General features: G+C 67.2%; 52 protein-coding genes and 1 pseudogene (1 of these 53 only partly in view). 39 read left to right on the top strand and 14 right to left on the bottom strand.

The window, feature by feature from the left end; translation table 11 throughout:
- On the top strand, positions 1 to 442 hold the 3' portion of the coding sequence (gene def, locus FFS10_RS03340; protein WP_137891452.1) for a peptide deformylase. The gene continues 98 nt to the left of window position 1, outside the view; the window shows 442 of its 540 coding nt (coding positions 99-540); the start codon falls outside the window, past its left edge; it ends in the stop codon at positions 440 to 442.
- Between the two features lie 44 nt (positions 443 to 486).
- Here the strand turns inward: def and FFS10_RS03335 are convergent, their stop codons facing one another.
- Both FFS10_RS03335 and map read right to left on the bottom strand, forming a co-directional pair.
- Positions 487 to 3,108: a [protein-PII] uridylyltransferase gene (locus FFS10_RS03335; protein ID WP_137891450.1), complete on the bottom strand. Its 2,622-nt coding sequence runs from the start codon at positions 3,106 to 3,108 to the stop codon at positions 487 to 489.
- A 46-nt stretch (positions 3,109 to 3,154) separates the two neighbouring features.
- On the bottom strand, positions 3,155 to 3,958 hold the full coding sequence (map, locus tag FFS10_RS03330; RefSeq protein ID WP_137891448.1) for a type I methionyl aminopeptidase: 804 nt from the start codon (positions 3,956 to 3,958) through the stop codon (positions 3,155 to 3,157).
- Between the two features lie 148 nt (positions 3,959 to 4,106).
- On the opposite strand from map, the gene purL reads away from it, so the two are divergent.
- The 3 genes from purL to FFS10_RS03315 all read left to right on the top strand — a co-directional run bounded on the left by purL (position 4,107) and on the right by FFS10_RS03315 (position 9,703).
- Positions 4,107 to 8,117 (top strand): phosphoribosylformylglycinamidine synthase, encoded by a 4,011-nt coding sequence (purL, locus tag FFS10_RS03325; RefSeq protein WP_137891446.1) that lies wholly within the window; start codon positions 4,107 to 4,109, stop codon positions 8,115 to 8,117.
- A gap of 134 nt (positions 8,118 to 8,251) precedes the next feature.
- On the top strand, positions 8,252 to 8,728 hold the full coding sequence (locus FFS10_RS03320) for a hypothetical protein (RefSeq protein ID WP_137891444.1): 477 nt from the start codon (positions 8,252 to 8,254) through the stop codon (positions 8,726 to 8,728).
- 54 nt (positions 8,729 to 8,782) lie between these two features.
- Entirely contained in the window at positions 8,783 to 9,703 is a 921-nt protein-coding gene (locus tag FFS10_RS03315) for a class I SAM-dependent methyltransferase (RefSeq protein ID WP_137891442.1), read from the top strand.
- 26 nt (positions 9,704 to 9,729) lie between these two features.
- Here FFS10_RS03315 and FFS10_RS03310 read toward each other — a convergent pair whose 3' ends face one another.
- The 12 genes and pseudogenes from FFS10_RS03310 to FFS10_RS03255 form a co-directional block, all read right to left on the bottom strand.
- On the bottom strand, positions 9,730 to 10,236 hold the full coding sequence (locus tag FFS10_RS03310; RefSeq protein ID WP_137891440.1) for a universal stress protein: 507 nt from the start codon (positions 10,234 to 10,236) through the stop codon (positions 9,730 to 9,732).
- Complete coding sequence (locus FFS10_RS03305) at positions 10,233 to 11,210, bottom strand: TerC family protein (RefSeq protein ID WP_137891438.1); 978 nt, start codon at positions 11,208 to 11,210, stop codon at positions 10,233 to 10,235. Before FFS10_RS03305 ends, FFS10_RS03310 begins: the two co-directional genes overlap by 4 nt.
- The gene (locus FFS10_RS03300; protein WP_137891436.1) at positions 11,207 to 13,894 is read right to left on the bottom strand and encodes a cation-translocating P-type ATPase; all 2,688 of its coding nucleotides are present in this window, start codon (positions 13,892 to 13,894) and stop codon (positions 11,207 to 11,209) included. The genes FFS10_RS03305 and FFS10_RS03300 overlap by 4 nt, the downstream gene beginning before the upstream one ends.
- Entirely contained in the window at positions 13,891 to 14,370 is a 480-nt protein-coding gene (locus FFS10_RS03295; RefSeq protein WP_137891564.1) for a universal stress protein, read from the bottom strand. The genes FFS10_RS03300 and FFS10_RS03295 overlap by 4 nt, the downstream gene beginning before the upstream one ends.
- A gap of 30 nt (positions 14,371 to 14,400) precedes the next feature.
- Positions 14,401 to 14,627 (bottom strand): annotated as a pseudogene (locus FFS10_RS03290) (collagenase-like protease); the annotation flags it as partial.
- The gene (locus FFS10_RS03285; RefSeq protein WP_137891434.1) at positions 14,628 to 16,637 is read right to left on the bottom strand and encodes an AsmA family protein; all 2,010 of its coding nucleotides are present in this window, start codon (positions 16,635 to 16,637) and stop codon (positions 14,628 to 14,630) included.
- 305 nt (positions 16,638 to 16,942) lie between these two features.
- On the bottom strand, positions 16,943 to 17,716 hold the full coding sequence (locus tag FFS10_RS03280) for a peptidylprolyl isomerase (RefSeq protein ID WP_137891432.1): 774 nt from the start codon (positions 17,714 to 17,716) through the stop codon (positions 16,943 to 16,945).
- A 57-nt stretch (positions 17,717 to 17,773) separates the two neighbouring features.
- Entirely contained in the window at positions 17,774 to 18,034 is a 261-nt protein-coding gene (locus FFS10_RS03275; protein WP_137891430.1) for a BolA family protein, read from the bottom strand.
- Between the two features lie 11 nt (positions 18,035 to 18,045).
- Positions 18,046 to 18,609, bottom strand: coding sequence for a septation protein A (locus FFS10_RS03270; protein ID WP_137891428.1), 564 nt, complete (start codon positions 18,607 to 18,609; stop codon positions 18,046 to 18,048).
- Between the two features lie 287 nt (positions 18,610 to 18,896).
- Positions 18,897 to 19,307, bottom strand: coding sequence for a peptide-methionine (R)-S-oxide reductase MsrB (msrB, locus tag FFS10_RS03265; RefSeq protein ID WP_137891426.1), 411 nt, complete (start codon positions 19,305 to 19,307; stop codon positions 18,897 to 18,899).
- Positions 19,304 to 20,803 carry a protein adenylyltransferase SelO gene (locus FFS10_RS03260; protein ID WP_171016068.1) on the bottom strand — a complete coding sequence of 500 codons (1,500 nt, stop codon included), beginning with the start codon at positions 20,801 to 20,803 and terminating at the stop codon, positions 19,304 to 19,306. Before FFS10_RS03260 ends, msrB begins: the two co-directional genes overlap by 4 nt.
- Before the next feature lie 10 nt (positions 20,804 to 20,813).
- Positions 20,814 to 21,533, bottom strand: a complete 720-nt coding sequence (locus tag FFS10_RS03255) for a Crp/Fnr family transcriptional regulator (protein ID WP_137891422.1) — start codon at positions 21,531 to 21,533, stop codon at positions 20,814 to 20,816.
- Positions 21,534 to 21,699: 166 nt separating this feature from the next.
- Between FFS10_RS03255 and FFS10_RS03250 the strand changes: the two genes are divergently transcribed.
- The 35 genes from FFS10_RS03250 to FFS10_RS22910 form a co-directional block, all read left to right on the top strand.
- Positions 21,700 to 23,343 (top strand): 3-(methylthio)propionyl-CoA ligase, encoded by a 1,644-nt coding sequence (locus FFS10_RS03250; RefSeq protein WP_137891420.1) that lies wholly within the window; start codon positions 21,700 to 21,702, stop codon positions 23,341 to 23,343.
- A 122-nt stretch (positions 23,344 to 23,465) separates the two neighbouring features.
- Positions 23,466 to 24,704 (top strand): branched-chain amino acid ABC transporter substrate-binding protein, encoded by a 1,239-nt coding sequence (locus FFS10_RS03245; protein WP_137891418.1) that lies wholly within the window; start codon positions 23,466 to 23,468, stop codon positions 24,702 to 24,704.
- A 134-nt stretch (positions 24,705 to 24,838) separates the two neighbouring features.
- Positions 24,839 to 25,873, top strand: a complete 1,035-nt coding sequence (locus FFS10_RS03240) for a branched-chain amino acid ABC transporter permease (RefSeq protein WP_137891416.1) — start codon at positions 24,839 to 24,841, stop codon at positions 25,871 to 25,873.
- A 96-nt stretch (positions 25,874 to 25,969) separates the two neighbouring features.
- A complete protein-coding gene (locus tag FFS10_RS03235) occupies positions 25,970 to 27,262 on the top strand; it encodes a branched-chain amino acid ABC transporter permease (RefSeq protein ID WP_137891562.1) in 1,293 nt (430 codons plus the stop codon).
- Positions 27,262 to 28,056 carry an ABC transporter ATP-binding protein gene (locus FFS10_RS03230; RefSeq protein ID WP_137891414.1) on the top strand — a complete coding sequence of 265 codons (795 nt, stop codon included), beginning with the start codon at positions 27,262 to 27,264 and terminating at the stop codon, positions 28,054 to 28,056. Before FFS10_RS03235 ends, FFS10_RS03230 begins: the two co-directional genes overlap by 1 nt.
- Before the next feature lie 175 nt (positions 28,057 to 28,231).
- On the top strand, positions 28,232 to 28,927 hold the full coding sequence (locus tag FFS10_RS03225) for an ABC transporter ATP-binding protein (RefSeq protein WP_137891412.1): 696 nt from the start codon (positions 28,232 to 28,234) through the stop codon (positions 28,925 to 28,927).
- A 207-nt stretch (positions 28,928 to 29,134) separates the two neighbouring features.
- Positions 29,135 to 31,246, top strand: coding sequence for a 3-hydroxyacyl-CoA dehydrogenase NAD-binding domain-containing protein (locus FFS10_RS03220; protein ID WP_137891409.1), 2,112 nt, complete (start codon positions 29,135 to 29,137; stop codon positions 31,244 to 31,246).
- 13 nt (positions 31,247 to 31,259) lie between these two features.
- A complete protein-coding gene (locus FFS10_RS03215; RefSeq protein WP_137891407.1) occupies positions 31,260 to 32,435 on the top strand; it encodes an acetyl-CoA C-acyltransferase in 1,176 nt (391 codons plus the stop codon).
- Between the two features lie 87 nt (positions 32,436 to 32,522).
- Positions 32,523 to 34,376: an acyl-CoA dehydrogenase gene (locus FFS10_RS03210; RefSeq protein WP_137891405.1), complete on the top strand. Its 1,854-nt coding sequence runs from the start codon at positions 32,523 to 32,525 to the stop codon at positions 34,374 to 34,376.
- On the top strand, positions 34,376 to 34,579 hold the full coding sequence (locus tag FFS10_RS03205; protein ID WP_137891403.1) for a hypothetical protein: 204 nt from the start codon (positions 34,376 to 34,378) through the stop codon (positions 34,577 to 34,579). The genes FFS10_RS03210 and FFS10_RS03205 overlap by 1 nt, the downstream gene beginning before the upstream one ends.
- 37 nt (positions 34,580 to 34,616) lie before the next feature.
- Positions 34,617 to 35,408, top strand: coding sequence for an SDR family oxidoreductase (locus FFS10_RS03200; RefSeq protein WP_137891401.1), 792 nt, complete (start codon positions 34,617 to 34,619; stop codon positions 35,406 to 35,408).
- A 99-nt stretch (positions 35,409 to 35,507) separates the two neighbouring features.
- Positions 35,508 to 35,918: a PaaI family thioesterase gene (locus FFS10_RS03195; protein WP_137891399.1), complete on the top strand. Its 411-nt coding sequence runs from the start codon at positions 35,508 to 35,510 to the stop codon at positions 35,916 to 35,918.
- Positions 35,919 to 35,932: 14 nt separating this feature from the next.
- Positions 35,933 to 36,949 (top strand): NADP-dependent oxidoreductase, encoded by a 1,017-nt coding sequence (locus FFS10_RS03190; protein ID WP_137891397.1) that lies wholly within the window; start codon positions 35,933 to 35,935, stop codon positions 36,947 to 36,949.
- Positions 36,950 to 36,985: 36 nt separating this feature from the next.
- Positions 36,986 to 38,632, top strand: coding sequence for an isovaleryl-CoA dehydrogenase (locus FFS10_RS03185; RefSeq protein WP_137891395.1), 1,647 nt, complete (start codon positions 36,986 to 36,988; stop codon positions 38,630 to 38,632).
- A 147-nt stretch (positions 38,633 to 38,779) separates the two neighbouring features.
- Positions 38,780 to 39,685: an SDR family oxidoreductase gene (locus tag FFS10_RS03180; protein WP_137891393.1), complete on the top strand. Its 906-nt coding sequence runs from the start codon at positions 38,780 to 38,782 to the stop codon at positions 39,683 to 39,685.
- Positions 39,686 to 39,814: 129 nt separating this feature from the next.
- Entirely contained in the window at positions 39,815 to 40,147 is a 333-nt protein-coding gene (locus FFS10_RS03175) for a DUF6516 family protein (RefSeq protein WP_137891391.1), read from the top strand.
- Positions 40,144 to 40,518 (top strand): HVO_A0114 family putative DNA-binding protein, encoded by a 375-nt coding sequence (locus tag FFS10_RS03170; RefSeq protein WP_137891389.1) that lies wholly within the window; start codon positions 40,144 to 40,146, stop codon positions 40,516 to 40,518. The genes FFS10_RS03175 and FFS10_RS03170 overlap by 4 nt, the downstream gene beginning before the upstream one ends.
- Positions 40,519 to 40,525: 7 nt before the next feature.
- Positions 40,526 to 40,681 carry a hypothetical protein gene (locus tag FFS10_RS22915; RefSeq protein WP_171016064.1) on the top strand — a complete coding sequence of 52 codons (156 nt, stop codon included), beginning with the start codon at positions 40,526 to 40,528 and terminating at the stop codon, positions 40,679 to 40,681.
- A 385-nt stretch (positions 40,682 to 41,066) separates the two neighbouring features.
- Positions 41,067 to 41,807 (top strand): response regulator, encoded by a 741-nt coding sequence (locus tag FFS10_RS03165; RefSeq protein WP_137891559.1) that lies wholly within the window; start codon positions 41,067 to 41,069, stop codon positions 41,805 to 41,807.
- A 63-nt stretch (positions 41,808 to 41,870) separates the two neighbouring features.
- Positions 41,871 to 43,166, top strand: coding sequence for a sensor histidine kinase (locus FFS10_RS03160; RefSeq protein ID WP_137891387.1), 1,296 nt, complete (start codon positions 41,871 to 41,873; stop codon positions 43,164 to 43,166).
- A 250-nt stretch (positions 43,167 to 43,416) separates the two neighbouring features.
- The gene (locus FFS10_RS03155; RefSeq protein WP_137891385.1) at positions 43,417 to 43,590 is read left to right on the top strand and encodes a Flp family type IVb pilin; all 174 of its coding nucleotides are present in this window, start codon (positions 43,417 to 43,419) and stop codon (positions 43,588 to 43,590) included.
- An 84-nt stretch (positions 43,591 to 43,674) separates the two neighbouring features.
- On the top strand, positions 43,675 to 43,881 hold the full coding sequence (locus tag FFS10_RS03150) for a Flp family type IVb pilin (protein ID WP_137891383.1): 207 nt from the start codon (positions 43,675 to 43,677) through the stop codon (positions 43,879 to 43,881).
- A gap of 113 nt (positions 43,882 to 43,994) precedes the next feature.
- A complete protein-coding gene (locus FFS10_RS03145; protein ID WP_137891381.1) occupies positions 43,995 to 44,594 on the top strand; it encodes an A24 family peptidase in 600 nt (199 codons plus the stop codon).
- A 16-nt stretch (positions 44,595 to 44,610) separates the two neighbouring features.
- The gene (locus FFS10_RS03140; RefSeq protein WP_137891379.1) at positions 44,611 to 45,954 is read left to right on the top strand and encodes a DUF8689 domain-containing protein; all 1,344 of its coding nucleotides are present in this window, start codon (positions 44,611 to 44,613) and stop codon (positions 45,952 to 45,954) included.
- Between the two features lie 15 nt (positions 45,955 to 45,969).
- Positions 45,970 to 46,818, top strand: a complete 849-nt coding sequence (cpaB, locus tag FFS10_RS03135) for a Flp pilus assembly protein CpaB (RefSeq protein ID WP_137891378.1) — start codon at positions 45,970 to 45,972, stop codon at positions 46,816 to 46,818.
- 10 nt (positions 46,819 to 46,828) lie between these two features.
- Positions 46,829 to 48,403 (top strand): type II and III secretion system protein family protein, encoded by a 1,575-nt coding sequence (locus tag FFS10_RS03130; protein ID WP_137891376.1) that lies wholly within the window; start codon positions 46,829 to 46,831, stop codon positions 48,401 to 48,403.
- Between the two features lie 12 nt (positions 48,404 to 48,415).
- Positions 48,416 to 48,706: a hypothetical protein gene (locus tag FFS10_RS03125; protein WP_249931149.1), complete on the top strand. Its 291-nt coding sequence runs from the start codon at positions 48,416 to 48,418 to the stop codon at positions 48,704 to 48,706.
- Positions 48,707 to 48,797: 91 nt separating this feature from the next.
- The gene (locus FFS10_RS03120; RefSeq protein WP_249931148.1) at positions 48,798 to 50,228 is read left to right on the top strand and encodes a pilus assembly protein TadG-related protein; all 1,431 of its coding nucleotides are present in this window, start codon (positions 48,798 to 48,800) and stop codon (positions 50,226 to 50,228) included.
- Positions 50,225 to 50,725, top strand: coding sequence for a TadE/TadG family type IV pilus assembly protein (locus FFS10_RS03115; protein ID WP_212744079.1), 501 nt, complete (start codon positions 50,225 to 50,227; stop codon positions 50,723 to 50,725). Before FFS10_RS03120 ends, FFS10_RS03115 begins: the two co-directional genes overlap by 4 nt.
- An 8-nt stretch (positions 50,726 to 50,733) precedes the next feature.
- Entirely contained in the window at positions 50,734 to 51,300 is a 567-nt protein-coding gene (locus FFS10_RS03110; RefSeq protein ID WP_137891372.1) for a TadE/TadG family type IV pilus assembly protein, read from the top strand.
- Between the two features lie 82 nt (positions 51,301 to 51,382).
- Positions 51,383 to 52,504 carry a CpaE/TadZ family protein gene (locus FFS10_RS03105; RefSeq protein WP_171016066.1) on the top strand — a complete coding sequence of 374 codons (1,122 nt, stop codon included), beginning with the start codon at positions 51,383 to 51,385 and terminating at the stop codon, positions 52,502 to 52,504.
- A 52-nt stretch (positions 52,505 to 52,556) separates the two neighbouring features.
- A complete protein-coding gene (locus FFS10_RS03100) occupies positions 52,557 to 53,921 on the top strand; it encodes a TadA family conjugal transfer-associated ATPase (RefSeq protein WP_249931147.1) in 1,365 nt (454 codons plus the stop codon).
- 4 nt (positions 53,922 to 53,925) lie between these two features.
- Complete coding sequence (locus FFS10_RS03095; RefSeq protein ID WP_137891368.1) at positions 53,926 to 54,900, top strand: type II secretion system F family protein; 975 nt, start codon at positions 53,926 to 53,928, stop codon at positions 54,898 to 54,900.
- 9 nt (positions 54,901 to 54,909) lie between these two features.
- Positions 54,910 to 55,857: a type II secretion system F family protein gene (locus FFS10_RS03090; protein WP_137891366.1), complete on the top strand. Its 948-nt coding sequence runs from the start codon at positions 54,910 to 54,912 to the stop codon at positions 55,855 to 55,857.
- Positions 55,858 to 56,125: 268 nt separating this feature from the next.
- Positions 56,126 to 56,424: tetratricopeptide repeat protein (locus FFS10_RS22910; RefSeq protein WP_171016207.1), on the top strand; the 299-nt coding region annotated here is incomplete at its 3' end.

Here is a 56,424-nt window from a genome sequence, read left to right as displayed (position 1 = left end):
CGCCGACCTGCAGGACACCATGGTCGCCGCCAACGGTGCCGGCCTGGCCGCGCCGCAGATCGGCATGGACCTGCAGCTCGTGATCTTCGGCAGTGACGCGCCCAATCCGCGCTATCCCGATGCGCCGCGCGTGCCGCGCACCGTGCTGCTCAACCCCGTGGTCACGCCCATCGGCAGCGAGCAGGAGGAGGGCTGGGAAGGCTGCCTGTCGGTGCCCGGTCTGCGCGGCTTGGTGCCGCGCTTTGCGCGCATCCGCTATACCGGTTTCGACCCCTACGGCCGCCCGATCGATCGCCAGGTCGAGGGTTTTCACGCTCGCGTGGTCCAGCACGAATGCGACCACCTGATCGGCACGCTCTACCCGATGCGCATGCGCGACTTCCGGCAGTTCGGCTTCACCGAGGTGCTGTTTCCGGGCTTGGACGCGACACCGGAGGAGTGACGCGCGGGGACGGGGCCCACGGGGCGGCCAGGGCGCCGCGGCCGTCAAGCCTGCAGCGCTTCCAGCAGCTCCGTCTCGATTTCGATCTGCGCCTTGTTCTGCTGCAGCTCGGGCCCGTCGATCAGGAAGGTGTCCTCGACCCGCTCGCCCAGGGTCGTGACCTTGGCCAGCTGCAGGTTGATGTGGTGCCTGGCCAGCACGCGCGCGATGCTGTAGAGCAGGCCCACGCGGTCGCTGGCCGAGATGCTGAGCAGCCAGCGCTGGGCCTTTTCGTCGGGGGTGAGCTGAACGCGCGGCGTGATGGGGAAGCTCTTGACGCGGCGCGACACGCGGCCGCGGCTCGGCGGTGGCAGCGGGCCGCGGGCATCTATGGTCTGGGCCAGCTCGGTCTCGACCATGGTGATGAGCTCGCGGTAATGCTCGGGCAGCATGGCCGTGACGACCTGGAAGGTGTCCAGCGCCCAACCGTTGTGGGCGGTGTGGATCTTGGCGTCCAGGATGCTGAAGCCGGCCTGCTCGAAATAGCCGCAGATGCGCGCGAACAGGTCGGCCTGGTCGGGCGTGTAGACCAGCACCTGCAGGCCCTCGCCGACCGGCGAGATGCGGGCGCGCACGATGGTCTTGCCGGCGCCGGCCTGGCCGGGGCGCGGCACGTGGCGCGAGAGATGGCGTGCGTGCCAGGCGATGTCGGCCGCGTCGTGGCGCATGAAGTAGCCCACGTCCAGCGTGTCCCACAGCGCCTTGTGCGCCTCGAAGGGCAGGGCGTGCAGGGCCAGCAGCACCAGGGCTTCGCGCTTGCGCGCCTCGATGTCGGCGTGCGGGTCGGGCGCGCGGCCGCCCAGCACGCGCAGCGTGTAGCGGTACAGGTCTTCCAGCAGCTTGCCCTTCCAGGCGTTCCAGACCTTGGGGCTGGTGCCGCGGATGTCGGCCACCGTGAGCAGGTACAGCGCGGTGAGGCGGCGCTCGTCGCCGACGCGGCGCGCGAAAGCTGCGATCACGCCGGGGTCGCTCAGGTCTTCCTTCTGGGCGATGCGGCTCATGCTCAGGTGCTCGCCGACCAGGAACTCGATCAGCTGCGCGTCCTCGCGCGCGATGCCGTGCTGGCGGCAAAAGCGCCGCACCTCGGCCGCGCCGAGCTGGGAATGGTCGCCGCCGCGGCCCTTGGCGATGTCGTGGAACAGCGCCGCCGTGTAGAGGATCCAGGGCTTGTCCCAGCCGGCGGCCAGCTGGGAGCAGAACGGGTACTCGTGGGCGTGCTCGGCGATGAAGAAGCGCCGCACGTTGCGCAGCACCATCAGGATGTGCTGGTCCACGGTGTAGACGTGGAACAGGTCGTGCTGCATCTGGCCGACGATGCGTCGGAACACCCAGAGGTAGCGCCCCAGCACCGAGGTCTGGTTCATCAGGCGCATGGCGTGGGTGATGCCCTGCGGCTGCTGCAGGATGCGCAGAAAGGTCTGGCGGTTGACCGGGTCGCGGCGGAAGGCAGGATCCATGATGCCGCGCACGTTGTAGAGCGCGCGCAGCGTGCGCGCCGACAGGCCCTTGATACCCACCGTGGTCTGGTAGAGCAGGAAGGTCTCGAGGATGGCGTGCGGGTTCTTCTCGTAGAGGTCGTCGCTGGCGACCTCGATCATGCCGGCCTTCTCGTAGAAGCGCTCGTTGATCGGACGCAGCTCGCGGGTGGCCTCGCCCTGCTCGCTTTGCAGCCGCTCCTCGATGTTGAGCAGCAGGATCTGGTTGAGCTGGCTCACCGCCTTGGCCGCCCAGTAGTAGCGGCGCATCAGCACCTCGCTGGCGCGCATGGCCAGCCGGCCCTCGGGCGTGGTGCGCGAGCTGTAGCCGAAGGACTCGGCCACCGACGCCTGCAGGTCGAACACCAGGCGGTCCTCGCGGCGCCTGGCAATCAGGTGCAGCCGGGCGCGGATCAGGCTCAGCAGCGCCTCGTTGCGCTTGATCTGGCGCGCCTCGAAGGGCGTGGCCAGGCCCTTGCGCGCGAGCTCGTCCCAGCTTTGCCCCAAGTCGGCGGCGCGGGCCACCCAGAGGATGATTTGCAGGTCGCGCAGGCCGCCGGGCGACTCCTTGCAGTTGGGCTCGAGCGCGTAGGGCGTGTCCTCGAATTTGGTGTGGCGCTGGCGCATCTCCAGCGTCTTGGCCACGAAGAAGGCGCGCGGGTCCAGCGCCGCCTGAAAGCGCGCGCGGAAGGCCTCGAACAGCGCCGCGTTGCCCGTGATCAGGCGCGACTCGAGCAGCGAGGTCTGCACCGTCACGTCCTTGGCGGCCTCGGCCAGGCAGTCGCCCAGGGTGCGCACGCTGGAGCCTATCTCCAGGCCCGCATCCCAGCAGGCGCCGATGAAGGCCTCGATGCGCGCCTTGAGCGCCGGGTCGGCGTCGACGGCCGTGCCGTCGGGCAGCAGCAGCAGCACGTCCACGTCGGAGTGCGGGAACAGCTCGCCGCGGCCGAAGCCGCCGACGGCGGCCAGGGCCAGCGGCGCGCCCAGGCCGGCCTGCTGCCAGAGCTCACGCAGCAGGCCATCGGCCAGGCCGGCGAGCTTCTGCAGGGTCGCGCGCAGGCCGCGCGTGGAGGCGCCGGCCGCGCCCAGCTGCTCCAGCAACTGGGCCTTGTCGCGGCGGTACTGGTCGCGAAGCGCGGGCAGGTCGGTCATGGCGTGCGGCTCAGCAAGGAACATGCCCGCAGCGGCTGGAGCCCGCTCAGGCGTTCACGAAGGCCGGCGGCGGCGGGCTGCCCACGGACAGGGTCAGCACCTCGTAGCCGTCTTCAGTGACCAGCACGGTGTGCTCCCACTGGGCCGACAGCGAATGGTCCTTGGTGACGATGGTCCAGCCGTCGCCCATCTCCTTGATGTCGCGCTTGCCGGCGTTGATCATGGGCTCGATGGTGAAGGTCATGCCGGGGCTGAGCTCGGCCAGGGTGCCGGGCTTGCCGTAGTGCAGCACCTGCGGCTCCTCGTGGAAGCCGCGGCCTATGCCATGGCCGCAGAACTCGCGCACCACGCTGTAGCCCTGGCCCTCGGCGAATTTCTGGATCGCCCAGCCGATGTCGCCCAGGCGCGCACCGGGGCGCACCTGCACGATGCCGTGCCACATGGCCTCGTAGGTGATGGCGGCCAGGCGCCGCGCCGCGATCGAGGCCTCGCCGACCAGGAACATGCGGCTGGTGTCGCCGTGCCAGCCGTCCTTGATCACGGTGACGTCGATGTTCAGGCTGTCGCCCTTCTTCAGCGGCTTGTCGTTGGGAATGCCGTGGCAGACCTGGTGGTTCAGCGAGGTGCAGATCGACTTGGGGTAGGGGATGTAGCCCGGCGGCTGGTAGTTCAGCGGCGCCGGGATCGCGCCCTGCACCTGGGTGATGTAGTCGTGCGCCAGGCGGTCGAGTTCGTTGGTGGTCACGCCCGGTTTGACATGGGGCGTGAGGTAGTCCAGCACTTCGGAGGCGAGCCGGCCGGCCACGCGCATGCCGGCGATGCCCTCGGCGTCTTTGTAGGTGGTCGTCATGGCGGGCATTATCCCATCGAGGGTGGCCAGCCGCAGGCGGCTGGGTTGGCCGGGCGGGTAAAATCGCAGTTTGCCCAAATCGCCCCAGTCAGCGGCGACGGCGGGCGTTTTTTGCCAATCCGCTCTCCCCATCCCCAAGGCCCGCAACGTGACCCTGCACATCACCCAGTTCGAAGGTGGCAACGCCCTCAGCGACTTTCGCGTCCAGCAACTCCTGCCGCGCCTGCAGGCCGTCCACGAGCGGATAGCCGGCATCGCGGCGCGCTTCGTGCACCTGGTGGCCTGCGACGCGCCGCTGGCGCCGGCAGAGCGCGACAAGCTGGCTGCGCTGCTGAGCTACGGCGAGCCCTACGCCGGCGCCGAACAGGGGCTGCTGGTCCTGGTCTCGCCGCGCTTCGGCACGGTCTCGCCCTGGGCCTCCAAGGCGACCGACATCGCCCACAACTGCGGCCTGGCCATCCACCGCGTCGAGCGCGTCACCGAGTACCGCCTCACGCTCAAGGATCCGCTGCTGGGCAAGGCCAGCCTCTCGGCCGAGCAGCTGCAGGCCGTGGCCGCGCTGCTGCACGACCGCATGACCGAGAGCGTGATGTTCGACCGCGCCGAGGCGGCCGGCCTGTTCACCGAGCTGCAGCCGGCGCCCATGGACCATGTGGATCTGCTCGGCGGCGGTCGCGCGGCACTGCTCCAGGCCAACACCCAATGGGGCCTGGCGCTGGCCGAGGACGAGATCGACTACCTGGTCAATGCCTTCCAGGGCCTGGGGCGCAACCCCACGGACGTCGAGCTGATGATGTTCGCCCAGGCCAACAGCGAGCACTGCCGCCACAAGATCTTCAACGCCCAGTTCACGATCGATGGCGTGCCGCAGGACAAGAGCCTGTTCGGCATGATCCGCCACACCCACCAGCAGGCGCCCCAGCACACGGTGGTGGCCTATTCGGACAACGCCTCCGTCATGGAGGGCAGCGAGGTCGAGCGCTTCGTCGCCCCCTTCGAAGCGCTGCAGGCGGACAGCCCCGCGCAGTACCAGAAGAGCCGGGTCACCCACCATGTGCTGATGAAGGTCGAGACGCACAACCACCCCACGGCCATCTCGCCGTTCCCGGGTGCTTCCACCGGCGCGGGCGGCGAGATCCGCGACGAGGGCGCGACCGGCCGCGGCTCCGAGCCCAAGGCCGGCCTGACCGGCTTCACCGTGTCCAAGCTCTGGGGCGGCTGGTCCGACCAGCCGGGCGGCAAGCCCGAGCACATCGCCAGCCCGCTGCAGATCATGACCGAGGGCCCGCTGGGCGGCGCGGCCTTCAACAACGAATTCGGCCGGCCCAACCTGCTGGGCTACTTCCGCGAGTATGAGCTGCCCGTGGGCGGCGTGCAGCGCGGCTACCACAAGCCCATCATGATCGCCGGCGGCCTGGGCACCATAGACGCGCGCCTCACCCAGAAGATAGCGTTCCCCGCCGGCACGCTCTTGATCCAGCTCGGCGGCCCCGGCATGCGCATCGGCATGGGCGGCGGCGCCGCCAGCTCCATGGCCAGCGGCACCAATGTGGCCGAGCTCGACTTCGACTCGGTGCAGCGCGGCAACCCCGAGATCGAGCGCCGCGCCCAGGAGGTCATCAACCACTGCTGGGCCCAGGGCGAGGCCAACCCCGTCCTGGCCATACACGACGTGGGAGCGGGCGGCCTGTCCAACGCCTTCCCGGAGCTGACCAACGACGCCGGCCGTGGCGCGCGCTTCGACCTGCGCGCCGTGCCGCTGGAAGAGTCGGGCCTGGCGCCCAAGGAGATCTGGTGCAACGAGAGCCAGGAGCGCTACGTGCTGGCCATAGCGCCCGAGTCGCTGGCGCAGTTCAAGGCCTTCTGCGAGCGCGAGCGCTGCCCCTTCGCCGTGGTCGGCGTGGCCACCGAAGAGCGTCGCCTGTTGCTGGCCGACGAAGGCAATGAGAGTCCGGTAGAGATGCCCATGGACGTGCTGCTGGGCAAGCCGCCCAAGATGCACCGCGATGTCGAGACCGTGGCGCGTGAGTTCCAGTCTATCGACCTGAGCGGCGTGAGCCTGCAAAAAGCCGTGATCGACGTGCTGAGCCACCCCACGGTGGCCTCCAAGCGCTTCCTGGTCACCATCGGCGACCGCACCGTGGGCGGCCTGACCCATCGCGACCAGATGGTGGGCCCCTGGCAGGTGCCGGTGGCCGACTGCGCCGTCACCCTGGCCGACTACCAGGGCTTCGCCGGCGAGGCCATGGCCATGGGCGAGCGCACGCCGCTGGCCGCGATCGACGCGCCGGCCTCGGGCCGCATGGCCGTGGCCGAGGCCATCACCAACCTGCTGGCCGCGCCCATCGCCCTGCCGCGCGTCAAGCTCTCGGCCAACTGGATGGCCGCCTGCGGCGAGCCCGGCGAGGACGCCGCGCTCTACCAGACCGTCAAGGCCGTGGGCATGGAACTGTGCCCCGCACTGGGCGTCTCGATTCCCGTGGGCAAGGACAGCCTGTCCATGCGCACCCAATGGCGGGTTGAAGGGCAGGCCGACGGCCAGCAGAAGAAGGTCACCTCGCCGGTCAGCCTGATCGTCACCGCCTTCGCCACGCTGGCCGACGTGCGGGGCACGCTCACGCCCCAGCTCGACGCAGCCTGCGAAGACAGCACGCTGCTGCTGATCGACCTGGGCAAGGGCCAGAACCGCATGGGCGGCAGCATCCTGGGCCAGGTGCTGGGCCAGGCCGGCGACGCCGCGCCCGACCTCGACGACGCCCAGGACCTGGTGAAGCTGGTCGACGCGGTCAACGCGCTGCGCGCCCAGGGCCGGATCCTGGCCTACCACGACCGCAGCGACGGCGGCCTGCTGGCGGCGGTGGCCGAGATGGCCTTCGCCGGTCATGTGGGCGTGGCGCTCAACGTCGACCTGCTGGTCACCGAAGGCGACGGCATTTCCGACAGCCGCGCCGAGTACGGCGACGCCAAGAACTGGGCCAGCCAGATCAGCGCGCGCCGCGAGGAGCTCACGCTCAAGGCCTTGTTCAGCGAGGAGCTCGGCGTGGTGCTGCAGGTGGCGACCGCCGAGCGCGACGCCGTCATGCAGACCCTGCGCGAGCACGGCCTGTCCAAGCACAGCCACTTCATCGGCAAGACCCGACCCGCCTCCTCTTCCATCGCCAAGGGCCAGGGCGAGCTCGGCGTCTGGCGCGACACCAAGGAGGTGTTCGCCGCCAAGCTCGAGGACCTGCACCAGGTCTGGGACAGCGTGAGCTGGAAGATCTGCCAGCAGCGCGACAACCCCGCCTGCGCCGACGCCGAGCACGCCGCCGCCGGCGCGCCAGCGGACCCCGGCCTGCACCTGGCGCTGAGCTTCGACCCGGCCGAGGACCTGGCAGCGCCCTTCCTGAACCTGTCCCGGCCCCGCGTCGCCGTGCTGCGCGAGCAGGGCGTGAACTCGCATGTGGAGATGGCCTACGCCTTCACCGAGGCCGGCTTCGACGCCTACGACGTGCACATGACCGACCTGCAGGCCGGTCGCGCCAGGCTGCAGGATTTCAAAGGCATCGTGGCCTGCGGCGGCTTCAGCTACGGCGACACCCTGGGCGCCGGCATAGGCTGGGCGCGCAGCATCACCTTCAACCCGCTGCTGTCCGAGCAGTTCCAGGGCTTCTTTGCGCGCCCGGACACCTTTGCCCTGGGTGTGTGCAACGGCTGCCAGATGTTCGCCGAGTTGGCCGACATCATTCCCGGCGCGCAGGACTGGCCGCGCTTCACGACCAACCAGAGCGAGCGCTTCGAGGCCCGCCTGTCCATGGTCGAGGTGCTGGAATCGCCCAGCCTGTTCTTCGCCGGCATGGCCGGCAGCCGGCTGCCGATTGCCGTGGCGCACGGCGAGGGCTATGCCAACTTCAAGGTCCGCGGCAACGCGGCCAAGGCCGTCGCGGCGATGCGTTTCGTGGACAACTCCGGCGCCCCCACCGAGGCCTACCCGTTCAACCCGAACGGCAGCGCCGGCGGCCTGACCGGCGTGACCACGGCCGACGGCCGCTTCACCGCCATGATGCCGCACCCCGAGCGCGTCTTCCGCAACATCCAGATGAGCTGGACCAGCGGCGACCAGGATGCCTTCAGCCCCTGGCTGCGCATCTGGCGCAACGCGCGCAAGTGGGTCGGCTGACCGCCGCCCCGCACCAGCCCCTGGCCTGCGGCCAGCCATCGGGCCGCAGCGTCGCCATCGATCGTTGCGAACAAAGAGCGACGGCGCGTGGTCTGTCGATGCCCTATGCTTGGCGGCTTTTTCGCCGGAAAACCATGACAGAAGACAGCCCCGTGACGATCCAGGAAGCGCGCCTGTGGAGCGACGAACGCTGGACCGCGCGCGTGATCAAGAACGAGGACGACGATGGCTGGGCCGTGGCGATGACGCTGCACGGCGAATCCGAGCCTGCGCTGGTGGGGCCCTGGACCATGGGACGCGACAAGAAGAACCCCAAGCCGCTCGACGCGCCGGCCTTCCACACGCTGGTCAAGACGGCCAACGAGGTGCGGCGCCGCCACGAGCAGCAGCTCCATGCGTTGCTGAACAAGCGCATCAGCGTGACGGTGGACGGCCGTCGCCTGGAGGTGGTGCTGGCCATCGTGCCGGACGAGGAGGGCGCCACCGCCACGCTGAGCGCGCAGGATGCGTTCGGCGAGGAGATCGCCCGGGTGGCGGTGTCTCAGGCCTTCAAGCTCAACAGTTCGAGTGCGCAGGCCTGGGTGGAGGGCGGCTTCGAGCGGCCGCGTTGAACCGATCGGCCCTGGCCCAGCACGCCCTTTGGATTTCTGCGGACGCTCTCCACCATGCAAGCCTTGCTGAACGCCATCGCGACGATGGTCCTTCCTGCCGACGCCCAGCGCGTGTTCCACGGCCGGGGCGGCCTCCACCCCGGCTGCGAGCACTGGGTGCTGGACGCCTTTCCCCCGGTCTGGCTGCTGACCAGCTTTCAACCGGCCAGCGACGAGGAACTGGCCACCCTTGGTGCGGCCTTGTCGGCCCGCTGGCAGCAACTGGCTCCCGGTCAGCCGCTCCACTGGGTCTACCAGTGCCGCCATGGGGGCCGCGCCGAGACGCGGCTGATGGCGGGCGGCGTGCCCGAGCCGCACGTGGTGACCGAGGAGGGCGCCCGTTTTCGGGTGCATGTGCTCAAGGGGCAGAACCACGGCCTGTTCCTGGACATGGCGGGCGGGCGGCGCTGGGTGCGCGAGCATGTGGCGGACCGCCCGGGGATCAAGCTGCTCAACCTGTTCGCCTACACCTGCGCCTTCTCGGTGGTGGCGCGGCAGGCGGGCGCCGCGCAGGTGGTCAATGTGGACATGAGCCACGGCGCGCTGGCCATCGGGCAGCAGAACCACCAGCTCAATGGCCTCGCGGGCGGTGCCAGCTTCCTGCCGCATGACATCTTCAGCTCCTGGGGCAAGATCGGCCGCGGCGGCCCCTACGGCCTGATCATCCTCGATCCGCCCAGCTACCAGAAGGGCAGCTTCGTCGCCACCAAGGATTACGCCCGCCTCATGCGCCGCCTGCCGGACCTGCTGGCGCCCGGCGGCCACGCGCTGCTGTGCCTGAACGCGCCCGAGCTGGGCATGGCCTTCCTGCAGGACCAGATGCAGGCGCTGGCGCCGCAGCTGTCGTTCGTGGAGCGCGTGCCCAATCCGCCGGTGTTCGCCGACGTGTCGGCCGACCGTTCCCTCAAGGTGCTGCTTTACCGGGCGCCAGACTAGGGCCTGCTGCCCCGCGCCTCCAGCTCTCAGCGCACCAGCAGCACCGGCGTCTGGCTCAGGTGCAGCAGCTTGTAGGCGACCGAGCCCAGCAGCAGGCCCACGGTCGCGCCCACCCCCTGGCTGCCGATCGCGATGCCGCGGCAGCCGAGTTCGGCGCCCAGCGCCGCGATGCGCTCGGCTGGGTCGCCCATCAGCACATGCAGGCGCCAGGCGATACCGCTGCGGTCGAGCAGCGCGCGGGCCTCGGCCGTGGCCTCCCAGCCCCGCTGCGCCAACTCGATCTCGGCCGCCTCCTTGCTGAGCCAGGGCTGCACATGCACCAGATGGATGGCGCAGTGCCTGCCTCGCTTGGCCAGCTGGGCGGCCTGGGCGGCCGCGCGCAGCGAATGCTGGGAGCCGTCGATGGCGACCAGCCATGTGTCGTCCGGCTGGGGCGGCAAGGGTTTGGCGCCGTCCAGGACGACGCCCACCAGGCGCGCGTCGCCGTCGCGCTCGGTCCGGGCCGGCGTCGCCGGTGGCTGTGCCTGCTTCATGGTTCTTCCCCCGTCACGTGCTGGTTGCCCTTGGGCAGGGCGAGGCTCAATATCACGGACACCAGGATGATGCCGCCGACGATGGCCAGCGACCACTGGATAGGCATGTGGACCCAGCGCCCGGCCAGCATCTTGCCGCCGATGAACACCAGCACCATGGCCAGCCCGTACCTGAGCAGGTAGAAGCGGCCCGCCATGTCGGCGAGCACGAAGTACAGCGCACGCAGGCCCATGATGGCGAAAATGTTGGAGGTGAAGGCGATGAAGGGGTCGGTGGTGACGGCGAAGATGGCCGGAATGCTGTCGATCGCGAACACCAGGTCGCTGGCCTCGATCAGCACCAGCACCAGGAACATAGGCGTCGCCCAGCGCAGGCCGCTCTCGCGCACGAAGAAGCGCTCGCCGCGAAAGCCCTCGGTGATGCGCAAGCGGGCGCGCAGCCAGCGCAGCAGGGGGTTCTTTTCCAGGTCGGGGGCCCGCTTGGCGAAGATCAGCATCTTGACGCCGGTGAAGACCAGGATGGCGCCGAACACATGGAGCAGCCAGGCGAACTCCTGCACCAGCCAGACGCCGGCCAGGATCATCACGGCGCGCATGACGATGGCGCCCAGCACGCCGTACAGCAGCACGCGGCGCTGCAACTCCGGCGGCACCGCGAAATAGCCGAAGATCATGACGAAGACGAACATGTTGTCGATCGACAGCGACTGCTCGATCAGGTAGCCGGTCAGGAACTCCAGCGTCTTGCGCTGCGCGATCTCGGCGCCGAATCTTTGGTCCAGGTACCACCACAGCAGGGCCGCGAAGCCCAGCGCCAGGGCCAGCCAGGCGCCGACCCAGGCCAGCGCCTCGCGCACGGACACGCGGTGCGCGAGGCGCCCGCCGAAGACGAACAGGTCCAGCGCCAGCACCGCGACCAGGAAGGCGATGAAGGCGCTCCACATCCAGGGTTCGCCGATGCTCAGCGGGTTCATGGCTTCAGCGGCGCGTCGGCGGCGAAATCCTCGAGCGGCCGCGCGCGCTGCCGGCGCCAGGCCTTCTCGAGTTCGACCGCCAGCCAGACCAGGGCGGCGGCGCCCAGGCAGATCGCCAGCTCCGCGGCGGACAGCGGCTGGGTCTTGAAGATGGGGTTGAGCAGGGGCACGTAGATGGTCGCCATCTGCAGCGCGAAGGTCAGCAGCACGGCGGCCAGCAGCGGCCGGTTGGAGCCCAGGCCGAGGCGCCACAGCGGCTCGGTTTCCGAGCGGATCGCCAGCACATGGGCCATCTGGCCCAGGGTCAGCACGGTGAATACCATGGTCTGCCAGTGCGCGTGGCCGCCAGCGAGGGCCCAGGCCTGCACGGCCAGGCACAGGCCGCCGAACAGCAGGCCGACCCCCAGCACATGCTGCCACAGGCCGTGGGCGAACAGGCTCTCGCCGGGCGGCCGTGGCGGCCTCTGCATCAGGCCGCGCTCGCCCGGCTCGGCCGCCAGGGCCAGTCCCGGCAGGCCGTCGGTGACCAGGTTGACCCAGAGGATGTGGATGGGCAGCAGCGGGATCGGCAGGCCCAGCAGCGGGGCGAGGAAGATGGTCCAGATCTCGCCCGAGTTGCTGGTCATGGTGTAGCGCACGAACTTGCGGATGTTGTCGTAGATGCGCCGGCCCTCGCGCACGGCCGCCACGATGGTGGCGAAGTTGTCGTCCAGCAGCACCAGGCTGGCGGCCTCGCGCGCCACGTCGGTGCCGCCGCGGCCCATGGCCACGCCGATGTCGGCCTGCTTGAGGGCCGGCGCGTCGTTGACGCCGTCACCGGTCATGGCGACGAAGCGGCCATGCGCCTGCAGGGCCTCGACGATGCGTATCTTCTGCGCCGGGTCGACGCGCGCGTAGACGCGCACCTGCAGCACGCGGGCGCTCAGCAGCGCCTGGTCGAGCCCGGCCAGCTCGGCGCCGGTCAGCACCGGGGCGTCGGCCTGGCTCACGATGCCCAGGCGCAGGGCGATGGCGCGCGCCGTGGCCGGGTGGTCGCCGGTGATCATGACGGGCGTGATGCCGGCGCCCATGCAGTCGCGCACCGCGGCGGCGGCCTCGGGCCGCGGCGGATCGATCAGGGCGACCAGGCCCAGCAGCTCGAGCGCGTCCTCCACCGTCTCGAGCGCGTTGGTGTCGGGCAGCCGGCCATGGTCGCGCCTGGCCAGAGCCAGCACGCGCAGGCCCTGGGCCGCCAGGGCCTGGGCGGTCTCCAGCGCCGCGGCGCGGTCCAGCGCGACCGGCCCCTGCGGCGTCCACTGCGCCACGCAGCGCGGCAGCACCGACTCGGGCGCTCCCTTGGTGTAGGCCACGAAACCGCCGCCGGCCGCCGTTGCCGCGCGGTGGAAGGTGGTCATGCGCTTGCGCTCGGCGTCGAAGGGCTGCTCCTGCACGCGCGGGTTGTCGCGCTCGAGCTGCGTCTTGTCCAGCCCGCCTGCATGGGCCGCCAGCACCAGGGCGGTCTCGGTCGGGTCGCCCAGCCAGCTGCCTTCGCCATGGGCGGCCGCGGCTTGGCACCGGGCGTCGTTGCACAGCGCGGCGGCGCGCAGCGCCTCGCCATGGGCGGGGCCGGGCAGCGGATCGCCGGGCGTCCAGCGCCGGCCCTGGACCAGCAGCCATTCCACGTGCATGCGGTTCTGGGTCAGGGTGCCGGTCTTGTCGGAGCAGATGTGGGTCACCGAGCCCAGGGTTTCGACCGAGGGCAGGCGCCGGATCAGCGCATTGAGCGTCACCATGCGGCGCGCGCCCAGGGCCAGCAGCACCGTGACCACGGCCGGCAGCGCCTCCGGAATCGCCGCCACCGCCAGGCTGATCGCGGTCAGCATCATCAGCATCGGCGCCTCGCCGCGCAGCACGCCGACCACGAAGACCACGGCGCAGATGGCCAGCACCGCCCAGGCCAGGCGCTGGCCGAAGGCCGCCAGGCGGCGCTGCAGCGGTGTGCTGCGGTCCTCGGCCTGCGCCATCAGGCGTGCCACCTTGCCCAGCTCGGTCGCCATGCCGGTGGCGACCACCAGGCCCCGGCCGCGTCCGTGCGTGGCGGTCGTGCCCTTGAAGGCCATGTTGAGCCGGTCGCCCAGCGCATGGGCCCCGCGGTCCAGCGCCGCGCTCCGCTTTTCCACCGAGACCGACTCGCCGGTCAGCGCCGACTCGTCGACCTTGAGCTGGGAAATCTCGATCAGCCTCAGGTCGGCCGGCACCTGGTTGCCCGCCTCGAGCAGCACGATGTCGCCCGGCACCAGGCTGCTGGCCGGCACCAGATGCGGCTCGCCGCCGCGCAGCACCGTCGCCTGGGCGGCCGCCAGCTGGCGCAGCGCCGCCATCGCGCGGTCCGCGCGCCAGGCCTGGACGAAGCCGATCAGTGCGTTCAAGAGCACGATCACCAGGATCACCAGGGTGTCGACCAGGTCGCCGACCAGGCCCGAGACTACGGCCGCGGCGATCAGCACCAGGATCATGAAATCGCCGAACTGCTCGGCCAGCAGGGTCCAGGCGCTGCGCGGCGCCTGCGTGGCCAGCAGGTTGCGGCCATGCAGGCTGGCGCGGCGCAGGGCCTCGTCGGCGTGCAGGCCGCTGGCTGGATCGACGCCTTGCTCGCTGGCCAGCTCTTGCGCCTCGCGCAGATGCCAGTCGCTGCCGACCCTCATGCGCCTTCGTCGGCGCCGGCTTCCGCTTCTTCCTCGGTGGACGCTTCCTCGGGGGGCTTGACCAGCAGCACGGGGACCGGCGAGGACTGCACCAGCATCTGCGCCACCGAGCCTTGGAAGGCGGTGCGCAGCACGCCCAGGCCGTGGGTGCCCATGATCACCATGTCGCAGCCGTGGCGCTCGATCAGCTCCAGCATGGCGTGGGCCGGGTCGCCCGTGACCACCTCGTGCTCGTAGGCGATGCCGGCGTCGTGCAGCAGCGCCTCGGCCGACGCCAGCAGGTGCTCGCCGGCGGCGTGGCTCACGTTTTCCAGCACCTCGGCGTCGGGCGCCTTGACGATTTCGTAGAGGCTGGCCGGCTCCTGCGCGTTGGCCAGCAGGAAGCTGGCCTGCAGGCCCTGGGCCACCAGGCGCAGCGCGAAGCGCACCTCGTGCAGGGAAAGTTCGGAGCCGTCCACGGGTAGCAGGATTTTCATGGCCAGACTCCTTTCATGCCGGCCTCGGGAGGGCGAGGCCTCCGGCCGGGTCTTGTAGAACTTCATGGGCACGGCAGGCGCCTGGTTCAGCACCGAGCGCCGGATCTTGCCCACCACGTGCATTTCACAGGGCTTGCAGTCGAAACGCAAGCCCAGTTTGTCGTGGCCGTTGATCAGCGTCAAGGGTTGGGTTCGGCGCGCGCCGCGCCCTGCACCCCGCTCACGCCCTTGGCTTGCCTGGGGCAAAGGCTCAGGGCCTAACGCCCGGCGGCGGACGAAGGCCGGAGCTTCGCCGCCGCCAGCAGTGGCTTGCACTGCGCGTCGTCCTCGGCGCCCGGCACGGTGACGGGCAGGGCGGCCATGGCCACCGGCGAGAGCGCGGCCAGCGCCACGGCGGCGCCCGCGCGCAGCAGCAGCGGCCCCTTTTCCAGGCCGACCTGGGGATCGGCAAAGCTGCCACGGGCGTAGAGCGGGGTACGCAGCGACAGCAGTTTCAGGCCCAGCGACTCGGGGCGGATGTGCAGGTCCAGCTGCTCGGTCGCCAGGTTGGCCGTGCCGGTCACGTCCACCAGGGCTTCGTCGGTGCTGAGCTTGAGGTTGCGGATCTGCACCAGGCCATCGCGCACCGGCAGGTCGGCCACCGCGCAGCGCAGCTTGACCTCGCGGTCGGTGCCGAACAGCCGGCTCACCAGCACGCTGCCCAGGTTGAGCGCCGCCAGGTCCAGCAGCTGCTTGCTCAGCACGCCGTCGCGCACATAGAGCTTGACCTCGCCCGTGCTGCTGCCGAGCATGCGCGCCACCGAGTCGCCTGTGGCCTGCAGCGCCAGCGCGCCGTCCATCTGGCCGAAGCTCTTTTGCATCAGGGCCACCTTGGGGAACAGGTCGGCCAGCTTGAGCGCGCGCACCTCGCCGCGCAGGCTGCTCTTGAGCGGCTGGCTGCGCGCGTCCAGCCGCAGCTCGGAGTCCAGCTGCCCGCTGGCGATGCCGAAGCGCAGCGGCGCCAGCGTCAGCACGGCGTCCTCCAGGCGCGCATGCACGCTGAGCCGCTCGAGCGGCAGGCGGGCATCGCGCACGATCTGCTCGCCGCTGAAGCGCAGGTCCAGGTCCATGGTCTTCCAGCGCGCAGTGGCAAAGGCGTCGTTGGGCAGCACCTTGGCCCGGCGCGCCGTCTCGCTGTTCGCTCCGATCAGCGGCCCCAGGTCCGCCAGGCGCAGCCGGCGCGAGAACATGGTGCCTTCCAGCAGCGGGCGCGGCTTGCGCGAGGTGTAGGTCAGGTTGCCGTGCAGGTCGCTGTCGCCCACCCGGCCGCTGAAGTCGCGGTAGTCCCACACCGCCTGCTCGGGCTTGAGGCTGCCGACCAGGCGGCCGCTGGTCTGGAACGGCGGCGTCTCGGGCAGCACCAGGCCGGTCAGGGGGAACAGGTCGGCCATGCTGCGCCCGCTGAGCGCCACGCGCAGGTCCATGCCGGCCAGTGCCGCCGGCTCGCGCAGCACACCCTCGGCGCGCAGCTGCAGCTTGCCGGTCTGCGCCTGCAGCAACAGCGGAAAACGCAGCCGTGCCGCGCCCAGCGAGAGGATATGGCCCGCCTGGCCCGACCCTGTCAACGGGGCCTTGACGTGACGGCCGCTGAAGCGGAAAGCCAGGCCGTAGGCGCTGGCCGGCGAGCCCGCAGGTGCCGGGGGCAGGGTGTCGAACTGGGCCTGCAGGTGCAGGTCCTTGAGCGCGTCTTCCAGCGCCAGCCGGCCCTCGCCTATGACCAGGGTCTGCAGCCGCACGCGCCAGCCGGCATCGGCATCCGAGGCGGGGGGCAAGGCGAAGCTCCAGTTGTGGCGGCCGTCGCTGGCGCGGCGCAGCCACAACTCGGGCCGGGTCAGCACCAGGTCGCGGACCAGGATTTGCCGGCGCAGCAGCGGCAGCAGTGCGACATGGGCGCGGACCTGCTCGACGCGGACCATGGCCGGCGCGGAGGCCGGTGCCAGTGGCGGCGCCGCGGAGAGGGGATCGCCCAGCACCAGCTGCCGCGCCGTCACCGTGGGCGCCGGCAGCCAGCGCCGCCAGCCGGTCTCCGGCCCCTGCTGCGGCCACTGCCAGCGCACCGAGAGTTCGCCCTCGACGGAAAACGGCCGGCCCGTGGCCTGGGACACCGTGACGTTGAGCCAGGGGCGGGCCAGGTTCCAGTCGAAACGGGCGATGAACAGAGCGCCTGCCGCCAGCAGCAGTCCCAGAACCAGCGCCAGCACGGCGCTCCATTTGGCGAGTCTCAGCATCCCTGCTCGATCGATGTTGTGCCAGAGATTCTGGTTCGGCTACCCGGGCTGCGCAAGGTTCCCCTGGCCTGTGGCGAAGCGTTCCTGTGGCGTGCTGCGGATAGGCCGTGCATGCGCCGCACAGCGTGGCGCCATGCGGCTTGGGGGCCGATGAGCATGGCGGCGCGGCCGGTCGGGGATGACGATCTGTTACCTCTGTTTCGAGGCGCAGGCGGTTCGCTGCGGACCCTGCGGCGCCTTCGTCATCCGGGGCCCCAAACGAACAACGCGGCCTAAGCCGCGTTGTCGGTAGGGTGACCGGTCGCTTACTCGACCTTGGCCTTGGCGCGCAGGTCTTCCTGGTATTTGCCGAGCTTTTGCTGCTGCAACTGCTGGGCGATCTGGGGCTTGACCTCGTCGAGTTTGGGCAGCTGGGCCTCGCGCACGTCGTCCAGGCGGATCACGTGCCAGCCGAACTGGCTCTTGACCGGGGTGTCGGTGGTCTGGCCCTTGTTCAGCTTGACCATGGCAGCCGAGAACTCGGCCACGTAGTTGCTGGCGCCGGCCCAGTCCAGGTCGCCGCCGTTGGCGCCGGAGCCGGGGTCCTTAGAGGACTTCTTGGCGATGTCCTCGAACTTGCCGCCCTTCTTGAGCTGGGCGATGATGGCCTTGGCCTCGTCTTCCTTCTCGACCAGGATGTGGCGGGCACGATATTCCTTGCCGCCGTTGGCCGCGACGAACTTGTCGTACTCGGACTTGATGTCGGCGTCGGTGACCGGGTTGTTCTTCTGGAAATCGGCGAACAGCTCGCGGATCAGTATGGTCTGGCGCGCCAGCTCGAGCTGGTTCTTGTAGTCCTCGCTCGCGTCCAGGCCGCGCTTTTGCGCCTCCTGCATGAAGATCTCACGGGCGATCACTTCTTCCTTGAGCTGGCCCTGCAGTTCCGGGGTGACCGGACGGCCCGAGCGCGCGACCTGCTGCGCCAGCGCGTCGATGCGGGTCTTGGGCACGGCCTTGCCGTTCACGATGGCGACGTTCTGCGCCGCCACGGGCAGCGCCATGGCTGCGGCCAGGGCGGCCAACAGGAGCTGTTTCTTCATGGGTGTTTCCTCGATGGATTCGGTTCAACGGCCGCCGGGCAGGGGCCCGCAGCGCACTCAAAGCACTTCGATCGCGATGGCGTGTACGCCCTGGGCGATGAAATCTTGCAGCGCATCATACACAAGGCGATGACGCGCCACGCGGTTGCGGCCAGTGAACAGCGGCGAGGCGATGCGCACCCGGAAATGGGTGCCGAAGCCCGTGCCATCGGCCCCGGCGTGGCCGGCATGGTCATGGCTTTCGTCGATCACCTCGAGGGCGGTGGGCTGCAGGGTGGCGCGCAGGCGCGCGTCCATGCGGGAGGCCAGGTTGTCCATGCCGCGCCCCTTCAACGGCCCGAGCCGCCGGACGGGCGGCCGGCGGAGTCCTCGCCCTGCAGGTAGCGCGAGATGTAGATGCCCTGGCCCAGGATGAAGACCAGCGGGAAGGCGTAGCCCCAGAGCTTGAAGTTGACCCAGTCCTCGGTGCTGTAGAGCGCCGCCACATAGCCGTTGAGCGCGGCCATGAAGGCGCAGTAGGCGATCCAGGCCAGGTTGAGGCGGTGCCACACGCGCGGCGGCAGGCTGAGCTGGCTGCCCAGCAGGATCTGCAGGAAGTTCTTCTTCAGCGCCCAGAGCGCAAAGGCCAGCGCCACGGCCATGGCCGCGTAGAGCACGGTGGGCTTCCACTTGATGAAGCGTTCGTCGTGCAGCGCCAGGGTCAGCGCGCCGAACACCAGCACCAGGGCCAGCGTGATCTTGTGCATGGTCTGCAGGCGCCGGTCGATGGCGTAGATGGTGGCCATCTGCAGCACGGTGGCGGCCATCAGCACGCCGGTGCCGACGTAGATGCCGTAGAACTTGTAGGCTGCGAAGAACAGCAGGATGGGAAAGAAGTCGAGCAGGATTTTCATGCGATGGCGGAAAGGCCGGTTAGGGCCTGTTCACACTGTTTTTGCCAGTGCGAACGTGGTTAAAAGTGCGCCAATCTAGGCGCGCGACGACGCCCAGGCTGGCCGCCTGGGCTAGGAGTGCAACAACGAGTGGCGCGCTTTTAACCACGTTCCCTTCGGGTTGCGGCCAAAAAGGCCATGCGCCGCGTTGCGAAGCCTTGCCGGGGGCCGACCCCGGCTGCGTTTCGCGCCTTGCGCATGACCTTTTTGATCCGCAACGCATCTGGCAAAAACAGTGTGAACAGGCCCTAGCGAGGCGTGAAGTCTAGCGAGGCCGAGTTCATGCAGTAGCGCAGGCCGGTCGGCGCCGGGCCGTCCTCGAACACATGGCCCAGGTGGGCGCCACAGTGGGCGCACAGGGTTTCGGTTCTCAGCATACCGTGGCTGCGGTCCACGCGCTCCTCGATCGCGCCATCCACGGCGGCCTGGGAGAAGCTGGGCCAGCCGCAGCCGGCGTCGAACTTGGTGCCCGACTCGAACAGCTTGGCGCCACAGCAGATGCAGTGGTAGCTGCCGTCGGCCCAGTGGCGCTCGTACTTGCCCGTGAAGGGGCGCTCGGTGGCGGCGTGGCGGGTGACCTCGAAGGCCACGGGTTCGGCGCCCTTGTCGGCCAGCAGGGCCTTCCATTCCGCCTCGGTTTTCTGGATGGGAGGGGTCATGATGAGCAGCTGATTGCTATGGAGGATGCCCAGTCGGGCGGGAAGCCGGCATAGGCGTCCATGCCGGGCTGTTCGTCGAACGGATGCTCCAGCAGGGCCAGCAGGCGTTCGACCTCGGAGAAGTCGCCGAGTTTCGCGGCCCGGATCGCGACTTCGCCCAGGTGGTTGCGCAGCACGTACTTGGGGTTGACGGCGAGCATGCGAGCGGACTGCTCGGCTGAGGCCAGGCCCGTCGAGCGCTCGCGGAAGCGGCCCAGCCAGTCGTCGAAGCCGGCGCGGTCCAGGAACAGGTCGCGCACGGCGTCCACCGGCTCGCCGGCCACATGGCGCGACAGCCGGCGCCAGAAAATCGTGTAGTCCACGCGCTCCTTGGCCATCAGCTGCAGGATGGACTCGGTGAGCTCGCGGTCCTGCGGCGCGGCATCCTGCAGGCCGAGCTTCGCGCCCATGCGGGCGTCGAGCTCGCGCGGAAACACCGCCTTGTAGGGCTCGAGTGCGGCCAGCGCGAGTTCCTGCTCCTCGATCAGCGGCAGCAGGGCCTGGCCCAGACAGAACAGGTTCCAGTAGGCGATGTTGGGCTGGCGGTGGTAGGCGTAGCGGCCTTGCGGGTCGCTGTGGTTGCAGATATGGCCGGGGTCGAAGCCGTCCAGGAACTGGAACGGGCCGTAGTCGATCGTCAGGCCCAGGATGCTCATGTTGTCGGTGTTCATGACGCCATGGCAGAAGCCCACGGCCTGCCATTGCGCCACCATGGCCGCCGTGCGTGCGCTGACGGCTTCCAGCAGGGCGGCATAGGCGTTGCCCTTGAAGCCGCTGCCGGCGCGGCAGTCGGGGTAGAAGGCGTCGATCACGAAGTCGGCCAGGGCCCTCAGCTGCTCGTGCTGGCCGCTGTAGGAAAAATGCTCGAAATGGCCGAAGCGTATGAAGCTGGGCGCCACGCGCGTGACCACGGCCGCGGTCTCGATCTCCTCGCGCCGCACCGGCGCCGGCGAGCCGGTCACGCAGAGTGCGCGGCTGCTCGGAATGCCCAGGGCGTGCATGGCCTCGCTGCAGAGGAATTCGCGGATGCTGGAGCGCAGCACGGCGCGCCCGTCGCCCATGCGCGAGTAGGGCGTGCGCCCGCTGCCCTTGAGTTGCAGCTCCAGGCCGCGGCCGTCCGGCGTCAGCAGCTCGCCCAGCAGGATGGCGCGTCCGTCGCCGAGCTGGCCGGCCCACACGCCGAACTGGTGGCCGCTGTAGACGCTGGCCAGCGGCTCGCTGCCGGCCAGGCCCTGGTTGCCGCTGAACACGGCCAGCGCGGCCGGCGAATCCAGCCATTCCGGCGCCAGGCCCAGCTCGCGCGCCATGGCCTGGCTGCGCGCGACCCAGTGGGGCGCGGGCAACGGCTGGGGCATGAGCCGCGTGTAGAAGGCCGGGCCCAGCGCGGCGAAGCGGTTGCGCCAGTGCAGCCCGCTGTCTGCCTGGGAGGGGATGTCTTGGGGGGCTTGCACCGGCATGTCCATGTGTCTATTGTCCCCGGCCGCCCACAGGCTTGGGCGCGCCAGGGCTTTTGCCCGCCTCGTGGCCCAGCAGCGCGGGCTCGTCCAGGATATCCACCCGGCCGAACTTCAGCGACACCAGGCCCTGGCGCGCCATCTGGCCCAGCACGCGGTTGACGGTCTGGCGCGACAGGCCGGTCAGGTGGCCCAGCTCCTCCTGCGACAGGCTGAGGCGGCGCGCGCCCGGCCAGAACACCCGGCTCAGGTACAGCGCCACGCGTTCTTCGGCCGAGCGCAGCCGCTCGGCCTCGATCAGCGCCATGGCCTGGCCCAGGCGGCGGTTCAGGTGGGCCACCAGGTACTGGTTGAAGGCCAGGCTGGACTGGCGCAGTGCCTCGAACACCGGCAGCGGCAGGCACAGCAGGGTGGTGTCGCGCAGGGCGATCACGTCGTAGCGCCGGCGCTCGGCCTTGAGCGCCGAGCCCTCGCCGAACCATTCGCCGGCGGGAACGCCCAGGAAGGCCTGGACCCGCCCTTCGGCCGAGGCGCTTTGCAGCTTGACCAGGCCCGACAGCACGGCGTACCAGCCCTGGACCTGCGCCCCCAAGGGCAGCAGGCAGTCGCCCTTGCCCCCCTCGACCAGCGTCAGGCGCTCGAGGACGCGCAGCTGCTCCTCGGGCGCCAGGCTGGCGTGCCAGGGCTGGCTTTGCAGGAAGTTGGCGGCGGGAGAGCAGGGACTGTGCAGCATGGACGGACAGGGCAGGGCGCGACCCCTGGATTGTGCGCGCTGCCGCGGCAACTATCGCCTGGGCGACAGGTGTTGCGCGCGCCGGCGGCTTGCCGCACAGTGCGGCTGGCCCCCGGCGCTACGATGAGGGGCGAACGATACCTACTGGAGACAAGGAGTGATGGCCATGCTGGGCTTGATGCAGAACCAACCGCTGTTGATTTCGTCGCTGATCGATTTCGCGGACAAACACCATGGCGACGCCGAGGTGGTCTCGCGACGGGTCGAGGGCGACATCCACCGCTACCGCTGGCGCGACGTGGCGGCGCGCTCGCGCCAGGTCGCCAACGCGCTCGACGCCCTGCAGCTGGCCTTCAGCGACCGCGTGGCCACCCTGGCCTGGAACGGCTACCGGCACCTGGAGCTGTACTTCGGCGTCAGCGGCTCGGGCCGCGTGCTGCACACCATCAATCCGCGCCTGCACCCCGAGCAGATCGCCTGGATCGTCAACCACGCGGAGGACCAGGTGCTGTGCTTCGACCTCAGCTTCCTGCCCATCGTGCAGGCGGTCCATGCCAAGTGCGCCGGCGTGAAGCACTGGGTGGCGCTGTGCGACGCCGACAAGCTGCCGCAGGGCAGCGGCATCCCCAACCTCGTGAGCTACGAGGCCTGGATAGGCTCCCAGCCCAGCCGCTACGCCTGGCCGAGCTTCGACGAGAACACCGCCTCGAGCATGTGCTACACCAGCGGCACCACCGGCAACCCCAAGGCCGCGCTGTACAGCCACCGCTCGACCACCCTGCATGCCTACGCCGCCGCGCTGCCCGACGTCATGTGCCTGTCGGCGCGCGACGCAGTGCTGCCCGTGGTGCCCATGTTCCACGTCAACGCCTGGGGCATCCCCTACTCGGCCGCGCTGACGGGCTGCAAGCTGGTGTTTCCCGGCCCGGCGCTGGACGGCAAGTCGGTCTACGAGCTGATCGAGGCCGAGCAGGTGAGCTACGCCGCCGGCGTGCCCACGGTCTGGCAGATGCTGCTGTCGCACATGAAGCCCGCGGGCCTGAAGTTCTCTACGCTCAAGCGCACGGTGATCGGCGGCTCGGCCTGCCCGCCGGCCATGATCACGGCCTTCAACGACGAGTACGGCGTCGAGGTGCTGCACGCCTGGGGCATGACCGAGATGAGCCCGCTGGGCACGCTGTGCACGCTCAAGAACAAGCACCTGGCGCTGCCCGAGGCCGAGAAGATGAAGATCCGCCTCAAGCAGGGCCGGGCCATCTACGGCGTGGACATGAAGATCGTCGCCGACGACGGGCACGAGCTGCCCTGGGACGGCAAGAGCTATGGCGACCTGCTGGTCAAGGGGCCGTGGATCGTGCGCGAGTACTTCAAGGGCGAGGGCGGCGACCCGCTGGTGAGCGACGAGCTGGGCGTGGGCTGGTTCCCGACCGGCGACGTGGCCACCATAGACGCCGACGGCTACATGCAGATCACCGACCGCAGCAAGGACGTGATCAAGTCCGGCGGCGAGTGGATCAGCTCGATCGAGGTGGAGAACATCGCCATGGCCCACCCGGCGGTGCAGATGGCGGCCTGCATAGGCATGCGGCACCCCAAGTGGGACGAGCGGCCTATCGTCGCGGTGGTCAAGAAGCCCGACGCCGAGCTCACGCGCGAGGAGTTGCTGGCCTTCTACGAGGGCAAGACCGCCAAGTGGCAGATCCCCGACGACGTGGTGTTCGTCGAGGCCATCCCGCTGGGCGCCACCGGCAAGATGCTCAAGACCCGGCTGCGCGAGCAGCTCAAGGACTACCGCCTGCCCGGCCTGTGAGTGCGGCGTGCCGTCTTGCGGCGGCACAGTCACCTAAGCGATAGCGCCTACGGGCTTACCCCGAGCGCCGCAGCGCTCGAAGGCGATACGCTGACCCCGCTTTGACCCAAGGAGACCAAAGGATGAAATTCGCATTCAAGTCCATGGCCGTGGCCTGCATGGCGCTGAGCCTGGGCACGGCCTTCGCCCAGAAGGGCGAGACCGTGAAGGTGGCGCTGATCGATCCCCAGACCGGGCTGATGGGCCCGCTGGGCATCAACCAGATGCGCAGCCACCAGTTCTTCGCCGACGCGATCAGCAAGAGCAATCCGGCCGGCGTCAAGTTCGAGCTGGTGGCCTTCGACAACAAGCTGAGCCCGGCCGACAGCCTGAACGCGCTCAAGGCCGCCCTGGACCAGGGCGTGCGCTACGTCACGCAGGGCAACGGCTCCTCGGTCGCGGGCGCGCTGATCGAGGCGGTGAACAAGCACAACGAGCGCAACCCCGGCAAGGAGGTGCTGTTCCTGAACTACGCCGCGGTGGACCCCGACTTCACCAACAGCAAGTGCAGCTACTGGCATTTCCGCTTCGACGCCGACACCTCGATGAAGATGGAGGCGCTGACCACCTTCATGAAGGACCAGCCCGACGTCAAGAAGGTCTACCTGTTCAACCAGAACTATTCGCACGGCCAGCAGGTGGCGAAGTTCGCCAAGGACAACCTGGCGCGCAAGCGGCCCGACGTGCAGATCGTCGGCGAGGAGCTGCACCCGCTGGCCCAGGTGCGCGACTTCGCGCCCTACATCGCCAAGATCAAGGCCTCGGGGGCCGACACGGTGATCACCGGCAACTGGGGCTCGGACCTGGCGCTGCTGATCAAGGCCGCCAACGAGGGCGGCTACAACGGCAAGTTCTACACCTACTACACCGGCGTGACCGGTACGCCCACGGCGCTGGGCCAGGGCGGCGAGGGCAAGGTGTTCCAGATCGCCTACCAGCACTACAACATGGGCGGCCAGATGGCCAAGTGGCAGGACGAGTTCAAGAAGCGCTTCAACGACGACCAGTTCACCGGCTCGATCTCGCATGTCTACAGCGCGCTGGCCCAGGCCATGGCCAAGGCCAGGTCGACCGACCCGCTCAAGGTCGCGGCGGCGCTGGAGGGCCTCAAGTACCAGGGCTTCAACGGCGAGGTCGAGATGCGCAGGAACGACCACCAGCTGCAGCAGGGCCTGTTCCTCACGGTGTGGCAGAAGGCGGACAAGAAGTACCCCTACAGCCCCGAGAACACGGGCATGACGCTGGCGCCGGTCAAGGAGTTCCCGGCCTACATCGCCAGCACGCCGACCAGCTGCCAGATGAAGCGGCCCTCGGCGGGCTGATGCAGGCGGGGACCGGGCGCGCCCTGGGCCCCGCACCCCCATATCCTCGGTGAAGTTCGGGCCCGGCGCCGCCGCCGCCCGGGCCGGCGCGTTCCCGCGCCGGCTGCGACCCAAACAAGGAAAGTCGAATCGCGATGGAGTTCTTCATCATCTCCATGCTCAACGGGCTGAGCTACGGCTTGCTGCTGTTCATGCTCAGCTCCGGGCTCACGCTGATCTTCAGCATGATGGGCGTGCTCAATTTCGCGCACGCCAGCTTCTACATGCTAGGCGCCTACATCGGCTACACGCTGGCCGGCTGGCTCGGCTTCTGGCCGGCGCTGCTGGCCGCGCCGCTGCTCGTGGGCGCCCTGGGCGCGGGCTTCGAGCGGATGGCGCTGCGCAAGGTGCACCGCTTCGGCCATGTGCCCGAGCTGCTGGTGACCTTCGGCCTGTCCTACATTGCGCTGGAGCTGGTGCAGCTGGTCTGGGGGCGCACGGCGGTGGAATTCCGCCCGCCTCAGGTGCTGCAGGGCCCGGCCTTCACCCTGATCCACCACGCGGTGGACGGACTGAGCCTGGTCTGGGGCGCGGCGCCGGCCGAGCTGTGCCGCGCGGCCGATGCGGCGGTGCGCGTGGTCTGCTCGCCGTTCCCTGCCACGCGCGGCTTCATGATGCTGTCGGCCCTGCTGATGCTGCTGGGCCTGTGGCTGCTGCTCACGCGCACGCGCATCGGCCTGGTGATCCAGGCCGCGCTGACCCACCCCGAGATGGCCGAGGCCCTGGGCCACAACGTGCCGCGCGTGTTCATGCTGGTGTTCGGCGCGGGCACGGGCCTGGCGGGACTGGCGGGGGTGATCGGCGGCAGCACCTTCGTCACCGAGCCGGCCATGGCCGCCACCGTGGGCTCCATCATCTTCGTGGTCGTCGTGGTCGGCGGCATGGGCTCGCTGTCCGGCGCCTTCCTGGCCTCGCTGCTGATCGGCGTGGTCCAGACCTTCGCCGTGGCCTTCGACTACTCGCTGATCACGCTGGCCCAGCAGCTGGGCATCACGCTCAGCGAGGCGCTGCGCGGCAACTCGCTGCTCAAGCTCACGCTGTCGCAGGTGGCGCCCATACTGCCCTACCTGTTCCTGGTGCTGATCCTGATCTTCCGGCCCAAGGGCCTGCTTGGAACGCGCGAGGGCTGAGCCATGTACCTTCCTTCCTCGACCACCGGGGTCTTCCAGGCCCCCGGCGCCGACGCCGATGCCGATGTCCAGGGGGCGGTCCGGCCCCAAGCTGCCATGACCCAGCGCTACTACCGTTTCAAGCCCTACAACGTAGCCCGCTGGCTGATCTGGGGCGTCTTCGCCGCGCTGCTGCTGGTGGCGCCCCGGCTGTTCAGCAGCAACCTCTCGGTGACCATGCTGTCGCAGATGGGCATCGCCATCATCGCCTGCCTGTCCTACAACATCCTGCTGGGCCAGGGCGGCATGCTGAGCTTCGGCCATGCGGTCTACACGGGCCTGGGCGCCTACATGGCCATCCATGCGCTCAACGCGGTCGGCGCCGGCACGCTGGCGCTGCCCGTGAGCCTGGTGCCCCTGGTCGGCGGCCTGGCCGGCCTGGGCTTCGCCGTGCTGCTGGGCTACGTGACCACGCGCAAGTCCGGCACGCCGTTCGCGATGATCACGCTGGGCATGGCCGAGCTGGTGTTCGCCATGTCGCTGATGTTCTCCGAGTTCTTCGGCGGCGAGGCCGGCGTCTCGAGCAACCGCGTGGTGGGCCAGCCTGTCCTGGGCATCGGCTTCGGCCCGGCGGTGCAGGTCTATTACCTGATCGCGGCCTACACCTTCGTCTGCGTGGCGCTGATGTTCGCCTTCACCCAGACCCCGCTGGGCCGCATCCTCAACGCGGTGCGCGACAACCCCGAGCGCGTGGAATTCATCGGCTACAACACGCAGCGCGTGCGCTACCAGGCCTTCATCATCTCGGGCTTCTTCGCCGGCGTGGCGGGTGGCCTGGCCAGCATACTGTTCGAGATCGTCACGGCCGAAGTGGTCGGCGCGGCGCGCTCCGGCAGCTACCTGCTGTTCACCTTCCTGGGCGGCGCGACCTTCTTCTTCGGCCCCATCATCGGCGCCGTGCTGATGGTGATCGCCTTCGTGCTGCTGTCCGAGCTCACCAAGGCCTGGCTGCTGTACCTGGGCCTGGTGTTCCTGTTCATGGTCATGTACGCGCCGGGCGGCATTGCCAGCCTGATCATGATGAACCTGCGCGTGGCGGCCTTCGGCAAGCTGCGCCGGCTGTGGGTCAGCTACCTGGCGCTCGCGCTCACGGGCCTGGTCATGCTGGCCGGCGCCGGCGCCATGATAGAGATGGTCTACCACCTGCAGCTCGACGCCGGGGGCGGCGATGCGTTGCGCTTCATGGGCGTGGCGCTGCAGCCCAAGGGCCTGGACAGCTGGTTCGGCGCCGCCTTCATCACGTTGACCGGGCTCGGCCTGTTCGAGCTCACGCGGCGCCAGTTCCGGCGCGAGTGGGGCCAGATCCAGGAAGAGATCGAAAAGGAAATCAAGCGCAGGGAGACCGCCTGATGAGCCACGCCAACCCCAACGCCGGCTACGCTCTCGAGCTGAAAGAGCTGCGCAAGAGCTTCGGCAAGACCGAGATCATCCGCGGCGCCGAGCTCGCCGTGCGCCCGGGCGAGCGGGTGGCCATCATCGGCCCCAACGGCGCCGGCAAGTCCACGCTGTTCAACCTGATCAGCGGCCGCTTCGCACCCACGAGCGGCGAGGTGCTGCTGCACGGCACGCGCATAGACGGCAAAAAGCCCTACGAGATCAACCGCCTGGGCCTGTCGCGCAGCTTCCAGATCACCAACATCTTCGGCAAGCTCAGCGTGTTCGAGAACCTGCGCTGCGCCGTGCTCTGGAGCCTGGGCTACCGCTACAGCTTCCTCAAGTTCCTCTCGCGCCTGGAAGATGCGAACGAGCGCGCCGAGAAGTTCCTGCAGATGATCCGGCTCGAGAAAAAGCGCGATGTGCTGGCCGTGAACCTGACCTACGCCGAGCAGCGTGCGCTGGAGGTCGGCATCACCATCGCCGGCGGCGCCAGCGTGATCCTGCTGGACGAACCCACGGCCGGCATGAGCCGCAGCGAGACCGCGCGCTTCATCGCCCTGATCCGCGAGGTCACCGAGGGCAAGACCCTGCTGACGGTGGAGCACGACATGGGCGTGGTGTTCGGCCTGGCCGACAAGATCGCGGTCGTGGTCTACGGCGAGGTGATCGCCTTCGACACGCCCGAGGCGGTGCGCGCCAACGCGCGCGTGCAGGAGGCCTATCTCGGTTCGACTGTGGCCGAGGCTCAGGCAGGAGGGGGTGCATGAGCCCCCACGTTCCTCACTTCGTGTACTCACTGCCCCCCAAGGGGGCCCAGCCCTCCTTGGGGCGGCGCTGCGTAGCGTGGTGCGCGCAGCTGTACAGCGAAGCAGCGTCATTGCCGCCCTGCGCCTGGTTCGCTTCGCAGACCAACGGCTCCGGGCGGCCCGGCGGAGTTCTGAAATGTTGCGGATAGAAAATCTTCACGCCTATTACGGCAAGAGCCATGTGCTGCATGGCGTGAGCTTCGAGGTGCGGCCCGGCGAGATCGTGGCGCTTTTGGGGCGCAACGGCTCGGGGCGCTCGACCACGGCCAAGGCCATCATGGGCCTGGTCGAATGCGAGGGCAGCGTCCTGTGGAAGGGGCAGGAGATCCGGGGCCGCAAGGCCTACGAGATCGCCCATCTGGGCTTGGGCTACGTGCCCGAGAACCGCGACATCTTTCCCAGGCTGACGGTGCATCAGAACCTGCTGCTGGGTCAGAAGGGATCGGGCAAGGGCAGCCGCTGGAGCTTCGAGGACATGTACCAGATGTTTCCTCGCCTGAAGGAGCGCCAGCACACCGAGGCCGGCGTGATGTCGGGCGGCGAGCAGCAGATGCTCACGCTGTGCCGCACCCTGATGGGCGACCCCGACCTCATCATCATCGACGAGCCCACCGAAGGCCTGGCGCCCAAGATCGTCGAACTGGTGGGCGAGTACCTGCAGAAGCTGAAAAGCCGCGGCGTCTCGGTGCTGCTGATAGAGCAGAAGCTCACCATCGCCATGAGCATCTCCGACCGCGTGCTGGTCATGGGGCATGGCAGCATCGTGTTCGAGGGCACGCCGGCCAGCCTGCGCGCCGATGCCTACATCCGCAAGGAGTGGCTGGAGGTCTGAGGATGGCCCCCACGCTCGGCACTGCCGTGTCCTCGCTGCCCCCCGAGGGGGCCCAGGCCGGCTTGGGGCGGCCCGGCGCCGGCCTGATCTCCTGCCAGGTCCCGTTTGCGACAGGCGCATATTGCAGTGCAGCACCAAGCCTCTAGAATCCAAAAATAGAACGCTCGTTCTTTTTGCGATCTCACCAACATCTCGAGGAGCAACCGCATGACGGCTGAATACAAGGTCCACGGCGACGTGGCGCTCATCACGCTGAACAACCCGCCGGTCAACGGTCTCGGTTACGAGACCCGGGTCGGCATCACGAGGGGCCTGGAGCAGGCCGAGGCCGACCCGGCGGTCAAGGCCATCGTCGTCACCGGCGCCGGCAAGGCCTTCTCGGGCGGGGCCGACATCAAGGAGTTCGGCTCGCCCAAGGCCTACCAGGATCCGAACCTGCTGAGCGTGATCCTGGCGCTCGAGAACGCGTCCAAGCCCGTGGTCGCGGCCATCCACTCGGTCTGCATGGGCGGCGGCCTCGAGCTCGCCCTGGGCTGCCACTATCGGCTGGCCGCGCCGGGCTGCAAGGTAGCCCTGCCCGAGGTCAAGCTGGGCCTGATCCCGGGCGCCGGCGGCACCCAGCGCCTGCCTCGCGTGCTGGGCGTGGAGGCCGCGCTGAACATGATCGTCAGCGGCGAGCCGGTGGCCAGCGAGCGGCTGGCCGGCCTGCCGGGCCAGAAGCTGTTCGACCAGCTCGCGGCCTCGCCCGCCTCGCTGCTGGACGAAGCGCTGGCGCTGGCGCGCAAGGTGGCGGCGCAGCAGGCCGGTGGCAGCGTTCTGCCCCGGGTGCGCGACCTGCCTTGCCGGCACCCGCAGGGCGACGCCTACTTCCAGTTCGCGCGCAACATGGTCAAGGGGATGGCGAAGAACTTCCCGGCGCCGGCCAAATGTGTGGACGCGGTCGAGGCCGCGACCAGGATGAAGTTCGACCAGGGCCTGGCGTTCGAGCGCGAGATCTTCATCAACCTCATGCAGACGCCCGAGTGCAGGGCCCTGCGCCATGTGTTCGCGGCCGAACGCGCGGCGTCCAAGATCCCCGACGTGCCCGAGGACCAGCCCGCGCGCAAGATCGAGCAGGTGGCCGTGATCGGCGCCGGCACCATGGGCGGCGGCATCGCCATGAACTTCCTCAACGCCGGCCTGCCGGTCAAGATCCTCGAGATGAAGCCCGAGGCGCTGGAGCGCGGCCTGGCCACCATCCGCAAGAACTACGAGGCCCAGGTCAAGAAGGGCAAGCTCAAGCCCGAGGTGCTGGAGCAGCGCCTGGCCCTGCTGTCCACCACGCTGAGCTACGGGGACATCCGCGACGCCGACCTCGTGATCGAGGCAGTGTTCGAGGAGATGGGCGTCAAGCAGAAGGTGTTCGAGACGCTCGACCAGACCATGAAGCCAGGCGCCATCCTTGCCACCAACACCTCCACGCTGGACGTCGACAAGATCGCGTCGTTCACCAAGCGGCCGCAGGACGTGGTCGGCATGCACTTCTTCAGCCCGGCCAACGTGATGAAGCTGCTCGAGGTGGTGCGCGGCGGGAAGACGGCCAAGGACCTGCTGGCCACGGTCATGCAGCTGGCCAAGAAGATCAAGAAGACCGCCGTGGTCTCGGGCGTCTGCGACGGCTTCATCGGCAACCGCATGATCGAGCAATACAGCCGCCAGGCCGGTTTCCTGCTCGAGGAAGGCGCCACGCCCGAGCAGGTGGACAAGGCGATCGAGAGATTCGGCTTCGCCATGGGCCCGTTCCGCATGGGCGACCTGGCCGGCAACGACATCGGCTGGGCCATACGCAAGCGCCGCTATGTCGAGCAGCCCGGCATGAAGTACAGCAAGACGGCCGACCTGCTGTGCGAGATGGGCCGCTTCGGCCAGAAGACCGGCGCGGGCTGGTACGACTACCAGGCCGGCAAGCGCGACGCGATCCCGAGCGAGCTGGTCAACAAGATGATCTCGGAGCACCGCCAGGCGCAGGGCATCACGCCGCGCAAGATTTCCGACGAGGAAATCGTGCAGCGCCTGGTCTTTTCGCTGGTCAACGAAGCCGCGCACATCCTCGAGGAGGGCATCGCCAGCAAGGCCAGCGACATCGACATGGTCTACCTGACCGGCTACGGCTTCCCGCTGTGGCGCGGCGGCCCCATGCAGTACGCCGACACCGTGGGCCTGTTCAACGTGGCCCAAGCCATGAAGCGCTTCGCGCGCAACCCGCAAGACGACGCCGCTTTCTGGCAACCCGCGCCGCTGCTGGCCCGCCTGGCCGCCGAAGGCAAGACGTTCAACTGATAAGGAAACCGCCATGACTTCCGCCGTGATTGTCTCCACCGCGCGCACCCCGCTGGCCAAGAGCTGGAAAGGCGCTTTCAACATGACCCATGGCGCCACCCTGGGCGGCCATGCCGTGCAGCACGCGATCCAGCGCGCCGGCATAGACGCCGCCGAGGTCGAGGACGTGATCATGGGCTGCGCCAACCCCGAAGGGGCGACCGGCAGCAACATCGCACGCCAGATCGCGCTCAAGGCCGGCTGTCCGGTCACGGTCTCGGGCATGACCGTCAACCGCTTCTGCTCCTCGGGCCTGCAGACCATCGCGCTGGCCGCGCAGCGCATCCTCGCCGGCGAGGGCGAGGTCTACGTGGCCGGCGGCGTGGAAAGCATCTCCTGCGTGCAGCAGGAGATGAACATGCACATGATCGCCGACCCGGCGCTGATGAAAATCAAGCCGGAAATCTACTGGAGCATGCTGCAGACCGCCGAGCAGGTGGCCAAGCGCTACGGCATAGGCCGCGACGCCATGGACGAGTACGGCGCCGCCAGCCAGCAGAAGGCCTGCGCCGCCCAGGCGGGGGGCCGGTTCGACGCCGAGATCGCGCCTATCACCGTGACCGCCGGCATCGCCGACAAGGCCCTGGGCCTGATCACCCGCGAAGTCACCGTCAGCAAGGACGAAGGCACGCGCGAGGGCACGACCAAGGAAGGCATCGCCGGCATCAAGCCGGCCCTGCCGGGCGGCCTGATCTCCGCCGGCAACGCCAGCCAGTTCTCCGACGGCGCGGGCGCCTGCGCCGTGGTCAGCGAGGCCTACGCCAGCCGCAAGGGCCTCAAGCCCCTGGGCCGCTTCCTCGGTTTCGCCGTGGCCGGCTGCGAGCCCGACGAGATGGGCATAGGCCCGGTGTTCGCCGTGCCCAAGGTGCTGCATCGCCTGGGACTCACGGTAGCCGACATCGACCTCTGGGAGCTCAACGAGGCCTTCGCCGTGCAGGTGCTGTACTGCCGCGACAAGCTTGGCATCCCCGCCGATCGCCTGAACGTCAACGGCGGCGCGATCGCCCTGGGCCACCCCTACGGCGTCAGCGGCCAGCGCCTGACCGGCCATGCGCTGATCGAAGGCAAGCGGCGCGGTGCCAAGCGCGTCTGCGTGACCATGTGCATAGGCGGCGGCATGGGCGCGGCCGGCGTGTTCGAAGTGCTCTGAGGCAGCCTTCACTCCCTCTCCCCAAAGGTGCGAGGGAGGAGACGCCCCCGAAAACGCCTTGCCTCAGAGTCCTCCTGCCTGCCTGCCATGAAACTGCGCACCACCCTCGACTTCCTGCTCTATGACTGGCTGCAAGCCGAGTCGCTGAACCGGCGCCCGCGCTTCGCCGACCATTCGCGCGAGACCTTCGACGCCGTGCTCGAGACCTGCGAGCGCATCGCGCGCGAGAAGTACGCGCCGTTCAACCGTCTGGTCGACACCGAGGAGCCGAAGGTCGAGGGCGACAAGGTCGTCCTGCCCCGGGCCACGCACGAGGCGCACCAGGCTTACGCGGCCTCAGGCATGCTCAGCGCCGCGCAGGATTACGAGATCGGCGGCATGCAGCTGCCCTACACCGTGGAAGCCGCGGCCAATGCCTTCTTCGCCATGGCCTCGGTCAGCATGGGCTCGGGCATGCTCACGGTGGGCAACGCCAACCTGTTGATGGCGCATGGCAGCGAGCTGCAGAAGAAGGTCTTCGCGCTGAACGAGTTTTCCGGCCGCTGGTCGGGCACCATGTGCCTGAGCGAGCCGCAGGCCGGCTCCAGCCTCAGCGACGTGGCCACACGCGCGCTGCCGGACGGCGAGGGCTCCGAGGCCGATCCGCTGGGCTCGCGCTACCGCCTCACGGGCAACAAGATGTGGATCTCGGCCGGCGAGCACGAGCTGACCGAGAACATCGTGCACCTGGTGCTGGCCAAGATCCCGGGGCCGGACGGCCGCTTGCCCTGGGGCGTCAAGGGCATCTCGCTGTTCGTCGTGCCCAAGAAGCTGGTCGACACCGAGGGCCGGCTGACCGGCGAGCGCAACGACGTGGCGCTGGCGGGACTCAATCACAAGTGCGGCTGGCGCGGCACGACCAACACGCTGCTGAACTTCGGCGAAGGGCGTTACCCGGTGCGCGGCCAGGCCGGCGCGATCGGCTACCTGGTGGGCCAGCCCGGCGAGGGCCTCAGGTGCATGTTCCACATGATGAACGAGGCACGCATAGGCGTCGGCATGGCCGCCACCATGCTGGGCATGGCCGGCTACGAGGCCAGCCTCGACTATGCGAAGAACCGGCCCCAGGGCCGGCATCTCCTGGGCAGCCGCGCCGGCGCGGCGGGCGCCGCCGGCAAGGACGCCGCCCAACCCCAGGTGCGCATCATCGAGCACGCCGACGTGCGCCGCATGCTGCTGGCCCAGAAAGCCTATTGCGAGGGCGCGCTGGCGCTCGAGCTCTATTGCGCGCGCCTGGTCGACGAGCAGCACACGGGCGACGCGGCGGCGGCCGACGAGGCGCGCCTGCTGCTGGAGGTGCTCACGCCGATCGCCAAGAGCTGGCCCAGCGAATGGTGCCTGGAGGCGAACAGCCTGGCGATCCAGGTGCACGGCGGCTACGGCTACACGCGCGACTTCCCGGTCGAGCAGTACTGGCGCGACAACCGCCTCAACATGATCCACGAGGGCACGCACGGCATCCAGGGCATGGACTTGCTGGGGCGCAAGGTGCGCATGGAGGAGGGCCGGGGCCTCGAGCTGCTGGCCGCGCGCATCGCAGTAACGGTGGGCAGGGCGCGGGGCGTGCCGGCGCTGGCCGCCCACGCCGAGGCGCTGGCGCAGGCCCTGGGCCAGTTGCTCGCGGCCACGCAAGCCGCCTGGGCCACGGGCCAGCCTGCCGAGGCCCTGGCCAATGCCGTGCCCTACCTGCAGGCCTTCGGCCACACGGTGCTGGCCTGGATCTGGCTCGAGGTGGCTCTGGCCTCGCAGGCGCGTGCCGCGCAAGGCGACCCGGCCCATGCCGGCCGCCTGGGCGCGGCGCGTTACTTCTATCATTACGAGCTCCCCAAGACCATGGCGTGGCTCAAGGTGGTGGAAACCCGCGACCCGACCTGCGCCGAACTGCCCGAGGAAGCTTTCTGATGGCCACATCTTCCACAATCAAGCGCTTGCAGGCCCTGCTCTGGGTCCTGATCTACGGCGGCCTGCTGACCCTGGTGCTCGGCCTCGCGGTCCAGCGCGTCGACGAGCCCCTGGGCTGGTCGCTCGTTGTCGTCGGCGGCCTCGTGGCCGCGGCCGGCTTCGCCCTGATCTACCTGCGTGCCAAACTCAGGGAAGACCGATGAACCCGCACCGATTCACAATGAACAGGAGACCAACCCCATGACCCGTACCGTCCAGCAACTCTTCGACCTCCAGGGCAAGAACGCCCTGGTCACCGGCGGCTCGCGCGGCCTGGGCCTGCAGATGGCGCAGGCGCTCGGCGAGGCCGGCGCCCGCGTGATGCTGAGCTCGCGCAAGGCCGACGACCTGGAGACCGCGGTGGCCGACCTGCAGGCCGCAGGCATAGACGCGCGCTGGATCGCGGCCGACTGCGCCAAGGAGGAAGACATCCGCCGCCTGGCCGACCAGACGCTGGAGCGCATGGGCCCGGTGGACATCCTGGTCAACAACGCCGGCGCCGCCTGGGGCGCGCCGGCCGAGGACCACCCGGTCGACGCCTGGGACAAGGTCATGAACCTCAACGTACGCGGTTACTTCATCCTGAGCCAGCACATCGCCAAGCACAGCATGATCCCGCGCCAGGCTGGCCGCATCATCAACATCGCCTCGATCGCGGGCCTGGGCGGCAACCCGCCGGACATGCAGACCATCGCCTACAACACCTCCAAGGCCGCGGTGATCAATTTCACGCGCGCCCTGGCCTGCGAGTGGGGCAAGTACAACATCAACGTCAACGCCATCTGCCCGGGCTTCTTCCCGAGCAAGATGACCGCCGGCACCCTGGAGCGCATGGGCGAGGACAGGCTCGCCGCTCACGCGCCGCTGCGCCGCCTGGGCGACGAAGAGGACCTCAAGGGCCTCACCCTGCTCTATGCCTCGGACGCCGGCAAGCACATCACGGGCCAGTGGCTGGCGGTGGACGGCGGTGTCAGCGCCATGACCGGAGGCTAAGAAGATGTTGGCCCCCACGCTTGTCACTTCGTGTACTGCGCTGCCCCCCGAGGGGGCCCCAGTCGCCTTGGGGCGGCCCGGCGGCGACTGGAGAACCGCATGAGTCTTGACTTCGGCGCCCACATCCCCTTCGTCGAGCACCTCGGCTTCACGCTGGAGCGCTTCGAGGGAGGGCATTCGGAGATGCGTTACACGCCGACGCCCGAGCACCTGAACTCGTTTTCGGTGACGCATGGCGGCGCGCTGATGAGCTTCCTCGACGTGATCCTGGCCACGGCTGCGCGCAGCGTCCAGCCCGACATGGGCGTGGTCACGATAGAGATGAAGACCAGCTTCATGCAGCCCGCGCGCGGCCCCCTGCTCGGCAAGGGGCGGCTGATGCACCGCACGCGCAGCATGGCCTTCGTCGAGGGCACCATCATCGACGCCGAGGGGCGGGCCTGCGCCCATGCCACCGGCACTTTCAAGTACGTGCCGCATGCCGCGAGCCAACCGATTTCCACAGACTGACGACGGAGACCACCATGCCGCAAAACCGACAAATCCTGCTCGACAACCGCCCGGTGGGCGAGGCCACGGTCGACAACTTCAAGCTCCTCACCGTCGAGACGCCGCCGTTGCAGGACGGCCAGGTGCTGGTGCGCCACCACTTCCTGAGCCTGGACCCCTACATGCGCGGCCGCATGAACGCCGGCAAGAGCTATGCCCAGCCCCAGCCGCTGGGCGAGGTCATGATAGGCGGCACGGCCGGCGAGGTGGTCGAGTCCAAACACCCGAAATTCCAGCCCGGCGACAAGGTGGTCGGCATGGGCGGCTGGCAAGAATACAGCGTGGTCGATGCCTGGCAGCCCGGCATGCTGCGCAAGGTCGACACCAGCCATGTGCCGCTGTCCTACTATCTGGGCGCGGTGGGCATGCCCGGCGTCACGGCCTGGTACGGCCTGGTCAAGATCATCGCGCCCAAGGCCGGAGAGACCGTGGTGGTCAGCGCCGCCACCGGCGCAGTGGGCAGCGCCTTCGCGGCCCTGGCCAAGGCGCGCGACTGCCGCGTCGTCGGCATCGCCGGCGGCCCCGAGAAATGCAAATATGCGGTGGACGAGCTCGGCTTCGACGCCTGCATAGACTACCGCGAGCACAAGGACGCGGCCTCGCTGTCCAAGGCGCTGAAGGCGGCCTGCCCCAACGGCATCGACGGCTATTTCGAGAACGTCGGCGGCATGGTGCTCGACGCCGTGCTGCTGCGCATGAACGCCTTCGGCCGCATTGCGCTGTGCGGCATGATCGCCGGCTACGACGGCCAGCCGCTGCCGCTGGCCCATCCCGCGCTGATCCTGACCAACCGGCTCAAGCTGGAAGGCTTCATCGTGAGCGAGCACATGGAGGTCTGGCCCGAGGCGCTGGTCGAGCTCGGCACCCTGGTCGGCACCGCCAAGCTGCGCCCGCGCGAGACTGTCTCGCAGGGCATAGCCTCGGCGCCCGAGGCCTTCATCGGCCTGCTCAAGGGCCAGAACTTCGGCAAGCAGCTGGTCAAGCTGATTTAATCGAAGGCCTCGACGTCGCGACGCGCGGAGGGCCTCATGCACGCCACCCACGAGGTTTTCAACCAGCCCGAACCACTGGTCGCCTACAACCTGTTCAGCGGCAACCAGCCGCTGCAGGACGCGTTGAGGTTCAACGCGCCCGCGCTCGACCTCTCCGAGCTCGAGGCGCTGGGCGAGCGCCTGGGCACGGCCGAGATGCAGGCCCATGCGCGCCTGGCCAATGCCCAGCTGCCGCAGCTGCGCAGCCACGACCGCTTCGGCCGGCGCATCGACGAGGTCGAGTTCCACCCGAGCTACCACGCGCTGATGTCGGTCGCCGTGGCGGCCGGGCTGCACGGCACGCCCTGGGCGGGGGGCGCGCATGCCCATGTCCGGCGCGCCGCCGGCTTCATGCTGTTCACCGAGCTCGAGCCCGCCGTCCTCTGCCCGATCTCCATGACCTATGCCGCCACGCCGGCGCTGCGCGGCAATGCGGCCATCCACGCCGACTGGGCGCCGTTGCTTGCCAGCCGAAGCTACGACCCGCTGCTGCGTCCCTGGCGCGACAAGCCCGGCCTGACCATGGGCATGGGCATGACGGAAAAGCAGGGCGGCTCGGACCTGCGCGCCAACACCACCGAAGCCCAGCCCGACGGCAGCGATGCCTGGGGCCCGCGCTTCGTCGTCACCGGCCACAAGTGGTTCTTCTCCGCGCCCATGTGCGACGCCTTCCTGGTGCTGGCGCGCACGCCGGGTGGTCTCAGCTGCCTGTTCCTGCCGCGCGTGCTGCCCGACGGCAGCCGCAACGACATCCGCATCCAGCGCCTCAAGGACAAGCTGGGCAACCGCGCCAACGCGAGTTCCGAGGTCGAGTTCGAGAGCGCCACCGCCTGGCTGGTCGGCGAGGAGGGGCGCGGCGTGCCGCAGATCCTGGCCATGGGCACGCTCACCCGGCTGGACTGCGCCCTGGGCACCAGCGGCCTCATGCGCCAGGCCCTGAGCCTGGCCCTGGACCACACGCGCCAGCGCCAGGCCTTCGGCAAGCCGCTGATAGCCCAGCCGCTGATGCGCCAGGTGCTGGCCGACCTGGCGCTCGAGAGCGAGGCCGCCACCGCGCTGGCGCTGCGCCTGGCGCGCTGCATCGATCAGCCCGACGACGCGCACGAACAAGCCCTGGCGCGCCTGCTCACGCCGGTGACCAAGTTCTGGATCTGCAAGCGCGGCAGCGCCTTCGCCCAGGAGGCCATGGAATGCCTGGGCGGCAACGGCTATGTGGAGGAGGGGGGTGCCGGCGTCATGGCGCGCATCTACCGCGAGATGCCGGTCAACTCGATCTGGGAAGGTGCCGGCAACATCATGGCCCTGGATCTGCTGCGCGCCCTGCGCGGTGCCGACGGCCAGGCCGCGGTGGCGGCCGTGGCGCAGGAACTGGCGGCGGCCAGAGGCCAGCACCCTGCGCTCGACGTGCTGGCGGCCAGCCTGCCTGCGCGCCTGGCACCAACCCAGGACGAACGCGGGGCGCGCCGCCTCGCGCAGGACCTCGCGCTCGCGCTGCAGGCCGCGCTGCTCGCGCAGAGCGTGCCGACGCCGGTGTTCAGCGCCTTCTGCGAAGCGCGCCTGGCCGGGCAGGGCGGTTCGAGCTTCGGCTGCCTGGGCGCCGGCACCAACGTGGGCCTGCTGCTGCAGCGGGCCATGCCGCGCTGATGGCATTGCGTCATTGCGAGGCGCGCAGCGCCGCGGCAATCCACCGTGGATGGCCACGCCCCTGCGGGGCTCGCGATGACGGTGGCGAATGCAAAAGCGACCGCCTGCCTGTTGAGTTTTTCACGACCACTTGAAAGTACACAAGCCATGATTTCCGACTTCCAAGCCAAGACCGCCGTGCTCACCGGCGCCGGCTCAGGCTTCGGCCTCGAATGCGCGCGCATAGGCGCCCGGCTGGGCATGAAGCTGGTGCTGGTCGACGTGCAGCAGGATGCCCTGGACCGGGCCGCGGCCGAGCTGCAGGCCGCCGGCGCCCAGGTGCTCGCCCGCCGGGTCGACGTATCCGACGCGGCGCAGATGGAAGCGCTGGCCCAGGCCGTGCAAGAGCGCTTCGGCGCGCCGCACTTGGTCTTCAACAACGCCGGCGTGGCCGCGGGCGGCCTGGTCTGGGAAAGCTCGGTTCGGGACTGGGACTGGGTGCTCGGCGTCAACCTCTGGGGCGTGATCCACGGCGTGCGCCTGTTCGCGCCCATGATGCTCGAGGCGGCCCGCCGCGACCCAGCCTACCAGGGCCACATCGTCAACACGGCCAGCATGGCCGGGCTGCTGACCCCTCCCAACATGGGCATCTACAACGTCAGCAAGCACGCCGTGGTGGCGCTGAGCGAAACCCTCTACCAGGACCTGCGCCTGGTGTCCGACCAGGTCGGCGCCAGCGTGTTGTGCCCCTACTTCGTGCCCACCGGCATCAGCCAGAGCGAGCGCAACCGCCCGGCTGACCTGGTGGGCGGCCCGCCCACGGCGAGCCAGCTGATCGGCCAGGCCATGAGCGACAAGGCCGTGGGCAGCGGCAAGGTCACGGCACCGGAAGTGGCCCAGGCGGTGTTCGACGCCGCCTCCGCCGACCGTTTCTACATCTACAGCCACCCGCAGGCGCTGGGCAACGTGCAAAGCCGCATGGAGGCCATACTGCAGCAGCAGAACCCACCCGACCCATTCGCCGCCAAGCCCGAGATCGGCGAGCAGCTGCGTGCGGCCCTGCGGGCGGGCTAACGGGCAAGTGGGCAATCTGATCTTTCGTCATTGCGCACAGCCTTTCCCGCCAGCTGGCGTACTTGAAAGGCTGCGCACTGACACGTCATAGCAGATGTGCTACCATTGAGCACACCTGAAGACAGAAGAATGGCAAAAACACGCAAGGAAATTCTGCTCGAGCAGGAACGTTTCGAACTCAAGCACAAATCTGGTGGCGGACTCCTGAGCTATGAGGTGTGGGGTTACATTGAAAATGGGAGCACGGTGGTCACCAGGTACAACCTGGCCTACATCAACCACGAGATCTACCAAGGCGATAACGGCCGGGTTCTCGGCTTTGACAATGCCCATGGCTACCACCACAGGCATTACATGGGTCAGATCGATGCGGTCGAGTTCCTGAGCTACGAGGCCACGCTGGAAAGATTCCAGCTGGAATGGCAGGAGATTGTCAAAGCAACACGAGGAAAGAAGCCATGACCAAAGTTGTCATCCGTACGGGCGATGTCGCGGGGTTTTTTTCGCGAGCGAAGGATGCCGCACGCAAGGCCGACAAGGGTGGAACGTTTGAAGGGAGAGTGACACTCTCGTTCGAAGACCCTCAACGGATGTTTACCGTGCTATCCGAGGCTCGTCGCCGCTTGATGATGGAGGTGATGCACGAGCCCAAGACCATCAACGAGTTGTCGCACAGACTGCATCGCAATCGCTCTGCCATCACCAAAGATGTTGGACTGCTGGAGAAGGTGGGGTTGATCGTGTCGCAACGGCAGGCCAATCCAGGCCACGGCATTCAAAAAGTCATCCGGTCGGTCGCGCCCCAAATCGAACTGGTCGCCACGTTGGGATGACGCCCCTTTGCGGGCACGTCTCTACATCTACAGCCACCCGCAGGCGCTGGGCAACGTGCAAAGCCGCATGGAGGCCATCCTGCAGCAACGCAACCCACCCGACCCGTTCGCCGCCAAGCCCGAGATCGGTGAGCAGCTGCGTGCGGCCCTGCGGGCGGGTTGAACGGCGGCAGGGCTTGCCCCTGGCGGAGGCGCCGGCCTGGGGCTATCCGGCGCCAAAAGGCGCCAGGAGATGAGCCCCGCAGGTACCAAATTTACAAATGCTATCGAGGCGACATGTGCCGAATTGCGAGCAATGTGGCCCAAGTTACGTAACAAAATGTAATTAGTCCTAAAGTACGTAGCGAGGCTTCCCGGTTTCTCGTAACTTACGTTCCTATACGGCGTTTTTCCCTTTGAAATTGGTACGGGTTTTCTGTGTAAGAATCGTATCAAAAGGTGGTGGGTCGGATACATCTGGCCTGGGCCGCAAGGTAAAAACACCGAGCAGGAGAGGGAAGATGAATGAAAGCAGTCCGACACGGCACAGGTTCGCCGCAGCCGCAGGCATGACCGATCTGTGGTCGTCCACGCGGTTTTCCTCGCGCGAGAGCGTGCCTTCCCTGTGGCCTGAGCATTTTGCAGGCCAGCCCGGCAAACCGGCGCAGGTGTTGCTCGTCGACGACGATCCCCACATGCGCATGGTGATCTCCCAGGAGTTGCTGGTCGACCCGCGCATCCTCCTGGTGGCCCAGGCCGCCAGCGTGCACGAGGGGCGCCGAATGATCGATCGGCATGAATTCGACGTGCTGATGGTGGATCTGAACCTTGGCGACGGCTGGGGCTTCGAGCTCATCGAGCACATGAAAAGCGCCCGCCCCGACGCCGAGGCCGTGGTGATCTCGGCGCTGGAGGACGAGCAGCACGCGCTGCGCGCCTTCGAGCTCGGCGCCACGGGCTACCTGGTCAAGAACTCCTGGTTCGGCAACTTCCCCCAGGCGGTGCTGCAGGTCGTCAACGGCGGGGCCTCGATCACGCCCAGCATGGCGCGGCGCCTGCTGCGCAAGCTCGAGCACGGGCCGAGTGTCCAACTTCCGGAGCCCGGCGCCGAAGAGGCCGAGCCGCTGTCCGAGCGCGAGAAGGAAATCCTCAAGATCGTCGCCGTGGGCTACACCAGCGCCGAGATCGGCGAGCGGCTCAACATCAGCTGCATGACGGTCAACACCCACATCAAGAACATCTACCGCAAGCTGCACGTGCGCACCCGCGCCCAGGCGGTCAATTTTGCGGCGCACCACGGCTTGCTTTGAGGTTTGCCGCTTCTTTTGGTCCAAGGGTGGAATCGGCGCGCATTCACGCGCTAAGCTAAGGCCATGCGTTGGCCTTACTTGCTGATCACGGCAATCGCCGCTGTGCAGGCGGTGCTGCTGCTCACCTGGTCCCTGTGGGGCTGGCACAAGAGCCGCAGCCTGGTCGACAAGGCCTTGGCCTGGGCCGCCACGTTCTGGATCGTCCACCTGCTGCTCTCGCCCGAGACCGGCTTGCTGCTGCCAGGCGCAGACGCCGTGCTGCTCACCCACCTGGGCTACCAGGGCCTGGTGGCGGCCGTCAGCTATTTCCTGCTGGTCAGCGCCATGGCGCACGACCGCAAGCTGCACGCCATCTGGTGGCTGCAGGGCGCAATCGGCGTCGCGGCGCTGGGCTGGTATTACGGCGCAGTGGCGGGCCCGGGCCGCGATCAGGCCTACCTGGTATGGAAGCTCGCGAACGGCGCGGGCGCCGCGGCGCTCACCGGCGTGGTGCTCGTGCGTGCCTTCTGGGGGCACATGCAAAGGCATTCGATGGTCGTGGGCGCGGGCATCATCGGCCTGGGCATCTGCATCAGCGATCTTCTGCAGGCCGAAGGGCACATGCTGGGCGTGCCCCTGCGGCACCACTTCTACGCGCTGTACCTGATGGTCATGTGGTTGTTCGTGACCGGGCGGGCCGGGACCGCGCAGGCGCGCGGCCAGGGCCAGGCGGCCCTGGCCGACAAGCCCGCAAATGCGAATGACGCGGCCGAGGCCGTGAGCCACGAGCGTCACCGCATCGCGCAGGACCTGCACGACGGCGTGGGCTCGCAGCTGGTGAACATCCTCTCCTCGCTCGACAGCCACAACCCGCAACAGCAGGCGCTGGCGCTGGCGCTGGAAAACTGCCTGGTCGACCTCAAGATCATGGTCGATTCGATCGACGGTACCCAGGACAGCGTCACCGACGTGCTGGCCAGGCTGCGCTACCGCGTGCAGCACTCGCTGGACAAGCTGGGCATCACCATGGTGTGGAACGTGGAGTTCAATGACGCGCTGGAGAGCCTGCGCGGCGAGACCGCAGGCCAAGTGCTGCGCATTGCCCAGGAGGCGCTGTCCAACGTGATGCGCCACTCCGGCGCCAGCCGCGTCGAGGTGGCGTGCCGCGTCGACGGCGCGACGCAAAGCCTTTGCCTGGAAGTCCGGGACAACGGTCGGGGTGGCGCCGACGAGGCCGCGGCGGCGAACGGTAAAGGCCTTCTGGGCATGCAACGGCGTGCTGCTCTCATCGGGGGGCATCTGCAGATCGAAAGTCCGCCCGGTGAGGGCACGCGCCTCGAGCTTTGCGTGCCGCTGGCGCAGGCCTCGCGTGGCATGTAGTACGAAGTGCGTCCTTTGCCCTGAATCAATCCTTCCTCGTGCGGACAGCGCGGGCGGCCTTTACTTCGCTTCGAATACCCAGTTTGAGGTATAGGCAACACAGGCCTCGCCGAACAGAATGAAACCGTAGACAGAGGAAGTTGCTGGCATCCCAGTCGGGGGGCGTCGGTGGTTTTCAGAGGCTACGGCAAAGCCATCTGTCGCTCATGGGGAGCGAGGGATGTTTCACTTGGAACTCAGGAGTTGCATCATGGAAAAAATCATTCTGGCGACGCGCCGCTTCCTGCGCGACGAAGAGGGCGTGACCGCGATCGAGTACGGCCTGATCGCGGCGTTGATCGCCATCGTCATCATCGCCGCTGTCTCGCTCGTTGGCCAAGACCTGAACAACACGTTCCAGGAAGTTGCTAACGCTCTCTCATGACGATTGACAGCTGATATGAGGCAAGCAATGATGAGCCCAAATTATTGCTTGCCGGAATATCTGTCAGTTACAACGGAGAGTGTCATGAAGCCCCGCCTTGGCAGAGCAGTTGCCGTATCGCGAAGAGCTGCCCAGCGGGGCGTCACTTCGATTGAGTATGCACTGCTTGCGTCCTTGATTGCCATTGCCATTGTTGCCGGCGTTTCTGCCGCTGGTGGCGCGAACGGTGACTCCTGGACGGCATGGGCAGCGAAACTGAGCGCTGCGATTGAGTCGGTGCTTGGAAACTGAAACCACTCTGTCTAAGCGGATCGACATGATGCGCAGATAGCGGAACGGCGCTGGCTGGTACGAGTAGGCGATTTCGCAAGCATTCTCGAATTGGTCAGCGAAGGGAGGTAGGGATGAAGTTTGATGTCTCTCCTGCGGTTTGGCAGTTCTGGAGCCTCTCGGCCCTTGCGCTGATCATGCTCGCAGCGCTGCTGACGGATCTGCGCCGGCGCTGCATTCCCAACAAGCTCATACTTCTGACGCTGTGCGCGGGCCTGCTGACTCATGTCTTGGGTCCGGTCAACGATGCCGGCGGACTGTTCAGCGACCGGCCGGGTGCACTCGGCGCCAAAGGGGTGCTGGCTGGCGCCCTGACAGGTCTGACCCTGTTCCTTCCGCTTTACGCGCTACGTGCCATGGGTGCGGGCGACGTCAAGCTCATGGCCGGCATCGGCAGCTTTGCCGGTCCCGCCGACACGCTCAATGTCGCTGTAGTCATCCTCCTGATGGGGGGCGTGCTCTCTGTCGCGCGCATGCTTTTGGGGGGCACGACAAGGCACGTCATGGCCAATGTCATGCTCGTACTGTCACCTGTCTTGCACGGAGGCCCACGCCAATTCGACGCGGCCAAGCATTCCGTGGACCGCATGCCTTATGCGCTCGCCATGGTGACGGGTCTGCTGGCCTACGGCAGCTGGCTGTGGCTGGGTGGCTCACCGTTGTTCCGTTTCTGAAGCGCAGGAGGGCAACATGCTGAACCTGGATTCCCTCGACACCACGGCCCCTGCCGCGCAGTCCGTCGGTGAAAAGACTGGCGCAGAGCCAGGGGGCTTGCCCGACAGCTTCATGACCGAGTTGGCGCTGCGCCACCTGTCCCGTCGAGGCGAGCTCCGGCTGGCGGCCATGAAGCAATTGCTGGGCGTGAACGGGGCGGTTACGGACGCGCTGCTGATCAAGATGCGCAGCCTGCAATTGGTCGAAGTGCCGCGCCGTGGCAGTCTGGATGGCGACGTGAGTTATGCGCTGACCGATACCGGTCATCGCCAAGCGCGTCTGGCCATGGAGAAATGCCAGTATGTGGGGCCTGCACCGGTCACTTTGTCTGAATACGTGACCGAGATTCATCGCCAGGCCCGTGAGGCTGCCTTCGTGCGCGTGGCCGATCTGCGTGAGGCTCTGGGTGACCTGGTGATCGACGAGGCCCTGCTGCCTGCGCTGGGCGGCTCCATGAACTCCGGCAAGGCCATGTACCTGTACGGCGAGAGCGGCTCGGGCAAGACCTACCTGGCCGAGCACCTCGTGAAGACGCTGCACGGCACGATCCGCGTGCCGCATGCGCTCTATGTGGAAGGTGAAGTGGTTCAGCTCTACGACCCAACGGTGCATCGCGCGGTGTCGGAAGCTGCGAACAATGGCCGCAGCCTGGCGCTGGAGGGCGAGGCCGACGGCCGCTGGGTCCGGGTGCAACGTCCGGTGGTGGTGGCAGGCGGGGAACTGACCTTGGCCATGCTGGACCTGCAATACGACCCGCATACGCGCGTGCATGTGGCGCCACCGCAGATGAAGGCCAACAACGGTATCTTTGTCATCGATGACCTGGGCCGCCAGCGCGTCGCGCCGCGCGAACTCATGAACCGCTGGATCGTTCCGCTGGACCGCAAGGTGGACTACCTGGGCCTGCACAGTGGCATCAAGTTCGAGCTGCCGTTCGACGTGAAGGTCGTGTTCTCGTCCAACCTGTCGCCCGAACAGTTGGTCGACCCGGCCTTTGCGCGGCGCCTGGGCTACAAGATCCATGTGCCCGAACTTTCCCCGGAGCAATACCGCGAGGTCGTGACCCAGGCCTGCGCCCGGGCCGGCGTGCCGCCGGATGCAGCATCTATCGACCATTTGGTGGATGGCTTGCATCCACGCCATGGCCGCTCCTACTTCCCTTGCATACCGCATGACGTCATCGGCAAGATCGCCGACCGCGCGTGCTACCTCGATGAGCCCCCGCGCATGACGCCGGAGCTGATCGAATGGGCCTGGGAACTTTATTTTGGCGGCGGGGACGACACCGCGTCTGCCGAAGCCGTACAGTCTCTGAATTGAGGAGAGGAGATCATCATGAAAAGCAGACGCGCCCTCATCATGCTGTTGTTGTCTATCTTGACCGGTGTGGCAGCCGTGCTGCTGGCCGCCCGCTGGCTCGGCGAGCAGGCGGCCAGTGGCAACACCACGGTTGTCGTGGCTACCCGCGACCTAGATCTGGGCCAGCCCCTTCAGCCCAGCATGTTGCAAGAGATTGCCTGGCCCACGGGCTCGGAACCCGTGGGGGCGTACCGTGAGGCGAAAAAACTTGAGGGCCGCGTGGTGCGAACTTCGATATTCAAGGGTGAACCTGTCCTGGAGCCCAAGCTCGCCGCAGTGGGAACCAAGGGTGGGCTGGATTCCATCATCAAGGAGGGTAACCGCGCCATGACCGTCCGCGTCAATGAAGTGGTTGGCGTGGCTGGCTTCCTGGTGCCGGGCAGCTACGTGGACCTGTTGGTCAACGTCCAGGAGAACCGTTCAGGCGGCCGGTCTGGAACCATCTCCAAGATCGTGCTCGAACGCATCCTGGTGTTGGCCGTGGCGCAGGAGGCCAACCGCGACGAGACCAAACCCAAGGTGGTGAACGCCGTCACGCTCGAGGTCACGCCCGAGCAGGCCGAGAAGATCGACTTGGCACGTAATATTGGGACGTTGTCGCTGGTACTACGCAACCAAGTTGACCTCAAGGATGCCACGACTGCTGGCGCGCGCCAGGAAGACCTGCTGGCTCAGGAGCCCACGCCAGTCGCGTCCGCGGCCAAGGCGGTCGTGGCCAGGGCCGCGCCAAGGCCCGTCAAACGCACTGTACGCGCGCCCGTCGCGGAGCCGTCGGAACGCGTCGAAATGATTCGCGGCATCCAAAAAGCCAATTCCGATTTCTGAGGAGGCCCCCATGAAGAAGAACACTGCCCATACGCCCCTGGCTGCTGGCCTGGGGTTCGCCCTGGTGGCCTTGCTGGCAACGGCTTCCGGACAGGCGCAGACGCCGGCTGTGACCAAGGGCGTGACCACCAGTCGCCCTGCGCCGGCCGGTTCGGCACCAGCCAGGGTGCCCAGCGGAATCGACTTTTCCACCGTCGGGCCGTCGATGGACCTCATCATCGGCAAATCCACGCTTTTGCGCCTGCCGTCGCCGGCAGAGCGCATCTCGCTGGGCGACCCCAGCATCGCCGACGTCACCTTGATCAGCCCTACCGAGCTCTACCTGCTGGGCAAGACCTATGGCTCGACCAACATGATCATCTGGCGCAAGGGTTCGGGCGCGACGGCGGTGGACCTCAACGTCAACATCGACTACCAGCGCATGGAGAGAAAGATCAACGAGCTGATGCCGGAGGAGAAGGGCATCAAGGTGCGGCCGGCGGCCGACTCGGTGATCCTGACGGGTGTGGTGTCCAGCGCCGTCAAGGCTCGTTATGCGGAGGACATCGCCAACGCCTTTGTGCGTGATGTCAACCGGAGCATGGCGCTCCCGGTGGTCGCGGGCAGCACGCGAGTCGCGCCCGGCACGTCTATCGGAGGGGGGCGTGGTGGGGCCGGCGGTGCAGCCGGTGGCAAAGTGGTGAACCTGTTGCAGATCGCCGAGGCCCAGCAGGTGATGCTGGAGGTGACCGTGGCCGAGGTCTCCAAGACCTTGATTGACAGGCTGGGCGCCCGCTTCAGCGCCTCGCGCACCAACGGCAACTGGACCTTCGGCATCCTGTCGGAACTGCTGTCCGGTGGCTCGGGACTGCTCTCGGCGATCAAGAGCACCAACGGCAATGGCATCGCGATCGACGCCGAGAAAAACGACGGCCTGGTCAAGGTCCTGGCCGAACCCAACATCGTGGCCATCAGCGGGCAGGAGGCCAGCTTCCTGGCGGGTGGCAAGATCTTCATCCCCGTCGCGCGCAGCAACGAGACCACAGGCGGGACGACCATCACGCTGGAGGAAAAGGAATTCGGCGTGGGGGTGAAATTCACGCCAACGGTGCTCGAGGGCGGGCGCATCCACCTCAAGGTCGCCCCCGAGGTGTCCGAGCTCTCGCAGACCGGCTCGCCCTTCACCACGGTGGGGGGGGTCACGTCCGTGCTGCCCAGCTTCACGACGCGCAAGGTCCAGACCTCGGTGCAGCTGATGGACGGGCAAAGCCTGGCCATCGCTGGCCTGATCAAGAACAACGTCAAGCAGGCGGTGGAGCGCGTGCCGGGCCTGGGTGAGGTGCCGGTGCTGGGTGCGCTGTTTCGCAGCAATGAGTTCCAAGGCGACCGCAGCGAACTCATGTTCGTGATCACGCCTCGCCTGGTCAAGCCGCTCGAGCCCAACTACATCCTGCCCACCGACAGCTACATGCCTCCTAACCGCAGCGAGTTCTACCTGGGCAACAAGCTGGAAGGCTCGGGCCACGAGGAGATACCGGCTGACAAGCGCAATGCACCCGTCACCCCCGCTGCGGCGCCCGCGGCCGGCGGCATGGAAGTCAAGTAAGGAGAGCTCATCATGTCACTTGCTCAATTCTTTGCCCAACGCGGACGGGTACTGCCCCTCCTGGGGACGATGGCCCTGTTCGCGGGCTGTGCCAGCACGACGCCCGTGGCGGACAGCCATTTCGGCGAGGCCGTGCGCGCGGCGCGCGCTGCGCAAACGCTGAACCCGCAAGCCTCGGCCAACCGTGATCCGGTCAAGGGCATCGACGGCCAAGCCGGCTCGGCGGCGATGGAGCGGTATCAGGATTCGTTCAAGTCGCCGCCCAAGACCTTCGAGATCCTGAATATTGGGGGCAGCCTCTAACGAAGCGGCACCCGATGCCAGTGGAGCGGCAATCATGAGAGTTCAGTCAATTTTTCGAACAGGTGTCAGGGCCCGGCGGCAACGCGGCGCCGTGGCCATCGTCCTTGGACTCTCCATCTTCGTGCTTTTTGGCTTCCTGGCCTTGGTGGTGGACCTGGGACGCACCTACGTGGTCCGCACGGAGCTGCAGAACGCGGCAGACGCGGCGGCACTGGCCGGCGCGAAGCAGCTGAACCAGACCGCCGCCGGCGTGACCAGTGCCGTGAGTTTCGCCATCGCCATGGCGGCGCAGAACGATTTCAAGTTTTCGACACCCGTGACCATCACCATCGCCGACATCAGCGTCGGGCATTGTCCCGACGATGTGTGCATGGTCGCCGCCAGCACCGTCGATACCGATGGCGAGGCTTCCAACAAGACCTTCATCAAGGTCGATATTCCGTCTGGCAACCTTCCGACTTTTTTTGCCATGATTCCCACGGCTTCCGGCGACACTGGCACCGCTGCCACTACCACGTACGGTCGGGCCGTGGCGGGGCGGTTCATCAACGACATCACCCCCATAGGCATCTGCGCCATCAGCACAGCGAAGGGAGAGCTGATCGGTCCCACCTTTCCTGACGGGTCGCGCGAGCTGGCGCAGTTTGGCTTCAGGCGCGGGGTCAGTTATGACCTTTTCAATCTGGGCCCGTTGGGCTCGCCGGCCGACACCTACCTGCTGGACCCGGTTGACATCCATCCCAACCCCTGCGACCCGGCCAACTCGAGCGCCAACATCACGGCGCCGTTCGTTTGCGGTGGTTCCTCGGCCATTCTGACCACCACACCAGGAACCGTCTGGGGTAACACTGGTTATTCGTGGGGAAAAATTCAGGCGGCGTTGAACTCCCGGTTCAATGTCTACGGTGGCGCTTCGGTGTGCATACCGGCCCAAGCGCCGCCCGATATCAATATTCAAAATTTTGCTTGCAAGGAGGGCGACTTATGTCCGAGCCCCCCCCTCCCCGCGGCGGACTGGATGACACCTGCGTCTGCGCCCGCGACTCAACACATAATCAACCCGAGCCTGCCGCCTGCCGTGCCGCTTCCAGAACAATACGGTGTGCTGTGGTCCTATAGCCGTGCGGTGCGCGGCGTGGTCGATCCGGATGACACAACCAGCTTCATACCCGGTACCAGTTACGCGACTGGAGATTGGGCGACCCTCTATTCGACACCGGGCGGTGCCCCGGCAACCAATGCGAATTTCCCGGTCCCGGCAACGGGTTCGCCCTATCAAGACCCCTCCCATACCACCGCGCCGACCGGCAACCCAGGGCTTGCCAATCGGCGAGTCCTGAATCTGGCGATCGCGAATTGCCCGCTGATCACTGGCACGGGCGCCTGCATGGCCATTCCGGTATTGGGCATTGGAAAATTCTTCATGCAGGTTCCCGCTGTCAACTCCCCAAAGAAGCTGTATGTGGAGTTTGCCGGGTTGATCGATCCCGTCCCGGTCGCCGACATCAAGCTGTACAGATGATCGCCATGAGTACGAGAAATCTCCCATCAACTCAGCGGATGCATCGCCAGCGCGGTGCTGCAGCTGTGGAACTGGCCTTCGTGATCTTCGTGCTCTTGCTGATCGTTGCCGGGACCATCGCCTTCGGCCGTGCCTTCTGGTATGCCGATGCATTGACCAAGGCCACCCGGGATGGCGCGCGGCTGCTTTCCACCTGGCCGGTCGGCACGGTCAACAGTGCGGGAGTCATTGCTGCACGCGACATGGTAATCAGCAACGCGAACGCTGCTAACGTCAATCCAGCATTGGTCACAGGTAACGTGGTGGTCGAGTGCCTTAACAGCACCTTTTCCACGGTGTCCTGCGTAGACGGTACTGCGCCCAACAACGTGAGGGTCAGGATCAGCGGCTTTAGCCTGAGCTTGGATGCCTGGTTTCCTTTTGTCAGTGCAAGCGGTGTCATCGACTACGGCACTGTAGGCATAGCCCCTCACACCACCATGCGCTACATGAACTGAGGTTGATCATGCGTTCGCCCCATTTACCTGCGAGGAGGATGAAAAAGTCATGGCGCGGTGTCGCCGCCGTTGAATTTGCCTTGGTGCTGCTGCCATTCCTTGTAATGCTTCTGGGGGCGATCGAGTTTGGACGATTACTGTTTCTGTGGAATACGGTACAGGAGGTGACCCGCAATGCGGCACGTCAAGCGGTTGTCACCGATTTCTCGCTGTCAACCGAGACCGACAAAATCAAGTATTCGGCCGTTTTTCGATCCAACGCCGGTTCGCTACCGGCTGCGCCAGAGGTGACGAATGCTCATGTAGTCATACGCTATCTGAACGCTGCAGGAAATGTGGCGAGTCCGATGCCGGTGAGCCCGGGTGACAATATCTCCGCCTGCCTCGATTCCGAGCGCACCAGCTCTTGCATCCGATTCGTGGAGGTCTGTCTTAGTACGGGAAGCAGTTGCCAGTCAGACCAGCTCGTGTCATTTGTCCCGCTGGTCAGCCTTTTCGACGCCGACTTGGCAGGCCTGAAAATTCCGTTGTCTACGGTTCGTATGCCGGCCGAGAGCCTGGGTTTCAGGCCCTGATTGATTGTTTATGACCCTCAGAATTTCTTTCATCTGCAGTGACTCGGCGCAACGCGACGCATTGCTGGCGCAGATACCTCGCATGCAGGACGTGGAGTTCAGTGCCCACATCGGCACCACGCGTACCTTGGCCACGGTGCTGCAGAAGGAACTGCCGGACTTGGCGTTGCTGGACTTTCCGGTGTCGGACCATGTGGCACTCGAGCAAATACAGGCCGCGACACTGCATGCGACCGGATCGCACGTGGTGCTGGTGAGCCCGGACAGTTCTGCGGAATTACTGCGCCAAGCCATGCGTGCGGGTGTGCGTGACATCCTCGCGGCCCCCATGGGCGCGTCCACCGTTCAGTACGCGCTGGACTATGTAAGAGAGCGTTTGGCCAAGCACTCGCAAAAGCCTGATGTCCACGGCGCCATCCTGGCCTTCGTGCCCGTCAAGGGCGGCGCAGGCGCGACGTTTCTGGCCACCAGCCTGGCCTATGCCTTGTCGACCCAGGGCAAACGGGTGCTGGTGGTGGACCTGAACCTGTACTTCGGCGATGCGGCACTCTTCGTCTCCGAGCACCAGCCCACGTCCAGCGTGGTGGACCTGGCACGCCAGACCTACCGCATGGACGCTTCACTGCTCGACACCAGCGTGCTCAAGGCGCGCGACAACCTGCATGTGTTGGCGGCACCGCCCTGGCCCAAGCAGGTGGAGGCTGTAACGCCCGATGCATTGGAAAGCATCCTGACGCTGGCACGGAGCCAGTACGACTTCATCGTTCTCGACGCCAGCCGCATGCTGGACGCTGCCACGGTCAAGGCGCTGGACATGGCCGACAAGATCTACTTGACGCTGCAGCTGTCGCTGCCCTCGATCCAGAACGCCAAGCGCGTGATCACCGTGTTGCAGGAGTATGGCTATGGCCTGGACAAGCTGCGCCTGGTAGTCAACCGCTACGAAAAGGGTGGCCAGGTTCGCCTGGAAGAACTGGAGCGCGTGACCCAGCTCAAGGTGTCCCGCTCGGTTCCGAACAGCTACGAGACCGTCAGCTCCTCGGTGAACGAGGGTGTGCCGTTGATCATGCTGTCGGCGCGCGATCCGGTGGCCCGTGACCTGCGGGAATGGGCCCAGGAACTCTCACCGGTTTCTGTCAAACCGGCGGGGACCAAGGGCTGGTTCCGCAGTCTTGGCGTCCCCGGCTTGAGGGGCTCGTCGTGAAACCTCGGAATGCAATGTTGGATCCCGGCAGTGGCCGGGGGAGGAGTGCATCATGATGTTCAGATCACAGGGGTACGAAGTGAAGCGTGCGCGCTTGGCGTCTGACTTGAGTCTGTCCGAGGGGTCGGGCGGAGGTGATCAGGCCGCCAACTACCACGAACTCAAGAGCCAGCTGCATAGCAAGCTGCTGAGTCGCATCGACTTGGACGTCATGGCCTCCATGAAGCCCGAGCGCCTGCGCGAAGAACTGGGCGTGCTCGTGGAGCGGCTGGTGGCGGAATCGGGTGCGGCCCTCAACGGGGCGGAGCGCAAGCGGCTGACACAGGACATCCAGGACGAGGTGATGGGCCTCGGCCCGCTGGAGCCTCTGCTTGCCGATCCCACCATCTCGGACATCTTGGTCAACGGGCCCCGCAAGGTCTACGTGGAGCGCCGCGGCAAGCTGGAGCGGACCGACATCGTTTTCTCGGACAACGACCACTTGATGAAGATCATCGACAAGATCGTCTCCAGGATTGGCCGCCGGGTCGACGAATCCAGCCCCATGGTGGATGCGCGGCTGCCGGATGGCTCCCGTGTCAACGCCATCATTCCGCCGCTGGCGCTGGATGGTCCGCTGCTGTCGATCCGCCGTTTTGCCGTGGTGCCGCTCAAGATGGACGACCTGATCAGCAACAAGTCGCTGACGCCGCCGTTGTCCGAGCTGCTCGTTGGCATGGTCAAGGCCAAGATGAACATCCTGATCTCAGGCGGCACGGGCACCGGCAAGACTACGCTGCTTAACGTGCTGTCGGGGGCGATACCGCCCGGCGAGCGCATCGTGACCATCGAGGATGCGGCGGAACTGCAGTTGCAGCAGCCGCACGTAGTCAGGCTGGAAACGCGGCCACCCAACATCGAGGGCAAGGGCGAGGTGACCCAGCGGGCCCTGGTGCGCAACAGCTTGCGCATGCGACCGGACCGCATCATCCTGGGCGAGGTGCGCGGTGCCGAGACGCTGGACATGCTGCAGGCCATGAACACCGGTCACGAGGGTTCCATGGCCACGGTGCACGCGAACTCGCCACGCGATGCCCTTACTCGACTCGAAAACATGGCCACCTATGGGGGCGCCACGATCCCGCAGGATGCCATGCGCCATCAGATCAGTTCGGCCGTCATGGCGGTGATCCAGATTGCCCGCCTGACGGACGGGCGCCGCAAACTCGTCAGCCTGCAGGAAATCACCGGCATGGAGGGTGAAATCATCACCATGCAGGAGATCTATCGATTCACGCAGACAGGGATGGCTGCCGATGGTTCCGCTTTGGGCAGTTTCCGTGCGACCGGTGTCAGGCCCAAGTTCATGGAGCGCCTGAAGGCCTTCAGTGTCCGCGTGCCTGATGAAACCTTCGACCCCAGCCTGATCTACGAGTGATGCCATGAACACCGGAATGTTGCTATTCGTGGTCCTCGGCTTCGTTGCCGTGGTGCTGCTGCTGGAGGGCTCCTACGTCCTCTGGAATGACAACAAGAGCCCCGAGGTGAAGCGCATCGAGCAGCGTCTTAGGGCGATTTCCGCGGGTGGCCACGACCCTGGAGACATCAAGCTGGTCAAGGAACGGGTCATGAGCAGTACACCCGGTCTGCACAGCGTGCTGGTTCAGTTGCCGCAGTTGCATCAACTTGACCGCTTATTGCTTCAGGCGGGCTCGCGGAACACGGTTTCCCATGTCCTTGTGACATGCGCGATGGCTGCAATAGCTGGTTTGATCACGGCCGCTTTGCTGAGATGGCATTGGTTTTTCATGCTGCTCTTGGCTCTTGGACTGGCAATTGCGCCGTTGCTGCACCTTCTCGTGAAGCGCGAGCGACGGATGCATCTGATGGAGGCGCAATTGCCCGACGCTTTGGATCTCATTGCTCGTGCACTGCGCGCCGGCCATTCCTTTCTTTCGGCACTGGGTATGGTCGGAGAGGAGGGGCCCGAGCCGATTGCGGGCGAGTTCAAGACGGTGTTCGACGAAATCAGCTTCGGTATTTCCACCGAAAACGCGTTGAATGACTTGGCGAAACGGGTTCCTGCGTCAGACCTGCGCTATTTCGTCATGGCGGTGCTCATACAGCGCGAGACGGGCGGCAACTTGGCTGAGTTGCTCGACAACTTGGCGCGGCTGATACGTGAGCGGTTCAAGCTGCTGGCTAAGGTGCAAGTACTCGCGGCGGAGGGCAAGCTCTCGGCCTGGATACTGACCCTATTGCCCTTTGTCGTGGCCGCTGCGGTTCAGACTATGAACCCGAAGTACCTGTCGGCGTTGTACACGGATCCGATGGGTATCAAGATGGTGATCGGTGCCTTGATCATGATTGTCATTGGCATCATCGCCATGTGGCGCATCATCGAGATTCGCGTGTGAGGTGTCGCCATGAACGCGCAAACTTTGATACTTGCCCTGGTCTTCCTCTCGGTCGCTGGTGTCACGTTGGGTGTCACACTGTGGGTCAATCGCCGGGCGGCAGTCAGGGATCGCGTCGATCGCTTGGATCAGGGGGACAGCAAAGTCGAGGAAGATCGTCCTGCTGTCGGGCGGGAGTGGTTGGCCAGGGTCGCACAGGTCGCTGGCCCCATGGCCAAATTGTCGTCGCCCAAAGACGGATGGGAGGCCTCAAGCCTGCGCGTGCGCTTCATGCAGGCCGGTCTGCGCGATGGCCATTGGCCAGCAATTTTCTTCGGTGCCAAGACGGTGCTGGCTCTAGCGCTGCCAGCCATCCTGGCCTTGTCTTTGGGGCTAGGGCCGCAGTTGACGACAAACCGCAATGTTTTTTTACTGGTCTTGCTCGCAGGCTTCGGCTATTACCTGCCCAATGTCGTACTGTCCCGCATCACGGAGCAGCGACAGCGTGAATTGAGGGAATCTTTACCCGACGCTCTGGACATGATGCTGGTTTGCGTCGAGGCCGGGTTGGGTCTCGATGCCGCCATGAACCGCGCGGCCAGCGAGATCGGCATGCGCAGCCAAGCCCTTTCCGACGAACTCGGTCTGGTCGCGTTGGAGCTTCGCATGGGGGTCAAGCGTGAGCACGCCTTGCGCAATCTGGCGCTGCGGACTGGAGTCGATGACGTTGCGGGTTTTGTCACCATGCTGGTACAAGCGGACCGCTTTGGTACCAACATCGCGCAGGCCCTCAGGGTACAGGCCGACACCATGCGCGTCCATCGCCAGCTACGAGCCGAGGAGCTGGCAGCCAAGATACCGTTGAAGCTGTTATTCCCGCTGATTTTTTTCATCTTTCCATCGCTGCTGCTGGTGTTGCTCGGTCCCGCCTGGATCAGCATTTACCGCGTCCTGCTGCCGGCAATGGGTGGGCGCTGATTATTCGAGGAGAACAGCCATGACGCGAAACTGGACTACGTTCACTGCTATTTCGACACTTAGCTCGCTGCTCGGCTGCGCTCAACTTGGTACGGGCCAGCCACCATCCGCAGCAGTACGTGGCACCGCCGGCCCTGTGCAGCAAGTCTTGCCGGTCAAGGTCGCAGCCGTGCCGGCAGCGGCACGCCAGTCTGCGGCGCCAAGCGCAGAGGGCGCCTTCCTCATGGGCCGTGCTGCGCACGGGGCAGGCCACCTCGCGGAGGCGCGAATGCACTACACCCTGGTCTTGGCGCTGGAGTCGCGCCATGGGGGCGCGCTCAATGCCATGGCCGTCATCCACGCCCAGGAGGGGCGACTCGATGATGCGCTGAGGCTGTTCAACGAAGCCATGGCGGTGGCGCCCCAAGCGGCCCACTTGCACAACAACGCAGGCTATGCACTGCTGCGCGCAGGCCGCCTGGACGAAGCGGAGACCGCCTTGCTTCGTGCGAGAGAGTTGGATCCTGCCAATCGACAGGTTGCCCAGAACCTGGACCTGTTGCGGACGGCGCAGGCGCGGGCGGGGAA

Origin of the sequence: Ramlibacter sp. 2FC (assembly GCF_005503345.1) — a bacterium.
Classification (GTDB): Bacteria; Pseudomonadota; Gammaproteobacteria; order Burkholderiales; family Burkholderiaceae_C; genus SCMQ01.
This window is presented reverse-complemented; position numbering and strand designations above follow the sequence as displayed.

Coding starts and splice junctions, on each gene's coding strand:
- FFS10_RS03250 (WP_137891420.1), top strand. CDS start 21,700: ATGCTGGGCTTGATGCAGAACCAACCGCTGTTGATTTCGTCGCTGATC.
- FFS10_RS03240 (WP_137891416.1), top strand. CDS start 24,839: ATGGAGTTCTTCATCATCTCCATGCTCAACGGGCTGAGCTACGGCTTG.
- FFS10_RS03260 (WP_171016068.1), bottom strand. CDS start 20,803: ATGCCGGTGCAAGCCCCCCAAGACATCCCCTCCCAGGCAGACAGCGGG.
- FFS10_RS03285 (WP_137891434.1), bottom strand. CDS start 16,637: ATGCTGAGACTCGCCAAATGGAGCGCCGTGCTGGCGCTGGTTCTGGGA.
- FFS10_RS03095 (WP_137891368.1), top strand. CDS start 53,926: ATGAACACCGGAATGTTGCTATTCGTGGTCCTCGGCTTCGTTGCCGTG.
- FFS10_RS03245 (WP_137891418.1), top strand. CDS start 23,466: ATGAAATTCGCATTCAAGTCCATGGCCGTGGCCTGCATGGCGCTGAGC.
- FFS10_RS03130 (WP_137891376.1), top strand. CDS start 46,829: ATGAAGAAGAACACTGCCCATACGCCCCTGGCTGCTGGCCTGGGGTTC.
- FFS10_RS03300 (WP_137891436.1), bottom strand. CDS start 13,894: ATGAGGGTCGGCAGCGACTGGCATCTGCGCGAGGCGCAAGAGCTGGCC.
- FFS10_RS03255 (WP_137891422.1), bottom strand. CDS start 21,533: ATGCTGCACAGTCCCTGCTCTCCCGCCGCCAACTTCCTGCAAAGCCAG.
- FFS10_RS03280 (WP_137891432.1), bottom strand. CDS start 17,716: ATGAAGAAACAGCTCCTGTTGGCCGCCCTGGCCGCAGCCATGGCGCTG.
- FFS10_RS03225 (WP_137891412.1), top strand. CDS start 28,232: ATGTTGCGGATAGAAAATCTTCACGCCTATTACGGCAAGAGCCATGTG.
- FFS10_RS03270 (WP_137891428.1), bottom strand. CDS start 18,609: ATGAAAATCCTGCTCGACTTCTTTCCCATCCTGCTGTTCTTCGCAGCC.
- FFS10_RS03160 (WP_137891387.1), top strand. CDS start 41,871: ATGCGTTGGCCTTACTTGCTGATCACGGCAATCGCCGCTGTGCAGGCG.
- FFS10_RS03200 (WP_137891401.1), top strand. CDS start 34,617: ATGACCCGTACCGTCCAGCAACTCTTCGACCTCCAGGGCAAGAACGCC.
- map (WP_137891448.1), bottom strand. CDS start 3,958: ATGACGACCACCTACAAAGACGCCGAGGGCATCGCCGGCATGCGCGTG.
- FFS10_RS03175 (WP_137891391.1), top strand. CDS start 39,815: ATGGCAAAAACACGCAAGGAAATTCTGCTCGAGCAGGAACGTTTCGAA.
- FFS10_RS03090 (WP_137891366.1), top strand. CDS start 54,910: ATGAACGCGCAAACTTTGATACTTGCCCTGGTCTTCCTCTCGGTCGCT.
- FFS10_RS03315 (WP_137891442.1), top strand. CDS start 8,783: ATGCAAGCCTTGCTGAACGCCATCGCGACGATGGTCCTTCCTGCCGAC.
- cpaB (WP_137891378.1), top strand. CDS start 45,970: ATGAAAAGCAGACGCGCCCTCATCATGCTGTTGTTGTCTATCTTGACC.
- FFS10_RS03150 (WP_137891383.1), top strand. CDS start 43,675: ATGAAGCCCCGCCTTGGCAGAGCAGTTGCCGTATCGCGAAGAGCTGCC.
- FFS10_RS03125 (WP_249931149.1), top strand. CDS start 48,416: ATGTCACTTGCTCAATTCTTTGCCCAACGCGGACGGGTACTGCCCCTC.
- FFS10_RS03275 (WP_137891430.1), bottom strand. CDS start 18,034: ATGGACAACCTGGCCTCCCGCATGGACGCGCGCCTGCGCGCCACCCTG.
- FFS10_RS03305 (WP_137891438.1), bottom strand. CDS start 11,210: ATGAACCCGCTGAGCATCGGCGAACCCTGGATGTGGAGCGCCTTCATC.
- FFS10_RS03180 (WP_137891393.1), top strand. CDS start 38,780: ATGATTTCCGACTTCCAAGCCAAGACCGCCGTGCTCACCGGCGCCGGC.
- FFS10_RS03105 (WP_171016066.1), top strand. CDS start 51,383: ATGCAGGACGTGGAGTTCAGTGCCCACATCGGCACCACGCGTACCTTG.
- FFS10_RS03190 (WP_137891397.1), top strand. CDS start 35,933: ATGCCGCAAAACCGACAAATCCTGCTCGACAACCGCCCGGTGGGCGAG.
- FFS10_RS03110 (WP_137891372.1), top strand. CDS start 50,734: ATGCGTTCGCCCCATTTACCTGCGAGGAGGATGAAAAAGTCATGGCGC.
- msrB (WP_137891426.1), bottom strand. CDS start 19,307: ATGACCCCTCCCATCCAGAAAACCGAGGCGGAATGGAAGGCCCTGCTG.
- FFS10_RS03310 (WP_137891440.1), bottom strand. CDS start 10,236: ATGAAGCAGGCACAGCCACCGGCGACGCCGGCCCGGACCGAGCGCGAC.
- FFS10_RS03235 (WP_137891562.1), top strand. CDS start 25,970: ATGACCCAGCGCTACTACCGTTTCAAGCCCTACAACGTAGCCCGCTGG.
- FFS10_RS03100 (WP_249931147.1), top strand. CDS start 52,557: ATGATGTTCAGATCACAGGGGTACGAAGTGAAGCGTGCGCGCTTGGCG.
- FFS10_RS03185 (WP_137891395.1), top strand. CDS start 36,986: ATGCACGCCACCCACGAGGTTTTCAACCAGCCCGAACCACTGGTCGCC.
- FFS10_RS03230 (WP_137891414.1), top strand. CDS start 27,262: ATGAGCCACGCCAACCCCAACGCCGGCTACGCTCTCGAGCTGAAAGAG.
- FFS10_RS03195 (WP_137891399.1), top strand. CDS start 35,508: ATGAGTCTTGACTTCGGCGCCCACATCCCCTTCGTCGAGCACCTCGGC.
- FFS10_RS03170 (WP_137891389.1), top strand. CDS start 40,144: ATGACCAAAGTTGTCATCCGTACGGGCGATGTCGCGGGGTTTTTTTCG.
- FFS10_RS03145 (WP_137891381.1), top strand. CDS start 43,995: ATGAAGTTTGATGTCTCTCCTGCGGTTTGGCAGTTCTGGAGCCTCTCG.
- FFS10_RS03140 (WP_137891379.1), top strand. CDS start 44,611: ATGCTGAACCTGGATTCCCTCGACACCACGGCCCCTGCCGCGCAGTCC.
- FFS10_RS03220 (WP_137891409.1), top strand. CDS start 29,135: ATGACGGCTGAATACAAGGTCCACGGCGACGTGGCGCTCATCACGCTG.
- FFS10_RS03115 (WP_212744079.1), top strand. CDS start 50,225: ATGATCGCCATGAGTACGAGAAATCTCCCATCAACTCAGCGGATGCAT.
- FFS10_RS03215 (WP_137891407.1), top strand. CDS start 31,260: ATGACTTCCGCCGTGATTGTCTCCACCGCGCGCACCCCGCTGGCCAAG.
- FFS10_RS03335 (WP_137891450.1), bottom strand. CDS start 3,108: ATGACCGACCTGCCCGCGCTTCGCGACCAGTACCGCCGCGACAAGGCC.
- FFS10_RS03155 (WP_137891385.1), top strand. CDS start 43,417: ATGGAAAAAATCATTCTGGCGACGCGCCGCTTCCTGCGCGACGAAGAG.
- FFS10_RS03295 (WP_137891564.1), bottom strand. CDS start 14,370: ATGAAAATCCTGCTACCCGTGGACGGCTCCGAACTTTCCCTGCACGAG.
- FFS10_RS03165 (WP_137891559.1), top strand. CDS start 41,067: ATGACCGATCTGTGGTCGTCCACGCGGTTTTCCTCGCGCGAGAGCGTG.
- FFS10_RS03320 (WP_137891444.1), top strand. CDS start 8,252: ATGACAGAAGACAGCCCCGTGACGATCCAGGAAGCGCGCCTGTGGAGC.
- FFS10_RS03210 (WP_137891405.1), top strand. CDS start 32,523: ATGAAACTGCGCACCACCCTCGACTTCCTGCTCTATGACTGGCTGCAA.
- FFS10_RS03205 (WP_137891403.1), top strand. CDS start 34,376: ATGGCCACATCTTCCACAATCAAGCGCTTGCAGGCCCTGCTCTGGGTC.